The 54,209-nt window shown below is 69.0% G+C and carries 59 protein-coding genes, 1 tRNA gene and 1 riboswitch (1 of these 61 only partly in view); of the genes, 29 read left to right on the forward strand and 31 right to left on the reverse strand.

Annotated elements, in window-relative coordinates; genetic code table 11:
- A protein-coding gene (locus tag MC45_RS14615) for a ParB/RepB/Spo0J family partition protein (RefSeq protein WP_038664661.1) crosses the window boundary here: on the forward strand, positions 1–169 show its 3' end. 734 nt of this gene lie to the left of the window's left edge; 169 of the gene's 903 nt are visible here — the last part of the coding sequence; its start codon lies off the left edge, out of view; its stop codon occupies positions 167–169.
- Positions 169–912 (forward strand): dienelactone hydrolase family protein, encoded by a 744-nt coding sequence (locus MC45_RS14620; protein ID WP_038664664.1) that lies wholly within the window; start codon positions 169–171, stop codon positions 910–912. Before MC45_RS14615 ends, MC45_RS14620 begins: the two co-directional genes overlap by 1 nt.
- Before the next feature lie 13 nt (positions 913–925).
- On the opposite strand, the gene holA is transcribed toward MC45_RS14620, so the two are convergent.
- The 4 genes from holA to MC45_RS14640 are packed head-to-tail and all read right to left on the reverse strand — an operon-like array spanning position 926 to position 5,398.
- Positions 926–1,945: a DNA polymerase III subunit delta gene (holA, locus tag MC45_RS14625; protein WP_038664667.1), complete on the reverse strand. Its 1,020-nt coding sequence runs from the start codon at positions 1,943–1,945 to the stop codon at positions 926–928.
- Entirely contained in the window at positions 1,942–2,448 is a 507-nt protein-coding gene (gene lptE / locus MC45_RS14630; protein WP_038664669.1) for an LPS assembly lipoprotein LptE, read from the reverse strand. The genes holA and lptE overlap by 4 nt, the downstream gene beginning before the upstream one ends.
- Entirely contained in the window at positions 2,445–4,946 is a 2,502-nt protein-coding gene (gene leuS, locus MC45_RS14635; protein ID WP_038664672.1) for a leucine--tRNA ligase, read from the reverse strand. Before leuS ends, lptE begins: the two co-directional genes overlap by 4 nt.
- An 8-nt stretch (positions 4,947–4,954) precedes the next feature.
- Positions 4,955–5,398, reverse strand: coding sequence for a DUF3576 domain-containing protein (locus MC45_RS14640; RefSeq protein WP_038664675.1), 444 nt, complete (start codon positions 5,396–5,398; stop codon positions 4,955–4,957).
- A gap of 284 nt (positions 5,399–5,682) precedes the next feature.
- Between MC45_RS14640 and MC45_RS14645 the strand changes: the two genes are divergently transcribed.
- Positions 5,683–6,333, forward strand: coding sequence for a hypothetical protein (locus tag MC45_RS14645; protein WP_245640738.1), 651 nt, complete (start codon positions 5,683–5,685; stop codon positions 6,331–6,333).
- A 51-nt stretch (positions 6,334–6,384) separates the two neighbouring features.
- Here the strand turns inward: MC45_RS14645 and MC45_RS14650 are convergent, their stop codons facing one another.
- A complete protein-coding gene (locus MC45_RS14650) occupies positions 6,385–6,903 on the reverse strand; it encodes a thiamine phosphate synthase (RefSeq protein ID WP_038664681.1) in 519 nt (172 codons plus the stop codon).
- A gap of 20 nt (positions 6,904–6,923) precedes the next feature.
- Between MC45_RS14650 and MC45_RS14655 the strand changes: the two genes are divergently transcribed.
- Both MC45_RS14655 and MC45_RS14660 read left to right on the forward strand, forming a co-directional pair.
- The gene (locus MC45_RS14655) at positions 6,924–7,595 is read left to right on the forward strand and encodes a YggS family pyridoxal phosphate-dependent enzyme (protein ID WP_038664687.1); all 672 of its coding nucleotides are present in this window, start codon (positions 6,924–6,926) and stop codon (positions 7,593–7,595) included.
- Positions 7,592–8,263, forward strand: a complete 672-nt coding sequence (locus MC45_RS14660) for an HAD family hydrolase (protein ID WP_038664690.1) — start codon at positions 7,592–7,594, stop codon at positions 8,261–8,263. Before MC45_RS14655 ends, MC45_RS14660 begins: the two co-directional genes overlap by 4 nt.
- A gap of 68 nt (positions 8,264–8,331) precedes the next feature.
- On the opposite strand, the gene MC45_RS14665 is transcribed toward MC45_RS14660, so the two are convergent.
- Entirely contained in the window at positions 8,332–8,928 is a 597-nt protein-coding gene (locus MC45_RS14665) for an ankyrin repeat domain-containing protein (protein WP_038664693.1), read from the reverse strand.
- A gap of 63 nt (positions 8,929–8,991) precedes the next feature.
- On the opposite strand from MC45_RS14665, the gene MC45_RS14670 reads away from it, so the two are divergent.
- Genes MC45_RS14670 through MC45_RS14680 form a run of 3 tightly spaced genes read left to right on the forward strand, consistent with a single transcriptional unit; the run spans position 8,992 to position 10,669 of the window.
- The gene (locus MC45_RS14670) at positions 8,992–9,573 is read left to right on the forward strand and encodes an SCO family protein (protein ID WP_038664696.1); all 582 of its coding nucleotides are present in this window, start codon (positions 8,992–8,994) and stop codon (positions 9,571–9,573) included.
- Complete coding sequence (locus tag MC45_RS14675; RefSeq protein ID WP_038664698.1) at positions 9,570–9,998, forward strand: YcgN family cysteine cluster protein; 429 nt, start codon at positions 9,570–9,572, stop codon at positions 9,996–9,998. Before MC45_RS14670 ends, MC45_RS14675 begins: the two co-directional genes overlap by 4 nt.
- A complete protein-coding gene (locus tag MC45_RS14680) occupies positions 9,995–10,669 on the forward strand; it encodes a M48 family metallopeptidase (RefSeq protein ID WP_038664702.1) in 675 nt (224 codons plus the stop codon). Before MC45_RS14675 ends, MC45_RS14680 begins: the two co-directional genes overlap by 4 nt.
- On the opposite strand, the gene MC45_RS14685 is transcribed toward MC45_RS14680, so the two are convergent.
- From MC45_RS14685 to MC45_RS14705, 5 genes are all read right to left on the reverse strand, one after another.
- A complete protein-coding gene (locus MC45_RS14685) occupies positions 10,645–12,795 on the reverse strand; it encodes a transglycosylase domain-containing protein (protein WP_081974462.1) in 2,151 nt (716 codons plus the stop codon). The genes MC45_RS14680 and MC45_RS14685 overlap by 25 nt on opposite strands.
- A gap of 360 nt (positions 12,796–13,155) precedes the next feature.
- Positions 13,156–13,557: a peptide-methionine (R)-S-oxide reductase MsrB gene (gene msrB, locus MC45_RS14690; protein ID WP_038664705.1), complete on the reverse strand. Its 402-nt coding sequence runs from the start codon at positions 13,555–13,557 to the stop codon at positions 13,156–13,158.
- 38 nt (positions 13,558–13,595) lie between these two features.
- On the reverse strand, positions 13,596–14,678 hold the full coding sequence (locus tag MC45_RS14695) for an NAD(P)/FAD-dependent oxidoreductase (protein WP_038664708.1): 1,083 nt from the start codon (positions 14,676–14,678) through the stop codon (positions 13,596–13,598).
- On the reverse strand, positions 14,657–15,346 hold the full coding sequence (locus MC45_RS14700; protein ID WP_038664711.1) for a methyltransferase domain-containing protein: 690 nt from the start codon (positions 15,344–15,346) through the stop codon (positions 14,657–14,659). The genes MC45_RS14695 and MC45_RS14700 overlap by 22 nt, the downstream gene beginning before the upstream one ends.
- Positions 15,343–16,407: a type III polyketide synthase gene (locus MC45_RS14705; RefSeq protein ID WP_038664714.1), complete on the reverse strand. Its 1,065-nt coding sequence runs from the start codon at positions 16,405–16,407 to the stop codon at positions 15,343–15,345. The genes MC45_RS14700 and MC45_RS14705 overlap by 4 nt, the downstream gene beginning before the upstream one ends.
- Before the next feature lie 208 nt (positions 16,408–16,615).
- Between MC45_RS14705 and MC45_RS14710 the strand changes: the two genes are divergently transcribed.
- Positions 16,616–17,089, forward strand: coding sequence for a helix-turn-helix domain-containing protein (locus MC45_RS14710; RefSeq protein ID WP_038664716.1), 474 nt, complete (start codon positions 16,616–16,618; stop codon positions 17,087–17,089).
- Positions 17,090–17,147: 58 nt separating this feature from the next.
- On the opposite strand, the gene MC45_RS19370 is transcribed toward MC45_RS14710, so the two are convergent.
- The 4 genes from MC45_RS19370 to MC45_RS14720 form a co-directional block, all read right to left on the reverse strand.
- Positions 17,148–17,426 (reverse strand): hypothetical protein, encoded by a 279-nt coding sequence (locus tag MC45_RS19370; protein WP_156143848.1) that lies wholly within the window; start codon positions 17,424–17,426, stop codon positions 17,148–17,150.
- Between the two features lie 78 nt (positions 17,427–17,504).
- Positions 17,505–17,918 (reverse strand): hypothetical protein, encoded by a 414-nt coding sequence (locus MC45_RS14715; protein WP_038667530.1) that lies wholly within the window; start codon positions 17,916–17,918, stop codon positions 17,505–17,507.
- Positions 17,905–18,798, reverse strand: coding sequence for a DNA/RNA non-specific endonuclease (locus MC45_RS19950; protein WP_081974464.1), 894 nt, complete (start codon positions 18,796–18,798; stop codon positions 17,905–17,907). Before MC45_RS19950 ends, MC45_RS14715 begins: the two co-directional genes overlap by 14 nt.
- A 110-nt stretch (positions 18,799–18,908) precedes the next feature.
- Positions 18,909–18,995 (reverse strand) — tRNA-Leu (locus MC45_RS14720).
- Between the two features lie 130 nt (positions 18,996–19,125).
- Here MC45_RS14720 and MC45_RS14725 point away from each other — a divergent pair.
- On the forward strand, positions 19,126–20,490 hold the full coding sequence (locus MC45_RS14725; protein WP_038664719.1) for an MATE family efflux transporter: 1,365 nt from the start codon (positions 19,126–19,128) through the stop codon (positions 20,488–20,490).
- Here the strand turns inward: MC45_RS14725 and MC45_RS14730 are convergent.
- Positions 20,462–21,217 carry an MJ0042-type zinc finger domain-containing protein gene (locus MC45_RS14730; protein WP_038664722.1) on the reverse strand — a complete coding sequence of 252 codons (756 nt, stop codon included), beginning with the start codon at positions 21,215–21,217 and terminating at the stop codon, positions 20,462–20,464. The two genes, MC45_RS14725 and MC45_RS14730, sit on opposite strands and share 29 nt — an antisense overlap.
- Positions 21,218–21,388: 171 nt before the next feature.
- On the opposite strand from MC45_RS14730, the gene ftsE reads away from it, so the two are divergent.
- From ftsE to MC45_RS14760, 6 genes are all read left to right on the forward strand, one after another.
- A complete protein-coding gene (gene ftsE, locus MC45_RS14735; protein ID WP_038664725.1) occupies positions 21,389–22,099 on the forward strand; it encodes a cell division ATP-binding protein FtsE in 711 nt (236 codons plus the stop codon).
- A 199-nt stretch (positions 22,100–22,298) separates the two neighbouring features.
- Positions 22,299–23,168, forward strand: coding sequence for a cell division protein FtsX (locus tag MC45_RS14740; protein ID WP_038664727.1), 870 nt, complete (start codon positions 22,299–22,301; stop codon positions 23,166–23,168).
- Positions 23,165–23,701, forward strand: coding sequence for a YdcF family protein (locus MC45_RS14745; protein ID WP_038664730.1), 537 nt, complete (start codon positions 23,165–23,167; stop codon positions 23,699–23,701). Before MC45_RS14740 ends, MC45_RS14745 begins: the two co-directional genes overlap by 4 nt.
- Positions 23,698–24,411, forward strand: coding sequence for a lysophospholipid acyltransferase family protein (locus tag MC45_RS14750; protein ID WP_052075692.1), 714 nt, complete (start codon positions 23,698–23,700; stop codon positions 24,409–24,411). Before MC45_RS14745 ends, MC45_RS14750 begins: the two co-directional genes overlap by 4 nt.
- A gap of 28 nt (positions 24,412–24,439) precedes the next feature.
- Positions 24,440–25,648 (forward strand): LL-diaminopimelate aminotransferase, encoded by a 1,209-nt coding sequence (locus MC45_RS14755; protein WP_038664733.1) that lies wholly within the window; start codon positions 24,440–24,442, stop codon positions 25,646–25,648.
- Positions 25,648–26,106: an acyl-CoA thioesterase gene (locus MC45_RS14760; protein ID WP_052075693.1), complete on the forward strand. Its 459-nt coding sequence runs from the start codon at positions 25,648–25,650 to the stop codon at positions 26,104–26,106. The genes MC45_RS14755 and MC45_RS14760 overlap by 1 nt, the downstream gene beginning before the upstream one ends.
- Positions 26,107–26,255: 149 nt before the next feature.
- On the opposite strand, the gene MC45_RS14765 is transcribed toward MC45_RS14760, so the two are convergent.
- Together MC45_RS14765 and crtY are read right to left on the reverse strand one after the other, a co-directional pair.
- Positions 26,256–27,731, reverse strand: a complete 1,476-nt coding sequence (locus tag MC45_RS14765; RefSeq protein ID WP_038667539.1) for a phytoene desaturase — start codon at positions 27,729–27,731, stop codon at positions 26,256–26,258.
- A 25-nt stretch (positions 27,732–27,756) separates the two neighbouring features.
- On the reverse strand, positions 27,757–28,923 hold the full coding sequence (crtY, locus tag MC45_RS14770) for a lycopene beta-cyclase CrtY (RefSeq protein WP_038664737.1): 1,167 nt from the start codon (positions 28,921–28,923) through the stop codon (positions 27,757–27,759).
- Between the two features lie 74 nt (positions 28,924–28,997).
- On the opposite strand from crtY, the gene MC45_RS14775 reads away from it, so the two are divergent.
- The 4 genes from MC45_RS14775 to MC45_RS14790 all read left to right on the forward strand — a co-directional run bounded on the left by MC45_RS14775 (position 28,998) and on the right by MC45_RS14790 (position 31,914).
- Positions 28,998–29,504, forward strand: coding sequence for a GNAT family N-acetyltransferase (locus tag MC45_RS14775; protein WP_038664740.1), 507 nt, complete (start codon positions 28,998–29,000; stop codon positions 29,502–29,504).
- A 294-nt stretch (positions 29,505–29,798) separates the two neighbouring features.
- Positions 29,799–30,623: a sterol desaturase family protein gene (locus tag MC45_RS14780; protein WP_038664743.1), complete on the forward strand. Its 825-nt coding sequence runs from the start codon at positions 29,799–29,801 to the stop codon at positions 30,621–30,623.
- On the forward strand, positions 30,592–30,978 hold the full coding sequence (locus MC45_RS14785) for a DUF2141 domain-containing protein (RefSeq protein WP_038667542.1): 387 nt from the start codon (positions 30,592–30,594) through the stop codon (positions 30,976–30,978). The genes MC45_RS14780 and MC45_RS14785 overlap by 32 nt, the downstream gene beginning before the upstream one ends.
- 87 nt (positions 30,979–31,065) lie before the next feature.
- The gene (locus MC45_RS14790) at positions 31,066–31,914 is read left to right on the forward strand and encodes a MipA/OmpV family protein (protein WP_137898222.1); all 849 of its coding nucleotides are present in this window, start codon (positions 31,066–31,068) and stop codon (positions 31,912–31,914) included.
- A 48-nt stretch (positions 31,915–31,962) separates the two neighbouring features.
- Here the strand turns inward: MC45_RS14790 and MC45_RS14795 are convergent, their stop codons facing one another.
- Both MC45_RS14795 and MC45_RS14800 read right to left on the reverse strand, forming a co-directional pair.
- Entirely contained in the window at positions 31,963–32,685 is a 723-nt protein-coding gene (locus tag MC45_RS14795; protein WP_038664749.1) for an anti-sigma factor, read from the reverse strand.
- Entirely contained in the window at positions 32,675–33,250 is a 576-nt protein-coding gene (locus tag MC45_RS14800; RefSeq protein ID WP_038667545.1) for a sigma-70 family RNA polymerase sigma factor, read from the reverse strand. Before MC45_RS14800 ends, MC45_RS14795 begins: the two co-directional genes overlap by 11 nt.
- 213 nt (positions 33,251–33,463) lie before the next feature.
- On the opposite strand from MC45_RS14800, the gene MC45_RS14805 reads away from it, so the two are divergent.
- From MC45_RS14805 to MC45_RS14830, 6 genes are all read left to right on the forward strand, one after another.
- Positions 33,464–34,492: a ferritin-like domain-containing protein gene (locus MC45_RS14805; protein WP_038667548.1), complete on the forward strand. Its 1,029-nt coding sequence runs from the start codon at positions 33,464–33,466 to the stop codon at positions 34,490–34,492.
- 14 nt (positions 34,493–34,506) lie between these two features.
- On the forward strand, positions 34,507–35,556 hold the full coding sequence (locus MC45_RS14810; RefSeq protein WP_038664750.1) for a ferritin-like domain-containing protein: 1,050 nt from the start codon (positions 34,507–34,509) through the stop codon (positions 35,554–35,556).
- Between the two features lie 226 nt (positions 35,557–35,782).
- The gene (locus tag MC45_RS14815) at positions 35,783–36,874 is read left to right on the forward strand and encodes a ferritin-like domain-containing protein (RefSeq protein WP_038664753.1); all 1,092 of its coding nucleotides are present in this window, start codon (positions 35,783–35,785) and stop codon (positions 36,872–36,874) included.
- A gap of 40 nt (positions 36,875–36,914) precedes the next feature.
- Complete coding sequence (locus MC45_RS14820; RefSeq protein WP_038664756.1) at positions 36,915–37,919, forward strand: ferritin-like domain-containing protein; 1,005 nt, start codon at positions 36,915–36,917, stop codon at positions 37,917–37,919.
- Positions 37,920–38,223: 304 nt separating this feature from the next.
- A riboswitch (TPP riboswitch) is annotated at positions 38,224–38,333 on the forward strand.
- Between the two features lie 38 nt (positions 38,334–38,371).
- Positions 38,372–40,219, forward strand: coding sequence for a phosphomethylpyrimidine synthase ThiC (gene thiC, locus MC45_RS14825; protein ID WP_038664759.1), 1,848 nt, complete (start codon positions 38,372–38,374; stop codon positions 40,217–40,219).
- 108 nt (positions 40,220–40,327) lie between these two features.
- Positions 40,328–40,675 carry a hypothetical protein gene (locus MC45_RS14830; protein ID WP_052075695.1) on the forward strand — a complete coding sequence of 116 codons (348 nt, stop codon included), beginning with the start codon at positions 40,328–40,330 and terminating at the stop codon, positions 40,673–40,675.
- A 3-nt stretch (positions 40,676–40,678) separates the two neighbouring features.
- On the opposite strand, the gene MC45_RS14835 is transcribed toward MC45_RS14830, so the two are convergent.
- The 6 genes from MC45_RS14835 to MC45_RS14860 form a co-directional block, all read right to left on the reverse strand.
- Complete coding sequence (locus MC45_RS14835; protein ID WP_038664762.1) at positions 40,679–40,960, reverse strand: DUF427 domain-containing protein; 282 nt, start codon at positions 40,958–40,960, stop codon at positions 40,679–40,681.
- Between the two features lie 88 nt (positions 40,961–41,048).
- Positions 41,049–41,315: a Txe/YoeB family addiction module toxin gene (locus MC45_RS14840; protein ID WP_038664765.1), complete on the reverse strand. Its 267-nt coding sequence runs from the start codon at positions 41,313–41,315 to the stop codon at positions 41,049–41,051.
- On the reverse strand, positions 41,312–41,557 hold the full coding sequence (locus MC45_RS14845) for a type II toxin-antitoxin system Phd/YefM family antitoxin (RefSeq protein ID WP_038664768.1): 246 nt from the start codon (positions 41,555–41,557) through the stop codon (positions 41,312–41,314). Before MC45_RS14845 ends, MC45_RS14840 begins: the two co-directional genes overlap by 4 nt.
- A 58-nt stretch (positions 41,558–41,615) precedes the next feature.
- Complete coding sequence (gene ung / locus MC45_RS14850; protein WP_038664772.1) at positions 41,616–42,296, reverse strand: uracil-DNA glycosylase; 681 nt, start codon at positions 42,294–42,296, stop codon at positions 41,616–41,618.
- A gap of 1 nt (position 42,297) precedes the next feature.
- Entirely contained in the window at positions 42,298–42,612 is a 315-nt protein-coding gene (locus MC45_RS14855; RefSeq protein WP_038664775.1) for an alkylphosphonate utilization protein, read from the reverse strand.
- 48 nt (positions 42,613–42,660) lie between these two features.
- Entirely contained in the window at positions 42,661–44,097 is a 1,437-nt protein-coding gene (locus MC45_RS14860; RefSeq protein ID WP_081974466.1) for a S41 family peptidase, read from the reverse strand.
- A gap of 199 nt (positions 44,098–44,296) precedes the next feature.
- On the opposite strand from MC45_RS14860, the gene MC45_RS14865 reads away from it, so the two are divergent.
- Positions 44,297–44,812, forward strand: a complete 516-nt coding sequence (locus MC45_RS14865; RefSeq protein WP_038664778.1) for a YciE/YciF ferroxidase family protein — start codon at positions 44,297–44,299, stop codon at positions 44,810–44,812.
- A 273-nt stretch (positions 44,813–45,085) separates the two neighbouring features.
- On the opposite strand, the gene pepN is transcribed toward MC45_RS14865, so the two are convergent.
- The gene (gene pepN / locus MC45_RS14870; RefSeq protein WP_038664780.1) at positions 45,086–47,695 is read right to left on the reverse strand and encodes an aminopeptidase N; all 2,610 of its coding nucleotides are present in this window, start codon (positions 47,693–47,695) and stop codon (positions 45,086–45,088) included.
- A gap of 115 nt (positions 47,696–47,810) precedes the next feature.
- Between pepN and MC45_RS14875 the strand changes: the two genes are divergently transcribed.
- Both MC45_RS14875 and MC45_RS14880 read left to right on the forward strand, forming a co-directional pair.
- Positions 47,811–49,481, forward strand: a complete 1,671-nt coding sequence (locus tag MC45_RS14875) for a M28 family peptidase (protein ID WP_038664782.1) — start codon at positions 47,811–47,813, stop codon at positions 49,479–49,481.
- Positions 49,482–49,555: 74 nt separating this feature from the next.
- Positions 49,556–50,374, forward strand: coding sequence for a Rossmann-fold NAD(P)-binding domain-containing protein (locus MC45_RS14880; RefSeq protein WP_038664785.1), 819 nt, complete (start codon positions 49,556–49,558; stop codon positions 50,372–50,374).
- Here the strand turns inward: MC45_RS14880 and MC45_RS14885 are convergent.
- From MC45_RS14885 to MC45_RS14900, 4 genes are all read right to left on the reverse strand, one after another.
- Positions 50,284–51,201 (reverse strand): DMT family transporter, encoded by a 918-nt coding sequence (locus tag MC45_RS14885; RefSeq protein WP_038664788.1) that lies wholly within the window; start codon positions 51,199–51,201, stop codon positions 50,284–50,286. The genes MC45_RS14880 and MC45_RS14885 overlap by 91 nt on opposite strands.
- Positions 51,198–52,199, reverse strand: a complete 1,002-nt coding sequence (locus MC45_RS14890; protein WP_038667558.1) for a threonine aldolase family protein — start codon at positions 52,197–52,199, stop codon at positions 51,198–51,200. The genes MC45_RS14885 and MC45_RS14890 overlap by 4 nt, the downstream gene beginning before the upstream one ends.
- A 244-nt stretch (positions 52,200–52,443) precedes the next feature.
- Entirely contained in the window at positions 52,444–52,734 is a 291-nt protein-coding gene (locus MC45_RS14895) for a hypothetical protein (protein ID WP_038664791.1), read from the reverse strand.
- Between the two features lie 59 nt (positions 52,735–52,793).
- Positions 52,794–53,456, reverse strand: a complete 663-nt coding sequence (locus MC45_RS14900; protein ID WP_156143849.1) for a cell wall hydrolase — start codon at positions 53,454–53,456, stop codon at positions 52,794–52,796.
- Between the last annotated feature and the right edge of the window lie 753 nt (positions 53,457–54,209).

Here is a 54,209-nt window from a genome sequence, read left to right on the forward strand (position 1 = left end):
ACCCGCACCGGACGCGGACATCGCGGCGCTGGAACGGCAATTGTCCGATCTGCTCGGGCTGCACGTCCGCATCGCGCATAGCGAGAAGGGCGGGACGATCACGCTGACCTATTCGACGCTCGATCAGCTCGACATGGTCTGCCAGCGGCTGACCGGGGATTCGATCTGATGATCCTGCGCAGCGACGAACAGGACGATCTGCCGACCGCGGCGGGTGGGACGATGCGGGTGCATTGGTTCCGGCCGGCGGGGGAGGGGCGGTTCCCCGGATTGGTGCTCTATTCGGAGATCTACCAGATCACCGACCCGATCCGGCGGCTGGCGGCGTTCTTCGCCGGCCATGGCTATGTCGTCGCGGTGCCCGAGGTCTATCACGAGTATGAGGCGCCGGGGACGGTGTTGCGCTACGATGCCGAAGGCACCGCGCGCGGCAACGATCTCAAGGTCACCAAGCCGGTCGCGGCCTTCGATGCCGATGCAGTGTTGGTGCTGGATGCGTTGGCCGGGCATCCGGCCTGTTCGGGGCGGCTGGGGACGGTCGGCGTCTGTCTTGGCGGGCATCTCGCCTATCGCGCGGCGCTCGATCCGCGGGTAAGTGCGGCGGCGCTCTTCTATCCGACCGATATCCATTCGGGTCTGTTGGGCGAGGGGCGGTCGGACGACAGCCTCGCACGGATGGCGGAGTTGCGCGCCGAGACGCTGTTCGTGTTCGGGCGGCAGGACCCGCATGTGCCCTTCGCCGGGCGCGAGACGATCCGGGCGCGGCTCGAGGCGGTCGGCGCGACCTACGAATGGCATGAGGTGAACGGACAGCATGCCTTCCTGCGCGACGAGGGGCCGCGCTACGATTCGGCGTTGTTCGTCGCGGCGACGGGCTGGGCCTTGGCGCTGTTCGGGCGGGTGCTGCGCTAGGATCTCGCGGGGGCTAACCCCGGCGTTCGACGCCCCGCGTCAGCTCGGTCAGCGCGTGATCCGCCAGCACGCTGCCGGCATTGCCGCTCGCCATGATCGCGCGTTCGGCGTGGCGGACGCGGGTGAGCGCGGTGGCGAGCATCGCCGGCGTCCAGCGGCGCAGCGCCTGTGCGGTGGCGGCTTCCTCCTTGAAGAAGATGCGGTGGCGTTTGAAGACGGTGTCCTGCGTCGCGCCGGCATCGATCTCCGCCTTCATCTCGGCGAGCGTCATCAGCCGCCGGGCGAGCAGGCGCAGCCAGGGGATGGGGGAGGTGCCGGCCTCGCCCAACCGGCCGAGTTCGGCACCGAGCGCCGCGGTATGGCCGGTGACGACCGCCTCGACCACCTGCGTCATCTCCGCCTCGCCGAGATCGGCACCGATCGCGTCGAGCGCGGCGTCGTCGAGGTCGTGCGGGCGATCGGGGGCGGCGTCGAGGAACAGCGCCACTTTCTCGATCTCGCGTGACAGCACCGCGCGATCGCCGCCGCAGGTCGCCGCGAGCCGCGCCGCGGCGCTGTTGGTCGGGCGCAGGCCCTGGTCGCGCGCCATCACCGCCGCCAGCCGTTCGAGATCGGCGGCGCTCGGTTCATAAGCGGCGAAGGCCATCGCACGGCGGGAGTCGATCGCCAGTTTGACGATCTTGGCGGTCGACTTGACCGTGGGCGCAAGCGCAACCACCGGGTTGCCGGCATGATCCGCCGCCAGCAGCGCGGTGAATGCGTCGAGACACTCCTCGCCCGCCGGCGAGACGCGGATATGCCGCGCACCGCCGAAGAGCGACATCGACGCCGCCTCGTCCGACAGGCGTGCCGGGTCGGAGCGGAGCGTCGCTCCGTCGAGATCGACGCGTTCCGCCTCCGGCCCCATCGCCTTGGCCAGCAAGGCGGCGAGTTCGGCGGTCGCCGAGCCGTCCGGCCCGTGCAGCAGATACAGGCGGATATCGGGCGAGGGGCGTTCGAGCGCGGATCTTATGTCGCGCGCATTGGCTTTCATCGTGCCGGGCGGCTGCGCGCGTAGACGGCGACGCGCGCGACGATCTGGTCGGCGACGATGCCGGCGAGCCGTTCGAGCGCGGTATTCTCCGCCGCGATCGTCGCATATTCTGACTGGACGACGTCGATGCCCGCGTCCGAACCGGCGGTGTCGTCGAGCAGCACGCTGCCGTCGGCGAGGTTCACCAACTGGAAGCGCGCGCGCAAGGTGCGGCGTTCGCGGGTGACGCTGTCGTCGCGGCGCACACCGAAGCCGGCGATCTTGTCGTCGAGCCGCACGTCAAGCCGATATTGCGGCGTGCCGCCGGCGGCGAGCCGGTCGCGCAGCGCGTTGCTCATCAGCCAGCCCGATTTGCCGTCGATCGGCGTCACCTCGATATGCGCGAGCGTGCCGGCGACGGCGCCGCCCGACCCGCCGCTGTAGAGCGGGCGCAGGCCGCAGCCCGACACGAGCAGCGCGAGCGGCGCGAGGAGCAGGATGGTCCTGATCGAAGGTCTGGTCATGCGACGATGTTCACGAGGCGTCCGGGCACGACGATCACCTTCCTGGGGGGCTTGCCGTCGAGCAGGCGCGCGATCTTGTCTGCGGCGAGCGCGGCGGCCTCGATATCCTCGCGCGCCATGTCCTTGGGCAACGTCAGCGTGTCGCGCAGCTTGCCGTTGACCTGCACCGCGATCGTCACTTCGTCCTCGACGAGCAATTTGGGATCGACCTCGGGCCAGGCGGCGTCGGCGATCAGGCCGTCGAAGCCCTTGGCGGCCCAGGCCTCCTCGGCGACATGGGGGACCATCGGCGCGACCAGCAGCATCAGCGTGTAGATCGCATTGTTGCGCGACGGGGTCGGCTCCGCGCGTTCGATCGCGGTGCAAAGTTCGTACAGCTTGGCGACCGCCTTGTTGAACGCGAGCGCCTCGATATCCTGTTCGATGCCGAGGATCGTCTGGTGCAGCTTGCGGTCGAGCGCGACGTCGCCGCCCTCGCCGGGGGCCGCGCCGTCGTCGCCGTCGAACAGCCGCCACAACCGCTGGATGAAGCGCCACGCGCCCTCGATCCCCGATTCGCTCCACGGCAGGTCGCGCTCGGGCGGCGAATCGGACAGCATGAACCAGCGCGTCGCATCGGCACCGTAACGATCGACGATCGGCTCGGGATCGACGGTGTTCTTCTTCGACTTCGACATCTTCTCGACGCGGCCGATAGTGACCGGCTGGCCGGTGGCGACCTCGAGCCCGTCGCGGACGTCATCGGGAGAGAGCCAGCGGTTGTCCGCCGATTTGTACGTCTCGTGCGTCACCATGCCCTGCGTGAACAGGCCGGTGAACGGCTCGGCGATATCGAGCTGCCCCATATGCTTGAGCGCGCGCGTCCAGAAGCGAGCGTAGAGCAGGTGGAGGATCGCATGCTCGACCCCGCCGATATACTGGCCGACCGGCAGCCAGCTCTCTGCGACCGCACGATCGAACGGCCGGTCCTTGGGCTGGCTAGCGAAGCGGATGAAATACCACGACGAATCCGCGAAGGTATCGAGCGTGTCGGTCTCGCGCACCGCCGGCTTGCCGCATGCCGGGCAATCGACGTGCTTCCACGTCGGGTGGCGATCGAGCGGGTTGCCGGGGACGGCGAAGGACACGTCCTCGGGCAGCACGACGGGAAGCTGGTCCTTGGGGACCGGCTGCACGCCGCAGGCCTCGCAATGGATGATCGGGATCGGCGTGCCCCAATAGCGCTGGCGGCTGACGCCCCAGTCGCGCAGGCGATAGACGGTCGAGCCCTTGCCCCAGCCGCCCGCCTCGGCGCGGCGGATCACCTCGCGCTTGGCGTCCTCGACATCCATGCCGTCGAGGAAGTGCGAGTTCACCAGAGCGCCGGGGCCGGTATAGGCCTCGTCACCGGTGAAGACGGGATCGGTCTGGTCGCCGTCGGAGACGACGCGTTGCACGGGGATGCCGTATTTGCGCGCGAAGTCGAGATCGCGCTGGTCGTGCGCGGGGACGCCCATCACCGCGCCGGTGCCGTAATCCATCAGCACGAAATTGGCGATGTAGATCGGCAACCGGCGGGTTGCGTCGAACGGATGTGCGGCGGTGAGGCCGGTGTCGAAACCGAGCTTCTCCTGCGTCTCCAGTTCGGCGGCGGTGGTGCCGCCCTGCTTGCAGCGCTCGATGAACGCCGCGACTTCGGGCCGCTCGGCGATCGATTGCGCGATCGGGTGATCCGCGGCGACCGCGACGAAGCTCGCGCCGAAGATCGTGTCGGGGCGGGTCGAGAAGACCTCGACCGTGCCGCCGTCCGACACTGCGAAGCCGAAGGTCAGCCCCTGGCTCTTGCCGATCCAGTTCTCCTGCATCAGCTTGACCTTGTCGGGCCAGTGTTCGAGCTTGCCGAGCCCCTCGATCAGCTCGTCGGCGAAGTCGGTGATCTTCAGGAACCACTGGCTGAGCTTGCGCTTCTCGACCAGCGCGCCCGAACGCCAGCCGCGCCCGTCGATCACCTGTTCGTTGGCGAGCACGGTCATGTCGACCGGGTCCCAATTGACCGCCGATTCCTTGCGATAGACCAGCCCGGCGGCGAACATGTCGAGGAACAGCGCCTGTTCGTGGCCGTAATAATCGGGTTCGCAGGTGGCGAGCTCGCGGCTCCAGTCGAGCGCGAAGCCGAGCCGCTTCAGCTGCGCCTTCATCGTCGCGATATTCTCGCGCGTCCAGCTGCCGGGATGGACCTGCTTTTCCATCGCCGCATTTTCGGCGGGCATGCCGAACGCATCCCAGCCCATCGGATGGAGCACTTCGTAGCCGCGCATCCGGCGGAAGCGCGCGAGCACGTCGCCCATCGTGTAATTGCGCACGTGCCCCATGTGGATGCGCCCCGACGGATAGGGGAACATCTCGAGCACGTAGCTCTGCGGCTTGCCGCTATCGTCGCGGGCGGCAAAGGTCTGGCGGTCGTCCCAGACCTTCTGCCAGGTCGAGTCCGCTTGCAGCGCGTTGAAACGCGTAACCATGGTCTGGATTAGCCCGCGATGGACGCGCGGCGCAGATCGCGGGCCCGGGTGAGGATGACGTCTTCGAGCTTCTGCGTGGTCGCGGCGGCGACGGGGGCGGAGACCCACTGACCGTTGCGATTGACCTCGCGCAGCGCCGCGACGCGGACCGCATCGGCGCGCAGATCCTGGTCGAGGATCGAGACGGTCACCTTCATCCGCTCGGTCGGCACCTGCGGGTTGACGTACCAGTCGGTGACGATGACGCCGCCGTTGGAATCGGTCTGGACCAGCGGCATGAACGACAGCGTGTCGAGGCTCGCGCGCCACAGATAGGCGTTGACGCCGATCGTCGTCACCTTCGACGCGGCGAGGTCGGTCTTGGCGACGGCGTTGCCACCGCGGCCGCCGCAAGCGGCGAGCGGCAGCGCAATGGCGGCGACCATGAGGGCGGTGCGCAACGAGCGGATCATGGGCGTAACTGTCCTGCGATAAAAAGGGCGCTTTTCGCTCTATAGATGCAGGGGGGGACCCGCAAGCGACGCGTCGTGACCGCGATGGGGCCGCGATCTGTGGGACTAATGCAACAGTCGGGGGAAATGATGCATCGGACGATCAAGGTTCCATATTGGTGTGGGCCTGAATCGTGTTAGGCGCGTTGCAGCGGGAGTCGAGGGGACTGCTAGTGTTTGCCAAGCGTGCCATGGGGCGTGCAGTGACTGGAGTGATGACGGCGACGCTCTGCGTTACCGCTATCATGGTCGCGCCCGCTTTCGGCGCCAGCGAACGCCCCGCCCCTGCCAAGCGGCCGATGGTGTCGCGCTTCGCCGGCTCGTTCACGCCCGCCGCCGCCGATCCGCGGCTCGCCGCGGCGATCGCGCGCGGTGGCCTCGACGAGGCCGATTTCCGCTTCACGCCCGCCGAGGCGCAGCAGGACAAGCGCGCGGTGACCGTCGCTGTCCGTGCCCGCTCGACGCGCACCGCCTTCGCCGACGCCGGTCGCAGCAGCGCCGTGGCCGCACCGACGGTGGGCATCCAGCCGATCGCCTATAACCTCGGCGTGTCGGTGGGCTGGAAGCGGTTTGCGGTGTCGGGTGCGGTCAACCGCATCGATCTGGGGCCGATCCCGGGCAGCCGCGAATCGACCGACGTCGCGGTCAGCTATCGTGCGGGTCGCGCGAGCAGCCGTCTGGTCGCCGTAGCCGACCGGCCGCTGGAGAATACGCCCAAGCTGACGCAGGAGCTGCCGAGCTATTCGGTCGACGTCAGCAGCTCCTATTCGCTGACGCGCAATCTCGATGTGACCGCCGGCATGCGCTATCGCTCGGATCGCGAGCGGCTGGCGCGGCTCGACGACGATCGGCGTGACAGCCAGTCGGTCTACGTCGGGACGGCGTTCCGCTTCTGACCTGATGCATGATCGGGCCGGGCTGGTCCGATCGTGATCCGCGCGGGGCGATCAGCGGGCCGTCAACCCGTCGATCGCCGCCCAGCCGTCGAATCCGTAATACCGCAGTCTGAGCCAGCGCGCCGCCGTCATTCCCCCCAGCGCGACGCGCCGGCCGCCGCCGCCCTGCGCCAGTGCGACGGCGCGGCGTATGCCGAGCGGCGTTGTGCCCGGATGCGACCGCGTCGCATGGACCGGCGAGACGAACAGCCACGTCGCCCCCGCACGGCGCGCTGCGACCGCCTGCCGCCTATCGTGGACCGGATAGGTTGCTGCACGGGGTCCGCCATGCGCCGGCGCGCCAGGTAGCCCACCACCGGCGCTGATCCGCAGACCACGCGCCTGCGCCAGCCGCCGTACCCGCAGGAACAGCCGGTGCCGTTCGCCTCGCGACAGGTCGTAATGGCGGAACACCACGCCGGCGCCCGGCGGCAGCGCGCGTAGCGTCGCGAACAGCGCGTCGTCGATCCGCGGATCGGTCATCAGCCAGGCGTGGCGACGCGGATCGATATTGCGGTTCAGATTGGCCACCGCGCCGCTATAGGGCGCTCATGACCGCCGCCACCAGCCCGCTCGACCACGTCACCGCCGGCATCGCGCACGCCGCGCGTCTCGCCGGCCGCGAACCCGCCGCCGTCACGCTGATCGCCGTCTCCAAGACGCATGACGCCGAGACGATCCGGCCGCTGCTCGACGCCGGCCAGCGCGTGTTCGGCGAGAATCGGGTGCAGGAGGCCGCCGCCAAATGGCCCGCGTTGCGCGATGCGTATCCCGGCGTCGCGCTGCACCTGATCGGCCAGCTCCAGTCGAACAAGGCGGATGAGGCGGTGGCGCTGTTCGACGCGATCCATGCGGTCGACCGGCCGTCGCTGGTCGAGGCGCTCGGCAAGGCGATGGCGAAGGCCGGGCGGCGGCCCGATTGCTTCCTGCAGGTCAATATCGGTGCCGAGGAACAGAAGGGCGGTTGCGCGATCGCCGATCTGCCGGCGCTGCTCGATCAGGCGCGCGCCGCCGGGCTGCCGGTGGCCGGGTTGATGTGCATCCCCCCCGCGGAGGTCGAGCCGGCGCCCTATTTCGCGTTGCTCGCCAGACTGGCGCGCGAGGCGGGACTCGAAGGGCTCAGCATGGGCATGTCGTCGGATTACGAGACCGCGGTGACGCTCGGCGCCACCCACGTGCGGGTGGGCAGCGCCTTGTTCGGCGCACGGGGAGACAAGGCATGACGTTCAAGGGCTTGTTGTTCGACTTCGACGGGGTGCTGATCGAGAGCGAATATGCCGGTAACCGCCAGATCGCCGAATGGCTGAGCGCGGCGGGGCATCCGACCACGCCGGAACAATCGATGGCCAATTTCATGGGGCTGGCCGGCGCCGACTTCCGCACCGCGGTCGAGGGCTGGATCGGCGGCCCGCTGCCCGACAGCTTCACCGCGGCGCGGCAGGCGGAGGATGCGCGCGCGATGGCCGAGGGGATCGACGCGGTCGCCGGGGCGGTGGCGTTCGTCCGGTCGCTGCCCGCCGACCTGCCGCGCGCGGTGGTGTCGTCGAGCCCAACCGCGTGGATCCGCCGTCATCTCGACCATATCGGCCTGTCGGACGCGTTCGGCGACCATATCTACAGCGGCCGCGAGCATGTCACGAAGGGCAAGCCGGCGCCCGATCTCTACTGGTACGGCGCGAGGGCGATCGGCGTCGACATCGCCGATTGCGCGATCCTCGAGGATTCGCCGGTCGGTGCGACCGGCGCGGTGGCATCGGGCGGCTATGTCATCGGCCTGTGCGCGGGGACGCATTGCGGCCTCGGCCATGACGCGCGGCTGCGCGCGCTCGGCGTGGATGCGGTGGCGTCCGACTTCGGCGAGGTGGCGCGGTTGCTGGGGCTGCAAGGCTGAGCGCGGTGCTTCGACCGGCCCGGCACGGGCGGTGAGATCACCGCCCGCGACCGAACCTGTCGGAGCGATCAGAATTTCGGCCCGGCCACCTGCGCGCGCGCCTTCTTGGGCGCATCCTTGAACAGCGCGATCATCGTCGGGTTGCGCGAGTCGCGCAGCGCATAGGCGCGCGCCGACATACCGGCGAGATTGTCGGTCTGGTCGGGATCGGCGCCCTTGGCGAGCAGCTTGCGCGCGATCGGCTCGTTGCGCGCGTTGACCGCGACGATCAGCGGCGTCTGGCCCGAGCTGTTGGCGAGGTTGATATTGGCATTGTAGGTCAGCAGCAGATCGACCAGATCCTCGCGCCCCGCCTGCGCCGCGAGGACCAGCGGCGTATTGCCCTTGGCGTCGCGGATGTTGGGGTCCGCCTTATGCTGCAGCAGATATTGCATGTAGAGACTGCCGGAATGGCCGACGAGGATGTGCAGCGCGCCCTTGCCGGTGGTCACCGCCTTGGTGTTGATGATCGTGCTGCCCGGCGTCTCGATCATCGTCGTGACCTCCTTGCCGTCCTCCTTCTCGATCGCGGAGAGGAATTTGTAACTCTCCGACTGTTGCTGCGCCGCAGCCGGCACGGCGATGGTGGAGAGCGCGAGCGCGAGAAGAAGGCGCGAACGGTTCATGGCGGGGTCCCTGACGACGAAAGCTTGCAGCCCTGCCGGTAACAGATCAGAGCTGGCGTGGTCATGAACATTCTGCGTCTCGCCCCGCTCGCCGCCGTCGCCCTGGTCGCCTGTCATGCCGCGCCGCAGGAGGCGCCGCCGCTGGCGGGCGCCAGGATCAGCGGCCCGTTCACGCTGGTGGACCAGGACGGGCGGACCGTCAGCGATCGCGATTTCGCGGGCAAATACCGGATCATGTATTTCGGCTACACCTTCTGCCCCGACGTCTGCCCGACCGACGCGGCGGCGATCGGCAAGGCGGTGGCGGAGCTCGACGGCAGCGACGCCGATCTCGCCCGCCGCATCGTGCCGATCTTCGTCACCGTCGATCCCGAGCGCGACACGCCCAAGGTCCTCAAGAGCTTCACCGCCGCCTTCCATCCGCGCATGGTCGGGCTGACCGGCACGCCGGCGCAAATCGCGGCGGTCTCGAAGGCCTATGGCGTCTATGCCGGCAAGGGCGAGACCCAGCCGGGTGGCGGCTATCTGGTGAACCACAGCCGCACCACCTATCTGATGGACCTGGACGGCAAGCCGCTTGCGCTGCTGCCGACCGAGCAGGGGCCGCATGCCGTGGCCGCCGAGATCAAGCGCTGGGCGAAATGAGCAAATTCTGGGAGCTGCCGATCGAGCAGCTCGACCGCGGCCAATGGGAAGCCTTGTGCGACGGCTGCGGCAAATGCTGCATCCACAAGCTGGAGGACGAGGAGACGGGCGAGATCGTCCCGACCAACGTCGCCTGCCGCCTGCTCGACCGGCGCAGCGGCTTCTGTTCGGACTATAAGCACCGCCACGCCTATGTCCCCGAATGCGTGCGGCTGACCGCGGGCAACGTCCGCGGCATCGACTGGCTGCCGTCGACCTGCGCCTATCGGCTGCGCGCGGCGGGCGAGCCGCTGCGCGACTGGCATTATCTCATCAGCGGGGATCGCGAATCGGTGCATGCCGCCGGCATTTCGGTGCGCGGCTGGACGGTGAGCGAGGACGATGTCGGCGATATGGAGAACCATATCGTCGAACGCGAATTGTGAGCGAGCCGTTCGAGGTCGTGCGGCACCCGACCGCGCGGCGCATCCGCCTGTCGCTCGATCCGGCGAGCGGGCGGGCACGGCTGGTGGTGCCCAAGCGCGCGGCGTTGAAGCCGGCGCTCGCCTGGGCGCAGGGCAAGACCGAATGGATCGCGCAGCAGCGCGCGCGTTTGCCGCAGCCGCGCCCGTTCGTGCCCGGCATGGCGCTGACCGTCGCCGACCAAGTGCTGACGATCGGCTGGCAACCGGGCAGCCGGCGCCGAGTCGAGGTGGACGGCGACATCCTGTCGCTCTCCGGCCCGCTCGACACGCTGCCGCGGCGGGTGGAGACGTGGCTCAAACGGCAGGCGCTCGACCTGCTCACCCGCGAGACCGCGGACTATGCCGCCAAGGCCGGCGTCACCGTCGCCCGCGTCGCGATCGGCGATGCCCGCGGCCGCTGGGGCAGCTGCGCGCACGATGGCGCGATCCGCTACAGCTGGCGGCTGATCCTCGCCCCCGGCTGGGTCCGCCGCGCGACGGTGGCGCATGAGGTCGCGCATCGCGTCCACATGAACCATGCGCCGGTGTTCCACGCGCTCGTCGCGCGCCTGTACGGCGAGGACCCGACCCCGGCACGCGCCTGGCTGCGCGACCATGGCGCGGCGCTTCACTGGGTCGGGCGGTCGTCCTGAAGCGGGCGGGGCGGCTGGCGGTTCGCTGGGGCCCCGTCACGGCGATCGTCGCGTAGCGGCTGGCGCACCGGTGCGGCGGGGTCGCGGCGGTCGTCGCGCGGCTGCGGCGCATCGCGGCCGGTGACGCGGTCGATGAGATCGTCGAGCTGCTGCGGCGCGCTGTCCTGCGGGCGGATGGCCTGCTCGTCCTGCTGCTGCTCGTCGCGCGGCGCCTGCGCGACCGGGTTGCCGTCCTCGTCGACCATCGCCCCGCCATTGTCGGGCTGGCCGAAATAGGTCTCCTCGTCGGGTTCGAGCTGCCATTCGGGCAACGTCACCTGCGTCTCGAACTGCTCGATCGGCCGATTGGCGGTGGCCGGCTTCATGAAGGCGGCGAAGGCGCGCGCCGGCGCGGTGCCGCCGTGCAGGCCGGCGATCGGCCGCGCATCGTCGCGGCCCATCCAGACGCCGGTGGTGAGCCCACTGGAGAAGCCGAGGAACCAGCCGTCCTTGAGCGAGGTGGTCGTGCCGGTCTTGCCCGCGACCGGGCGACCGATCTGCGCGGCGCGGCCGGTGCCGGTGTTGACCGCGGTCTGCAACAGGTCGGTCATCTCCGCCGCGACATAGGGCGCGACCAGCACGTGGCTGCGGTCGACCTCGTGCGTGTAGATCGTCTGGCCGTTGGCGGTGACGCGGGTGATGCCATAAGGCGTCACCGCGACGCCCTTGGCGGCGACGCTGGCGAACGCGCGGGTCATGTCGATCAGCCGCACGTCGGAGGTGCCGAGCACCATCGCCGGATGCGTGTTGATCGGCGTGGTGATGCCGAAGCGGCGCGCCATGTCGGCGATCGTGGTGAAGCCGACCTCCTGACCCAGTTTCGCCGCGACGGTGTTGAGCGAGAAGGCGAAGGCGGTGCGCAACGTCACCGGCCCGGAGTTGCGGCGCGAATCGTTGCGCGGGCTCCAGCCGTTGATCGTGACGGGTTCGTCGACGATCGAGTCCTCGGGCTTGTGACCCGCTTCCAGCGCGGCGAGATAGACGAACAATTTGAACGCCGATCCCGGCTGGCGCTGCGCCTGCGTCGCGCGATTGTAGATCGACGAGACGTAATCCTTGCCGCCGACCATCGCCTTCACCGCGCCGTCGCGGTCGAGGCTGACCAAGGCACCCTGCGCGCCGTCGGGCGCGTTGGCACGGACCGCGGCATCGGCATCGCGCTGCATGCCGAGGTCGAGCGTCGTCCACACGTCGAGCGGTGCCTGCGTCTCGTCGATCAGCGTGTCGAGCTGCGGCAGCGCCCAGTCGGTGAAATAGCGCGCGCTGTTCTGCCGGGGTTCGGGGGCGAGGCGCAGCGCCTGCGGATCGGCCTCGCTCGCCTGTTCGCGGGTGATCGAACCGTGGCGGACCATCGCGTCGAGCACGACGCCGGCACGGCCGACCGCGGCCTGCGCATCGGCGGTCGGCGAATAATTGGACGGTGCCTTGACCAGCCCGGCGATCACCGCCGCCTCGGCGAGGTTGAGCGTGTTGGCGCCATGGCCGAAGAATTTGCGCGACGCCGCGTCGATGCCATAGGCGCCGCCGCCGTAATAGACCTTGTTGAGGTACAGTTCGAGCACCTGGTCCTTGCTGAACTTGCGTTCGAGCGCGAGCGCCAGGATCCACTCACGGAACTTGCGGCCGAACTTCTTCTGGTTGTTGAGGAAGACGTTGCGCGCGAGCTGCTGGGTGATGGTCGAGCCGCCCTGGATCCAGCGCCCGCGCTCGTAGCGGATCAGCACCGACCGCGCGATGCCGAGCGGATCGACGCCGGGGTGGCTGTAGAAGCGGCGATCCTCGACCGCGACGGTCGCCTCGCGCATCACCCGCGGGATGCTGTCGTAGGACAGCCATTCGCCGTAGCTCGGCCCCATCGAGACGATGACGCTGCCGTCGGCGGCATGGACGCGGATCATCTGGCCGTTGGGCGAGGATTTCAGCTCCTCGAAGCTCGGCAATTGCGAGCGCGCGACATAGACGGCGATCGCCAGAGCGCCGAACGCCAGCACGACGAGCGCCACCGCGATCTGCGCGGACAGGACGAGCCGCCGGCGCCATGGCGAGCGGCGGGCAGGAGCGGAGCGGGGGGTGCGCGCACGGGCCATGAAGACTTGCGCGATTACCGGATGACCGCGGTGCCGACAAGCGGGCGGGGCGATGTTTCGCGCCGGTATGGGGGCGCGGGGAGGGGGGACGTAGCGGGAGCCGAGTGCGGCAAATCCTCCCGCTGGCGGGCGGAACCATCGTCTTTGTATTCGACCGAGCCCCAAACCCACCCCGTCACCCCGGACTTGTTCCGGGGTCCACCCTGCGGCGAGGAGAAAGGCTTGATTCGAGACCGTCCTCCCGCGGCCCCGTGGACCCCGGAACAAGTCCGGGGTGACGAATTTGATAAGTAAACCGATCGAGCCTCATCACCGCAGCCATATGCGATTCCCCTCCCGCTGGCGGGGGAGGACCTGAAACTACGCTGCCTTGCGGGCGCGGAACTCGAGCGCGATCGAATTCATGCAATAGCGCAGGCCGGTCGGCGGCGGGCCGTCGGGGAAGACGTGGCCCAGATGGCTGTCGCAGCGGGCGCAGCGCGTCTCGGTGCGGGTCATGCCGTGGCTGGTGTCGCTATGGTCGGCGACGCGATCGGGCGTGATCGGCTGGGTGAAGCTCGGCCAACCCGAGCCGCTGTCGTATTTGTCGGCGCTGTCGAACAGGTCGAGATGGCAGGCGGCGCAATGATACAGGCCGTCCGCCTTGTTGTCGGTCAACGCCCCCGCATAGGCGCGTTCGGTGCCCGCTTCGCGCAGCACGTGATATTGCGCCGGGGTCAGGCGCTTGCGCCATTCGGCTTCCGAAAGATTCAGGTGATCCATGGCGTTAATCTCGTGACGGAGGGGAGCAGCGTCAACCATCATTGGGTCATTCTGGTCGCAAGCGCCACGACCTGAATCAACCCCGGCGGCAGCCAGCGCAGCGCGCCGGCCGACCAGCGACCCTCGGCGAGGCGGCGGACCAGCCCGGCGACCGCCATCGGCCGTGCCAGCCGGGCCGCGAAATCGCGCTGCCACGCGGCGGCGGCGTCGGGTCCGCCGCGCAGATAGGCCTCGGCGGCTGCGACGCCGCTGGCGAGCGCGATGCCCATGCCCTCGCCGGCGAGGCTGGGGATGACGCCGGCCTGATCGCCGAGCCGGAACAGCCCGGCGCTGCCGCCCTGCTGCCGCCAGCCATAAGGGACGTTGGCGATCGCATCGATCGGCGCGCCCGGCGCGAGTCGCGCCAGACGTTCGCCGAGCCGCGGCAACTCGCGGCCGAGCTGGTCGAGCAGATCGGCGGGGCTGCCCGCCGCCTGGAGGCGCGAACGGTGGACCGCCATGCAGACGTTGGCGCTGCCATCCTCCTGCAGGGCGATGCCGGCATAGCCACGATCGAACAGATGCAGTTCGATCCGGCCGGCCAGCGCGCGCGCCATCTCCGGATCGGCGGCGAGGCGGACGCGGAGGCCCAGCGTCGGATCGCGGCCGCGCGCCGCGGCGGGCCGCGCCAGCCCGCGCACGTCATGCTTGCCGCTGGCGAGGAACAGCGCTCCGGCGGCGATGTCCGGCCCCTCGGCGAGTTGCGCGGTGAGGCCGTCGATGCTGCGGACGGTGACGCCGGTCTCGATCTCCGCGCCGGCCGCGCGCGCCGCGTCGCGCAGCACGGTATCGAGCCGTCGTCGCGACACGCCGAGCGCCGGACGCGGCAGCGCCGCCTCGCGCTCGCACCCGCCGGCGACGATCGTCACGCGGGTCAGCCGGTCGCGGTTGAGCGTGTCGGGATCGACGCCGAGCGCCGCGATCCGGTCGATCGTCCGCCAGCTGACGAAGCCGCCGCACAAGCCATCCGTCGCCGCCTGCCGCTCGACCAGCAGCGCGCGGGTGCCGCCGCGGGCAAGGCGGATCGCCGCCGCCGCGCCCGCCGGCCCGCCGCCGACGATCAGCGCCGCCGTTCGACGCATAACCGGAAGGGGAAGGCGCGGAACACGCGCGCATCGGCGATACCCGCCGCGGCGAGCAGCGGTGGCCATTCGTCCGGCCGGTACGACCGCGCGATCGACAGCCGGCCGTCGTGGCGCACGATCGGATGCCAGCGGGCGAGCGTCGCGAGCAACGGGAAGCCGGCATGCGCGAAGCGATGGCGGTGGAGGTCGTTGACCAGCCAGCCGCGCGCCGCCTCGGCCTCCATGAAGCGCAGGAAGGCGACGAGCTGCGCCTGCGTCATATGGTGCGCGACAAGGCTGGAGATCACCACGTCCCAACCTTCGCCGGCGCAATCGGCGTAATCGCCGGTCCGCCACGCGATCGGCAGCCCGGCGGGGGTGTGGGCGCGCGCCGCCGCCTCGCTGCGCGGATTGAGATCGATGCCGACCAGCTCGGCGGCGATGCCGCGTTTGTCCGCCCAGCGCGCGATGCGACGCAGCATGTCGCCGTCGCCGAAGCCGACATCGAGCACCTTCAGCGTCTTGGCGCCGGCGCTGGCGCGATCGAGAAAGGCGAGCGTCGGCCGCGCCGCCAGCGTCACCGTGTTGACCCGCGCGAGATCGGCGACGACCGCGGCATAGACCGGCGCGGGCAGGTCGTCGGCGTCCATCAGCTCCTCGGCCTGTGCGCGGACGGCGAGGCTCATGGCGCCGCCCGCAGCGCCAGCCCCTCGGCGGCAAGCCCGGGTCCGAAGGCGAGCGCGACGCCCTCGGGCTGCGCCGGCGGCGCGGCGAGCAGCCGGGCGAGGACGAACATCAGCGTCGCCGACGACATATTGCCGTAATCGGCGAGCACGCCGCGCGACGCCGCCAGCGCGGTCGCGGGGAGGGCGAGCGCGGTCTGAACCGCGTCGAGGATCGAGCGGCCGCCGGCATGGACCGCCCAGAACAGGCCGGCGGGCGCCGCGTCGCCGGTCACCGTCGCGACGAAATCGGCATCGCCGAGCGCATCGCCGATCCGCCCCGGCACCGCGCCGTCGAGGTGCATCGCGAAACCGGTATCGGTGATCGTCCAGCGGATCAGCTCCGCGCTGTCGCCGAGCGTCGCCGCGAACGGCTGCCCGAGCTCGATCCCGGTCGGTTCGGCGCTGACGATCCCCGCCGCGGCGCCGTCCCCGAACTGCAGCATCGCGAGCAACGGCTCGATCGCCTGTTCCTCCTGCAAATGGAGCGACGACAGCTCGACCGTCACCACCAGCACGCGCGCCGCCGGTTCGGAGCGGACGATATGACGCGCGGTGCGCAGCGCGACCACCGCCGCATAGCAGCCCATGAAGCCGATCAGTAGCCGCTCGACCGACGGCGCCAGGCAGAGCCGGCGGGCGATGATCTGGTCGATCCCCGGCGCGACGAAGCCGGTGCAGCTCGCCACGACGAGATGGGTGATGCCGGCCGGCGCGGTAGCGTCGTCGCCGGTCAGCGCGGCGATCGCGGCAAGCGCCAGCGCCGGCGCCTCCGCGGCATAGAGCGCCATCCGGGCCGCGGTGCCGGGCGACGCGGCACCGTAGAAGCCGCCGGCGTCGACCGCACTGCCGCCGTTCGCGCCGGGCAGCACCGACCAGCGATGCGCGATGCCGGCGCGCGCCGCCATTCGCGCGAACAGCGGCCGCGCGCGTGGCTCGACCCGTGCGCCGGCCCAGTCGATGAAGGCATGGTGGACGTCATGGGGCGGGACGGCGGTGCCGACGGCATTCAGATAAGCGGCCACCGAATTCCTTTACACCCGCGTCCGACGATCGGGACAGCAGCAACGCATGATGGAACGACAAGGATGCAGCAAGGCGGCGTGCGTCGATCGCGTCGCCGCATCGTTCGGGTCGATCTCCCGATATTGGCCATGTCCCCTAAATAGTTGTGTTTTTTCTGTGTCTGAATGGTAGGCAGACGATCGACAAACGACGCTTGGGGAATGCGACGTGCCACATGAGTCCATCGCCGGACTGGTCAAAGACCTGACGACGCAACTCTCCGCGATCGCGGTGGAGTTCGGGACGCGTGCCGATCGTCTCGCCGGGGCGGCGGGCGGCACCGGCGAGGCGCAGGCCGTCGTCACGCCGCTCAACGGGCGCGAACTGGCCAAGCAATTGCTGGCGCAGCGCCAGGCGCGGTTCGACCATTTCCCCGCCGAACTGTTCCACGAACCCGCCTGGGACATGCTGCTCGCGCTGTTCGTCGCGCACGAGGAGCGCCGGACGATGAACGTCAAGACATTGGTCGGCAGCGCGCACGCGCCGGTGACCACCTCGCAGCGCTGGATCGACCATCTCCACAAGCTCAAGCTGATCGACCGGGTGATCGACCCGGTCGACCGGCGGCGGATGGAAATCTCGCTGAGCGACGCCGGCTATGCCGCGATCACCGCCTATCTGCGGCGGATGGGCGCGGCGTAAGGGGCGGGCTTTTGGTATCGCGCGTTGGCATAACCGTCTGAATTATTTGTTTACGTTTTTAATCATCATCAAGTGACGAGGGATCTAACGATAGGTCGACTGGAATATCTCTTACAAACTTATCATCGCCATCGTCGTATTCGGGTGATATGTTTTCAAAGGCTGTGATTAATTTTCTCAAAAATAACTTGTCTAGGGATTCTAGATCGGCGAAAATCTGCTCTATAATATGTACGGCGGTATCGTTTTCGATGGCATCTTCGTCCGATCCTTCGATAAATAGCAACAAATTCGCTACAAGCCTAGCAACTTGCAACGCGATTAAATCACTATTCACGGCTTTGCCTTCCAGTTTCGGTTTGAATGGCCTCTGGCTTATCGCTCGGAGCGATCGATCCTCCGATCATCGCCCTGCTTACAGATCGAAGCTGGGTAGCTCGTCATCCCAAGGCGGATAGACGATCGGCTTGTCTCCGAAATAGCGCTGCACGACCCGGTCACGGCGAACGAATGTATCCTCGTCCGGATCGATCTCGTCGGGATAGACGAAGCGAACGTCGAAGCTGCCGCTGTGCAGGAGGTATTCGATCTCTCCCCAGTGCACGCCCGATTGCTGCCGCCATAAGTCGAAAAGAACGTCATAATCCCTGCTAAGTGAGGGGCTGACATATTGTATGAAATTCGCATGGTCCTCGAATAGCGACGGGGCTAACGCGCCTTCCTCCACACGGGCGTAGAGCAGAATGCGATCCAATTTTGCATCGGCTTCTTTTGCGATCAGATGGCCGATGCTGTCCAGCATCGCTGCGATAGCATCAGTATTTTCCATGTGAATGGTCTCCGCGCTCATTGGGAAACTTCAGGCTTTGTCTATGACCGTCGACCGAAAAACTCACGTCGATTTGATAGGGTCGCTTGGATGAATTTTCATAACGGGGAACGATCGATACCGTGACCTTCTTATGAGCGCGCAATGCTATAGCCCACTGATCTTCGAGCCGGCGGTATGTGCCGCGATTGAAGTTCGCGTCTTGGGCGAAATGGTTGAACGCGTCCGAAGGGCCGTTGAAGCGCGCGGCGATATAGTGACCGCCGTCATCGGTCGGTCGCCAATCCGCACCGCCGGCAGCGGCTTGCGCCTTGCGAGACCGGACGGGCGTATTGGTCTGGGATAAGTCGCCCTTTGCCGTCACCATCCCGTGTCTGTCGTCGATCATGAAAGTGTAGCCGTTCGCGACGACCGATCGGACGTGCTGCGATCCATTTACAAGTGCGCCAACACTGCGTTTGAGGGGTTGCTCTGCGGGCTTGGCGGTCGGCGCTGCTCTCGATGAGGGGCGAGGGTCCGGAGACCCCCAATAGCCGCTTGCGCCGGCTCCGTCGAACCAACCGCCGCCTGGCCCGGAAAAACCCCCATCAGCCCACCCCCCCGATGTGGTTGGCCGTTTCGGTGACGGACGCGCGACCGCGGACGTGGAGCGTTGGTGCTGGCGATATGAATCAGCCTTCGCAGATCGGTTTGCGGACTTGCCGGACGCCGAGCCGCCCGAATGCTGTCCAGCACCGGCGACCGTAAACCGACCGTCTTTCGGATCATGCCAAGGATTGAACTTCCATTCGGTGCCATCCGCACCCCTAGCGACTGGCCATCGCCCAGTCCTCAGCCACGCCGCATAGGCCCGCCGTTTCGCCTCGATCGACACATCCATATCGCCGCTCCATCCCGTTGCGACGAGAACAGATCAGCAACATTTTCCAACAAGACAAGAGAAAACCCGCAACCCCATGGGGCGCGGGCCATATCTCTGTCTGCAAAGAGTGGTGCGGCCGAGAAGACTCGAACTTCCACGGGCTTTCGCCCACAACGACCTCAACGTTGCGCGTCTACCAATTCCGCCACGGCCGCACGTGAAGAACGCCGGGCTGAGCCGGCATCTGGCAGGCGCAGGCCCCTAGCAAAGGCTTTCTCGCTCCGCAACGCCCCTTTTTCATATCCCGCGCTTTTCGCTGTCATCCAGACGCGGTAGCCCCCCGCCATGGCCAGCCCGATCCCCCTCACGACCCGCGCCGAGACGCGGCTGCTGCTCGCGCTCGCCTGGCCGGTGGTGCTGACCAGCCTCAACTGGACCTTGCTCCAGGTCACCGACGTGATGGTCGTTGGCCTCGTCTCGACCGAGGAGGTGGCGGCGCTCGGCGCGAGCCGCGCGCTCGGTTTCGTCGGCATCGTCACCGGCCTGTCGTGGCTGTCGGGGGTGCTGGTGATGGCGTCGCGCGCCGACGGCGCCGGCGACCTGCCGCGGACCGGCGCGGTGCTGCGCGAGGGGCTGCTGCTCGGCCTGTTGCTCGGGCTGGCGATCGGCCTGCTGTTCCTCGTCGCCGCCGAGCCGCTGCTCGCGCTGATCGGCGTCGCCGCCGACCGGATCGACGAGAGCGCACGCGTCGTCCGCGCCTTCGCCATCGCCTATCCGTTCCAGCTGGTGAACGTCGCCGCCGCCTTCTTCCTCGAAGGCGTCAGCCGGCCACGCCGCGTCACCGTCGTCAACCTCGCGATATTGCCGGTCAACGCGCTGCTCGCCTGGGCGCTGTCGGCGGGACATCTCGGCCTGCCGGCGCTGGGCGCGGTCGGGGCGGCGCTGGCGACGACGATCGCGTCGCTGCTCGGCGCGATCGGCATGGTGGCGAGCGTGCTCACCCTGCCGCGGGCACGCGAGCGCGGCGTGCTGCGCTTCGACGCCGCCGCCTGGCGCGCGGTGCCGCGCGGCGCCTGGGCGCTGGCAAAGTTCGGCACGGTGCCCGCGATCGCCTCGGGCCTCGAACTGGCCGGCTTCTCGATCCTGATCGCGCTGTCGACGCAATTGGGCGACGCCGCCGCGCATGCCTTCCAGATCGTGTTCGCGATGCACAACGTGACCTTCGCGGTCGCGCTCGGGCTCGGCTCGGCGGCGGGGGTGCGCGCCGGCAATGCGGTGGGCGAGGGGGCCCCGGTGGCGGCGGTCCGGCGGACGCTGATCGCGGTCGCGCTGTCGGTGCTCGCGCTGGGTCTCGGCGCGACGCTGCTCGCCGGTGCGGCGCCGGCGCTGGTCGCGCTGTTCCCCGCCACCACGCAGGTGCATCGGATCGCCGCGGCGATGTTGCCGCTCTGGGCGCCGTTCATCGTCTTCGACGGCATCCAGGTCGTGCTGGTCTATGCGCTGCGCAGCCTCGGCGATCAGGTCGTCGCCGGGGTCAACAGCATCCTCGCCTATTTCGTCGTCACCGGCGGCATCGGCTGGTGGCTGGTCCACCACGACGGCGGCGCGTCGTCGCTGGTCTGGGCGTCCGGGATCGGCATGCTCGCCGCCGCGCTGCTGCACGGCGGCCGGTTCGCATTGGTCAGTTCGCGGCTTCGCCGGCGAAGCTGAGTTCGAGCCGCTTCGAATTCGTCGGCACGTCGAGCTTGGCCGAGTTGAAGTCGATCGTGCCGCCGGGATTGAGCGTGCGCTGCTGCGGCGTGATCGTCCAGCTGTAGACGATGCGGCCCTGCGCATCGCGCAGCTCGGCGCGGATATCGGGCACGCGCTGGCGCTCGCTCGACGGATTGCTGACCTGGCCGCTCACCGCGAACAGCTCCGAGCCATTCTCCAGCCCGCGCCGTTCGATCGGATTGTCCTTGAGCCGCAGCGGCGACTCCTGTGCGCCGATCGGCAGGCCGATGCGCGCGAGCAGTCCCGGCGCGCCGAGGAAGACGATCGCGGCGACGCCGGCGATCATCAGCAGCCCGGCGAGCACCGCGATCACCGTCCAGCGCTTCGACGTGTTGCGGCGCGGGCGGAACGGCGGGCGCGGCGCGAAGGCATCGTAATCGGGCGCGGGCAGCACCGATTCGGGTGCCGCCGCGGGCCGGACCGGGGGAATCGCCGCGGGCTCGAGGAAGGCGGGGCGTTCGGGCTCGACCGTCGCGACCGGCTGCGCCGGGTCGAACACCGGTGCGGGTTCGACGACCGGCGGTGGCGGTGCCGGCTCGGGCGGCGGCGGATCCTGGAACCAGCTATGCCGGCAATTGGCGCAGCGCACGGTGCGCCCCTCGGCCCCGATCGCGCTGTCGGGCACCAGATAGCGGGTGCTGCATTCGGGGCATTCGAGGATCATGCGCAACGCTTTACGGTCGGGGGCCGGAACGATGACCGGACTGCGTATGATTCTAAGCACGTGAGCCGCCTGCGTGGCAAGCTTGAAGCCGCGGCGCGCGCATGCGAAGGCTGCGGCGACGGCCGGCGGACGGCCCGGGATACCTCAGACGGAGCGGTTGCGGCCAGGCGCATGGCAAATATCGTGCAGTTCGAAAATGTTGGGCTGCGCTATGGCGCCGGGCAGGAAACCCTGTCCGACATCAGCTTCACGCTCGGCAGCGGCGCTTTCTATTTCCTCACCGGCGCCAGCGGTGCGGGCAAGACCTCGCTGCTCAAATTGCTCTATCTCGCGCAGCGGCCGAGCCGCGGTGTCATCCGCCTGTTCGGCGAGGATGCGGTGACGATGCCGCGCAGCCGACTGCCCGGATTCCGCCGCCGTATCGGCGTGGTGTTCCAGGATTTCCGCCTCGTCCCGCATCTGTCGGCGTGGGACAATATCGCGCTGCCGCTGCGCGTTGCCGGCGTGCCCGAGGAGGATATCGAACAGCCGGTGCGCGAGATGCTCGGCTGGGTCGGTCTCGGCGACCGGCTGCACGCACGCCCCGCGACGCTGTCGGGCGGCGAGCAGCAGCGCGTCGCGATCGCCCGCGCGGTGATCGGCCGGCCCGAGGTGCTGGTCGCCGACGAGCCGACGGGCAACGTCGATCCCGAAATGGCCGACCGGCTGATCCATCTGTTCGAATCGCTCAACACGCTCGGCACGACCGTGGTCGTCGCGACGCACGACTATCAGTTGCTCAGCCGCGTGCCCGGCGCGCAGATGATGCGGCTCGACAAGGGCCGGCTGCTCGATCCGACCGGCATGCTGCGCTACCCGCCGCCGCCGCGGGGGCAGGGATGAGCGGCGTGGCTGATAGGCGGGCGCTAGCCACCCCCACCCCGTCACCCCGGACGTGTTCCGGGGTCCACCGGGCGGCAGGCGCGCGGGTGCGCCTCCAGCCGGCCTCCCCGCCGCGGAGTGGACCCCGGAACAAGTCCGGGGTGACGGGTGCTAAGCGGCGCCGTTCCGTACGTCATCGGACCACCCAAGAGTGCCCGGTATGAGCGGGGCGGACCGGCGGGTGCTCGACGAGGCGGGCGGCCTGCGTGCGATGACCTGGGTGATGGCGATCATGCTGTTCCTCACGCTGCTCGCCGCCGCGATGGGGCTCGGCACGCGCCAGTCCGCGCAGGCGCTTGAACGCCAGCTCGCCGGCCGGCTCACCGTGCAGGTGGTCGAGGGCAGTCCGGCGACGCGCGACGCGCTTGCCCGGGATACGCTCGCCGCGCTGCGCGCGCTGCCGCAGGTGCGCCGCGCGACGCTGGTCGATCGTGCCGAGCTGACCCGCACGCTCGCGCCGTGGCTCGGCGATGTCGGGGACGATGCCGATTTGCCGGTGCCGGCGATGATCGACGTCGATCTCGCCCCCGCCGCCGCCCCCGGGCCGGTGATCGCCGCGGCCAGGCGGATCAGCGCCGCCAGCCGCGTCGATCGTCACCAGCGCTGGATGTCGCCGGTCGGCGGCTTCCTCGACACGTTGACCTGGCTCGCCTTCGCGCTGGTGCTGCTGATGCTCGGCGCGACCGGCGCGGTGGTGGTGCTCGCCGCGCGCGCCGGGCTGGAGACGCATCGCGCGACGATCGAGGTGATGCATATGCTCGGCTCGACCGACGTGCAGGTTGCGCGGCTGTTCCAGCGGCGGATCGCGCTCGACGCGGCGCTCGGCGGCGTCGCCGGCGGCGCGGCGGCGCTCGCCGTGCTGCTGTTCCTCGGCACGCGGCTGGCGGCGCTGGGATCGGAGCTGCTCGGCGGCATCACGCTCGATGCGGGCGACTGGGCGCTGCTCGTAATGCTGCCGCTCGGCTTCGTCGTGCTGGCGACGCTGGCGGCGCGGGTCACCGTCGTCGCCGCGCTGAGGCGGTCGCTGTGATCGTCCGGCTGTTCGGTCTGGCGGCGCTCGCCTGGTGCCTCGGCTTCGCGGCGTTCATGCTGATGCTGCCCGAGCCGCTCGCCCCCAATACCACCGATGCGATCGTCGTGCCGACCGGCGGGGCGGGACGGATCGATCGCGGCATCGCGCTGCTCCGCGCGCGGCAGGCGCGGCGGATGCTCGTCACCGGCGTCGCGCCGGGGGTGCGGCCGATCGACCTGGCGCGCGAATACAAGGTGCCGGTGACGCTGTTTTCCTGCTGCATCGATCTCGGCGCCGATGCGGTCGACACCCGCTCGAACGCCGAGGAGACCGCCGCCTGGGTCAAGACGCACGGCTATCGCACCGTTCGCCTCGTCACCTCCGACTGGCACGTGCCGCGCGCGCGGATGGAGCTGGCCGCGGCGATGGGGCCGGGGGTGCAGGTGCTCGGCGACGGCGTGCCGAGCACCCCGCGGCTCGGCACTCTGGTCAACGAGTACAACAAACTGATCCTGCGGCGCGTCGCGCTGTGGCTGGGGGTAGGGGCATGAACCGGTTGCGCACGATCCTGTTCACGACGTTCTTCTTCGCGTTGTCGATCCCGATCGTCGTGACCGTGCCGGTGTCGGCGCTGTTCGGCCGGCGCGCGGTGATCCGCCACGCGCACGTCTGGGCGCAGATGCATCGCTTGCTCTACCGGCACATCATGGGCGTCCGCGTCCGCGTCGAGGGACAGCGGCCCGAGGGCACCTATTTCTTCGCCGCCAAGCATCAGGCGATGTTCGAGACGCTGGAGCTGCAATTGCTGCTCGGCGGCCCGGCGATGGTCATCAAGCGCGAACTCAGCCGCATTCCCTTCTGGGGCTGGGCGGCGATGCGCTATGGCGGGATCATCGCCGATCGCGAAGCCTCGGCCGGCGCGCTGCGCTCGATGATGCGCGCCGCCAAGGCGCTCAAGGCGGAGGGGCGCTCGATCCTGATCTATCCGGAGGGCACGCGCGTCGTCCCCGGCGACCAGCCGCCGCTGCAATCGGGCTTCGCCGGCCTCTATCGCACGCTCGGCCTGCCGGTGGTGCCGATCGCGCTCGATAGCGGTCTGGCCTGGCCCAAGCACGGCCCCAATCGCCCCGGCGTGGTGACGATCCGGATCGGCGAGCCGATCCCGTCCGGCCTGCCGCGCGACGCGATCGAGGCGCGCGTCCATGCCGCGATCAATGCGCTCGAGGAATATCGAGTGGTGCAAGCGCCGCCCGCGGCGTAGGGTGGCCGGGTCAACTACAAGGTGACCCATGTCCGACGATTTCTACCGCATCAAGCGTTTGCCGCCCTATGTCATCGCCGAAGTCAACGGCATGCGGGCCGCGGCGCGCGCGGCGGGCGAGGACATCATCGACCTCGGCATGGGCAATCCCGATCTGCCGCCGCCCGCGCACGTCCTCGACAAATTGATCGAGGTGACGCGCAAGCCCGATGCGCACGGCTATTCGCAGTCGAAGGGCATTCCCGGCCTGCGCCGCGCCCAGGCCAATTATTACGGCCGCCGCTTCGGCGTCGACCTCGATCCCGAGACCGAGGTGGTGGTGACGATGGGGTCGAAGGAGGGGCTGGCCAGCCTCGCCACCGCGATCACCGCACCGGGCGACGTCGTGCTCGCGCCCAATCCCTCCTATCCGATCCACACCTTCGGCTTCATCATCGCCGGCGCGACGATCCGCGCGGTGCCGACGACGCCCGACGAGGCCTATTTCGAGAGCCTCGAGCGCGCGATGGCGTTCACCGTGCCGCGGCCGTCGGTGCTGGTGGTGAACTATCCGTCGAACCCCACCGCCGAGGCGGTCGATCTCGCCTTCTACGAGCGGCTGGTCGCGTGGGCCAAGGAGAATCAGGTCTGGATCATCTCCGACCTCGCCTATTCGGAACTCTATTACGACGGCAATCCGACGCCCTCGATCCTGCAGGTCAAGGGCGCCAAGGACGTCGCGGTCGAATTCACCTCATTGTCCAAGACCTATAGCATGGCGGGCTGGCGGATCGGCTTCGCGGTCGGCAACGCCAAATTGATCGCGGCGATGACGCGGGTGAAGTCGTATCTCGATTACGGCGCCTTCACCCCGATCCAGGCGGCGGCCTGCGCCGCGCTCAACGGTCCGCAGGACATCGTCGAGAAGAACCGCCAGCTCTATCACAAGCGCCGCGACGTGCTGGTCGAGAGCTTCGGCCGGGCGGGGTGGGACATTCCCGCGCCGCGCGCGTCGATGTTCGCCTGGGCGCCGCTGCCGCCGGCGGTCGCGCATCTCGGCAGCCTCGAATTCTCCAAGCAATTGCTCACCCATGCGCAGGTCGCGGTGGCGCCGGGCGTCGGTTATGGCGAGAATGGCGAGGGTTTCGTCCGCATCGCGCTGGTCGAGAACGAGCAGCGGCTGCGGCAGGCGGCGCGCAATGTGAAGCGCTATCTGCAATCGATGGGGGTCAACACGCCGAGCCGGACCGCGGGCTGATGCTGCTGCGCGATGCCGCCGATGGCGCGGCGACCGGCGGCGCGCGCGAGGGGTTCGCCTTCGCGACGCGCTTCCGCGTCCGTTATGCCGAGATCGACGGGCAGAAGGTCGTCTTCAACTCGCGCTACCTCGAATATGCCGATGTCGCCGCGACCGAATTCTGGGCATGGACCGGGATCGGCGCGGCGCTGGGGCCAATGTGGGAGCAGCTCGAATTCCACGTCCGCAAGGCGGAGGTCGACTATCTCCGCCCGTTCGTCTGGGGCGATACGGTCGCCGCGCATGTCCGCATCGCGCGGGTCGGCGGCACCAGCATGACGATGGCGATGGATCTTGCGCACGGCACCACCGGACACCTGCACGCGACGGTGTCGCTGGTGATGGTCAACGTGCATCTGCCGACGGGGCGGCCTGCCGCAATTCCAGAGGCGGTGCGGGCGTTTCTGGAGGCGCTATAAAGAACCGCATTCCTCCCCGGAATGGGGAGGGGGACCGCGACGCATAGCGGCGTGGTGGAGGGGGGCTTCCTCATGGGATCGCGCTCGTGGAAGCCCCCCTCCACCAGCTTCGCTGGTCCCCCTCCCCGTGCCGGGGAGGAATGGCCGCCCTATCGCGCCGCCATCATCAGCGCCGCCGTCGCCTTGGCGCTGCCGACCACGCCGGGGATCCCCGCACCGGGATGCGTGCCCGCGCCGACGAAATACAAATTCGGGATATGGTCGTCGCGGTTATGGACGCGGAAATAGGCGCTCTGCGTCAGCACCGGTTCGAGGCTGAACGCGCTGCCGAGATGCGCCTTCAGGTCGGTGGCGAAATCGTTGGGCGCATAGCTGAACTTGGTGACGATCCGGTCGTGGATGTCGGGGATCAGCCGCCGCCCGACCTCGTCGAGGATGCGCTTTTCCAGGATCGGGCCGACCTCGTTCCAGTCGACCGGGAACTTGCCCATGTGCGGCACCGGCGCCAGCGCGTAGAAGGTCGAATGCCCCTCCGGCGCAAGGCTCGGGTCGGTGACGGTCGGATGGTGCAGGTACAGCGAGAAATCCTGCGCCAGCACGCCGTGATCGTAGATGTCGGCGAGCAGCTCCTTATAGCGCGGCCCGAACAGGATCATATGGTGCGGGATGCCGGGCCACGTGCCCTTGATGCCGAAATGGACAACGAACAGCGATGGAGAATAGCTCTTGCGCTCCAGCCGCGCCTTGGTGCGCTGGGCGCTGCGCGATCCGCTCAGCAGGTCGCGATAGGTGTGCATGATGTCGCTATTCGCCGCGACCGCATCGGCCTGCGCTTCCCAGCCGCTCGCGCAGCGCACGCCGGTGGCGCGGTCGCCGAGCGTCTCGATCGAGGCGACGGGATCGCCGAGCCGCAGCGTGCCGCCGATTCGCTGGAAATGCGCGACCAGCCCGGCGATCAGCCGGTTGGTGCCGCCACGCGCGAACCAGACGCCGCCGTCGCGTTCCAGCTTGTGGATCAGCGCATAGATCGCGCTGGTCGTCATCGGATTGCCGCCGACCAGCAGCGTGTGGAAGCTCAGCGCCTCGCGCAGCTTCTCGTTCTGCACGTATTTCGACACGATCGAATAGACCGAGCGCCACGCCTGATATTTGGCCAGCGCCGGCGCCGCCTTGATCATCGAGGCGAAGTCGAGGAACGCGACATGGCCGAGTTTCTCATAGCCCTCACGATAGACGCCCTCGGCATATTCGAGGAACTTGTGATAGCCGGCGATGTCGGCGGGGTTGAGCTTGCCGATCTCGCGCTGGAGCAGCGCCTCGTCGTTGGTGTAATCGAAATTGGTGCCGTCGACCCAGTTGAGCCGATAGAAGGGCGTCACCGGCTCCAGCGTCACGTCCTCGGCCATGTCGCGGCCGGTGAGCGCCCACAATTCCTGCAGGCAGGCGGGATCGGTGATGACGGTGGGACCGGCGTCGAAGGTGAAGCCGTCGCGCTCCCAATAATAGGCGCGGCCGCCCGGTTTGTCGCGCGACTCGACGATGGTCGTCGCTATTCCCGCCGATTGCAGGCGGATCGCGAGCGCCAGCCCGCCGAATCCCGCTCCGATGACGATCGCCGACTTCATGTTCGTTTCCATTCCTCTGCGCGGGTTACCGCCATGCCGTCGTTCGCAGGACCCTGATCGCGCTGCCCACCGGCACCGGTGGTTTGCCCGTCAGAATCCGTATCTTGTCCTTGAGACTGGATCGCCCCGCATAGAAACGGGTGATCAGCGTCGGGTCGAGACGGTAGAAGCGCTCGATGATGCGCCAACGTTCCGCCGGATCGCCGGCGCGGAACATCATTGCGCTCAGCATGCGATAGAAGGCGCCCTGCTTCCACGCCGCGCGGGCGTAATCGTGGGTGAAACCGGCGAGCGCCTTGCCCGAGAAATCGGTCCGCTCGGCCAGCCGCACCGCCAGCCGCACCGCGTCGGGCAGCGAATAGCCGGTGGTCGGCTGGAACAGCCCGGCGCGCATCCCCGCCTTGGCGACGTTGGCGCCGCTCGACCGCCAATAGGCTTCGAAATCGCCCCCCAGCGTGATCGGCAGCACGCCCGCCTCGGTGCGCAGCACGCTGTCGACCTGCCAGCCGCGGTCCGCGGCATAAGCGGCGATGCGCAGCCCCAGCGCGGCGCGGTCGACGTGCGGCGTGTCGCTGTAATAGGTGTCCTCGACGAACATGCGGTCGGCGGCGAAGGGCAGGCAGTAGACGAAGCGATAACCGTCGATCTGCTCGACCGTCGCGTCCATTACCCGCGGCCCGGTGGTGCCATGCGGCGCGTGGAGCAGCAGTTCCTGCCCGACGAACTTCTGCCAGCCGAGCTCGAGCACCGACAGGTCGCCGGGGCCGCGGCAGTCGATCACCCCGCCGGCTTCGATCCGGTCGCCGTCGGCGAGCACCACCGCGGTCGCCGAGGCGGCGAGCACCTTGCGCCCGAGCATCACCGCCGGCGCCGGCAGCGTCGTGCGGATCACCGCATGCAATCGCTCGCTGGTCACCGAATGATAGGTCGCGTCGATCTGCCGCGCGAGGTGCGGGAAGGCGACGTCATAGCCCTGCCAGTCGTGCACCGTCAGCGGCGCGACCAGCCAGCGATCCTGCTGCGCGATGTCGCTGCCGAAGAACGACCAGACGTGGTCGCCGCCGAGATGCGGTGCCGCCTCGATGATCCGCACGTCGAGGCCGGGGTGTCGCGCGTGCAGCGCCAGCGCGATCAGGCCGCCGGCGAGGCCGCCGCCGACGATCGCCACGTCGCAAGGGATGGTCGAACCCATGTCTGCGCCTACCCCAAAGCGCGGGGCGGGAGAACCGGCTTTTACGCCGCCGCGCGCCGCGCTAGCCTGCCGGCATGACGCCGCCCGTGCTCACCACCGATCGCCTGATCCTCACCGTCCATCGCCCCGCCGATCTCGACGCGCTCGCCGCGATGTGGGCGCATCCCGCGGTGTTCGAACGGGTCGGCGGCGTCGCGCGCAGCCGCGAGGAGGTGTGGATCCGGCTGCTGCGGTCGATCGGCCAGTGGCAGGCATTCGATTACGGCAGCTGGGTGGTCCGCGACCGCGCCGGCGGCCTGGTCGGCGAGGTCGGCCTGATCGAGGCCCGCCGCGCGATCGACCCGCCGTTGGCGCTGCCCGAAATGGGCTGGGCCTTGGCCCCGGCGGCGCACGGCCGCGGCTACGCCGGCGAGGCGCTCGCGGCGGTGTTCGCCTGGACGCAGGCGCTGGGCATCGCGCGGACGACCTGCATCATCGATCCAGACAACGCGCCGTCGCTGCGGCTGGCGGCGCGGCTGGGGTACGGGTTGGTGCGCGACGCGGATTACAAGGGCCGGACGATACACGTGCTCGAACGCTGACACCTCACCCTCATCGACGTTCATGCTGGCGCGGCTCCCGCCAAGCTCACTCCGTCACCCCGGACTCGTTCCGGGGTCCACTCCGCGGCGAGGAGAACGGCTAGAGGCGATGCCATTCGCGCGCGGCCCGGTGGACCCCGGAACGAGTCCGGGGTGACGAATCGGAGAAGGCAGACCTGGCGTATCTCACCGCGACGGACCACGCTCGTTGCATCCTCGCCGCGCCGTCGGCATCAGGCCGGCAGGTCGCATCCGCCATATCCCCGCCCCCGGAAATCCGCTACGTCCCGTAGCATGCTGCTCGCCGTCACCCTGTCCGCGCTGGCGATGACGATGATCGTCGGCGTGCGCTATCTCCTCGTCTCCGGCGCGTTCGCCGCGGCGACGCGGTTGCGTCATCCCGGCCTCTACCGCGGGCTCGATGCGCAGATGCGGCGCGAGATCGCATGGAGCCTCGCCTCCGCCGCCATCTACGGCATCCCCGCCGGCGTGCTCGCCTGGGGCTGGCAGGCGCATGGCTGGACGCGCGTCTATCGCGACGTCCACGCCTATCCCTTGTGGTATTGGCCGGTCTCGATCCTGCTCTACCTCGTCCTCCACGACACCTGGTTCTACTGGACGCATCGCTGGATGCACCGGCCGGCGGTGTTCAAGGCGGCGCATGCCGTCCATCACGCCAGCCGCCCGCCGACCGCCTGGGCGGCGATGGCCTTCCACCCGATCGAGGCGCTGACCGGCGCTGTGGCAATTCCGTTACTGGTGCTGGCAATTCCGATCCATGTCGCCGCTCTGGGCTTCGTGCTGGCGACTATGACGGTTATGGGCGTAACCAATCACATGGGTTGGGAGGTTTTCCCGCGGTTCATGTGGCGGGGGCCATTGGGCGGCTGGCTGATCACCGCCAGCCATCATCAGCGGCACCATGAGCAATATGGATGTAACTATGGGCTCTACTTCCGGTTCTGGGACCGCCTTTGCGGCACCGATCGCGGCGTCGGCGATTTCGCGCGCAGCCACGCGCGTGCCAAGGCGCAGGCGCAGCAACCGGCCGGTGGCGCTCGCCGCCTTGCTGCCGGCGGCGGCGCTGGTGCTCGGCGCGGCGCCGATCGCGCGGCTTGACGTCGCCATCAGCCAGATGCGCTCCGCCAAGGGGCTGCTGCGCGTCTGCCTGACCGCCGATCCCGACAATTTCCCCGCCTGCGTCGACGATGCCGATGCGATCACCCGCTCGGTACCGGCCAATGCGCACAGCCTGCGCTTCGAAGGGCTGCCGCACGGCCAATATGCCGTCGCGGTGATCCACGACGAGAACAGCAACGCCAGGCTCGACACCTTCGCCGGCATTCCGCGCGAGGGCTTCGGCTTTTCGCGCAACCCGCCGATCCGCTTCGGTGCGCCGCACTTCGCCGCGGCACGCTTCGCGGTGACCAGTGATGCAAATCAGCAACAGATACGGATGCATTACATCCTCTGATCGGTCGGCAATGGATAGCAACCGGCGTCCGCCGCGTTACGGCGTCGTAACAGGTTTGGAGCCGTAGCTTTGTCCGCCAAGATCTTGATGCCGCTCGCGCTCGCCGCCGCTGCCGTGTTCGTCACCCCGGCCGCCGCGCAGGAGGCGTCGGCGCCCGTGCAGCCCACCGAATTCGACTTCAATCGCGATACGATCACCGTCGGCGCCGCCGGCGTCTACCTCAGCGATTACGAAGGCTCGAACGACTATCGCTTCACCGCCGCACCGGGCGCGGTCGGCTCGATCAAGGGCTATGGCTTCGTCCTCGCCGGCAACCGGATCAGCGTCGATCTGATCCGCGACAAGCCCGGCCCCGTCTGGGACCTGCAGGCCGGTCCGATCGGCGTCGTCAATTTCAACCGCAGCAGCCTCAAGAGCATCGACGATCCGCGCGTCCGCGCGCTCGGCAAGGTCGATACCGCGATCGAGCTCGGCGGCTATGTCGGCATCGGCAAGACCGGGGTGATCACCAGCCCGTACGACCAATTGTCGGCGACGGTCAGCTATCGCCACGACGTCGCCAATGCCCATGACAGCGGCATCTGGCAGCCGAGCGTCAATTACATCACTCCGCTGAGCGAGAAGATGGCGGTGGCGATCTTCGCCTCGGCCGAGCGTGCCGGCCGCGGTTATGCGACGACCTATTTCTCGGTCTCCCCGACGCAAACGCTGGCGAGCGGCCTGCCGACCTACAATGCGCGCGCCGGCTGGAAGAATTATTCGCTCGGCGGTCTCTACACCTATTCGCTGACCGGCAATCTGCTCAAGGGCTTCAAGATCGTCGCCGGCGGCACCTACGTCCGGATGCTCAACGGCTTCGCCGACAGCCCGCTGGTCCGCATTGCCGGCTCGCGCAACCAGTGGCTGGGCGCAGTCGGGCTCGCCTATACGTTCTGAGCCGGAATGCCTCCATCCGTCGTGCCGGCATGACGGATGGAGGACGACTTACCCGCTGAGCTTGCCCGTCGCGACCACCGGTCCGGTCGGCAGCCCGGTCGGCGAGCCGCCCGCCGGCTCGATCGAGATCGCCAGCACCGTCTCCGCCGCGAGCGCCGGCCGCACCGCCGCCGGCACGACCACCCGCGCCGGCCCCGCCGGGATCACGCCCAAAGAACGCGGCGCATCGGCGCCGTGGATCGCCCACAATTGCGCCGAATGCCCCGCCGGTACGTCGACACCGCCGGCGATCCGTACCGTCGCGCTCGCCGGATCGTAGGCGGCGGCGATCGGCGCGCCCTTGCCGGTCGGCACGATCGCGGCGAGCAAGGGCGCCGGCGCGGTCACCGGCACGCGCACCGGGATGCGGATCGGCGCCGGGGCGGGCCGCAGCATCAGCAGCGTCGTCACCGCCAGCAACAGGCAGGCGGCGATGCTCGCCGCCATCGCCAGCCCACGCCAGCGCGCGACACCCCCCGCATTGTCGTTCGCCGCCGGCACGCCGCGCGGCGCATCGAGCGACGCCTCGACCCGCGCCGCCACCGCGTCGGGCGCGGCCACCGCCGGCCAATCGGCGAACAGCGCGCCCAGCCAGTCGCGCCAGCGCTCCACCTCGGCGGCGAAGCCCGGCTCGCTCGCCAGCCGGCGCAACGCCGAGGCGCGCTCGCTGCCGTCGAGCAGCCCCAGCGCCAGTTCGGCGGCGGTCATGTCGGGGAGGTCGTCACTCGCCATCGAGGCACCCCCGCAGGGCGAGCAGCCCGCGCCGTACCCAGCTCTTCATCGTGCCGAGCGGCACCGCCTGCGCCGCCGCCAGCTCGGCATAGGTCAGCCCGCCGAAGAAGGCGCTGCGGATCGCGCCGCGCTGGCGCGCCTCGATCGTCTCCAGGCAGTCGTGCAATCGCGCGCGCTGCTCGTCGGCGATCAGCGCCTCGTCCTGCGCCGCCGCCGGATCGGGCATCGCGTCGGCCGCCTCGACCGGCGCGGTGCGCGCCCGGCCGTGGCGCCGGCGCCAGTCGATCGCCCGGTTGCGCGCGATCGTCGCCAGCCACGAGATCGGGCTCGCCCGTCCCGGCTGATAGGCCCCCGCGCGGTGCCAGATGGTGAGATATACGTCGTGCAGCACGTCCTCGGCGCCTTGCCTGTCTTCGCAGATACGCAGGCATATGCCGAAAAGCTTCGCCGAGGTCAGACGGTAGACGGTGCGGAAGGCGTCGCGGTCCTCCTCGCCGGTACGGATCAGCGCCTCGACCAGGATCGTACGGGCCGCCTGGGGGCTGGAGGGGGCGGCGGGAGGCACGGCCAAGGGCTAACCGTACGCAAGCCTCCCGGCAATATCCTGCGGCCAACATTCCGACCATGTCGGATCATTTTGCAAAACCGACATTTTGTTTCGGCCGCCGCGCATCTTTCCACGACCCGGCAACGTAGCTCGCCACAGGTCTACCGGTCGCCCGTCGATAGCATGCGGCGATGACGGAGGACCGCATGAAGGTGAGGGAGGTTGCTGACGATGACCCAGACGGACCAGATCATCGAGGCGTTCGACGCCCGGGCGCGGCGACGCGAGGAACGGCGCGGATTCTTCAAGAACGCGATGGGCATGGCGGCGGTGACCGCAGCCGGCGCGGCGGCGATGTCGATCGCCGGCGAGGCGGCGGCGCAGACCGCGGTGACCGAGGTCGACGTGCTCAACTTCGCGCTCAACCTCGAATATCTCGAAGCGCAATTCTACAGCTATGCCGCCTTCGGCACCGGCTTGCCCGCCAACCTGCTGACCGGCGGCGTCGGCACGCAGGGCACGGTGGTGACCGGCACCGGCACCGGCTCGGCCCGCCAGGTGCAGTTCAGCGACCGCGGCATCGCCGCTTATGCGCGCGAGATCGCCGCGGACGAAGTGGCGCATGTCACCTTCCTGCGCGCCGCGATCCGCGGCACCGGCACCAGCGACGCGCTGATCGCCGCCCAGCCGCAGATCGACATCTCGGGTGCCGCCGGCGGTGCCTTCGCCGCCGCCGCCGCCAGCACCAGCCCGGCGCTGACCGGCTTCGACCCCTATGCGAACGACGACAGCTTCCTGCAGGCGGCCTTCATCTTCGAGGACGTCGGCGTCACCGCCTACAAGGGCGCGGCGGGCGCGCTGTTCAACAACAAGACCTATCTCGAGGCGGCCGCCGGCATCCTCGCGGTCGAGGCCTATCATGCCGCGATCGTGCGCACCGCGCTCTATGCGCGCGGCGTTGCGACCCCGACGATCACCACCGCGCAGAACAACGTCGCCGCGACCACGGCGATCTCCAACCTGCGCGATTCGGTCGACGGCGGCACCGATCTCGACCAGGGCATCGCCGCGACGACGACCAATGCGGGCACGACCTCGAACATCGTGCCGCTCGATTCCAACGGCCTCGCGTTCAGCCGGACGCCGGCGCAGGTGCTCAACATCGTCTATCTCAATCCCCGATCGGTGACCGCGGGCGGGTTCTTCCCGAACGGCATCAACAACGGGAACAGCGGGCTGCGCAGCAGCGCCGCGAACTGAGCAGGGGTGGATATATGACCAAGGAACTCTCCGTCCTCGCCATCGTCGAGGCAACCGCCGCACGCCGCAAGGCCCGCCGCGCGTTCATGAAGACCGCCGCGACCGGCGTCGCCGCGGTCGGCGGCCTGTCGCTGCTCGCCGCCTGCGGTGACGACGACGACAATATGTCGGTACCGTTTCCGACGCCGACGCCGACTGCGACCTCGGTCAGCACCGACGTCGCGGTGCTCAACTTCGCGCTCAACCTCGAATATCTCGAGGCGCAATTCTACAGTTATGCCGCGTTCGGCACCGGCCTGTCGGCGTCGCTGCTCACCGGTACGGGCACGCAGGGGTCGGTCATCACCGGCTCGGGCGACGGCTTCCCGCGCGCGGTCAATTTCACCTCCGACCCGCTGATCGGCCAATATGCGCGCGAGATCGCGCAGGATGAGATCGCCCACGTCACCTTCCTGCGCGCCGCGCTCGGCAGTGCCGCGGTCGCCCAGCCGGCGATCGACATCTCGGGGACCGCGACCGGTGCGTTCACCGCGGCGGCGCGTGCCGCCGGCGTCGTCGCCTCGAACGGCCTGTTCGATCCCTATGCCAGCCCGACCAACTTCCTGCTCGGCGCCTATATCTTCGAGGATATCGGCGTCACCGCCTATAAGGGCGCCTCGCCGGTCATCTCGTCGATGTATCTCGAAGCGGCGGCGGGCATCCTCGCGGCGGAGGCCTATCATGCCGGCCTCGTCCGCACGATCCTCTACACCCGCGGCGTCACCAACGCCGATCTGATCACCGCGACCACCAAGATCTCGGACGCGCGCGATCTGCTCGACGGCACCACCGGCGGCACCAACGGCGACGACGACCAGGGCATCGCCGGCACCAACATCGGCGCGGCCAATGCCGTGTCGAACATCGTGCCGACCGACAGCAACGGCATCGCCTACAGCCGCAGCGTCCAGCAGGTGCACAACATCGCCTATCTCAACGCGACCGGCGCCAACCGCACCCGCGGCGGCTTCTTCCCGGCGGGCACCAACAATCCCAATCCGGCCTTCACCGTCGGCCTTGGCTGAGCCCGACGTTCCAAGGAGTTGGCCGGCGTTCCCTTCCACGCCGGCCGGCACAGGGTCCTCCCTCGATTTCGCGTCGGGGGAGGATTTTTTATGCGCGGTCACGCCCTTCCGTCGCGCTGCCGCCGATTTCCGCCGCGTCCGGGCTTGACGCCTCCCGCCGGATGCGGAACGGCAAGGCCATCCTGGGCCGCCGCAAGACCGCCCGCGCGTGGGGAGAACCCGAGTAATGACCGCCCGAACCGATACCGACAGCGCCCTCGCAGCGGCGCTCGACGCCCGCGTCCAGCGCCGCACCGAACGCCGCGACTTCTTCCGCACCGCGATGGGCGCGATGGCGGTCACCGCCGCGGGCGCGTCGGCGCTGGGCCTCGCCGGCGCCGCCGAGGCGCAGACGACGACCTATTCCGATCAGGACATCCTCAATTTCGCGCTCAACCTCGAATATCTCGAGGCGCAATTCTACGCCTTCGCCACCGGTGGCGCCGGCCTCGCCGCCAATCTGCTCACCGGCACCGGCACGCAGGGCGCGGCGAACGTCAGCGGCGGCGCCGCGGTGACCTTCAGCGACCCGGTCCTCGCCCGCTATGCGCGCGAGATCGCCGCCGACGAGGTCGCGCACGTCACCTATCTGCGCACCGCGCTGGGCAGCAGCGCGATCGCGCAGCCGGCGCTCGACCTGTCGGTCGGCCCGAACAGCGCCTTCTCCGCCGCCGCGGTCGCCGCCAAGCTGATCGCCGCGGGCCAGACCTTCAACCAATATGGCAGCGAGGAGAATTTCCTGCTCGGCGCCTATCTGTTCGAGGACGTCGGCGTCACCGCCTACAAGGGCGCCGCGCCGCTGCTCACCAAGACCTATATCGAGGCCGCCGCCGGTATCCTCGCGGTCGAGGCCTATCATGCCGCGACGATCCGCGGCGAGCTGTTCCGTCGCGGCTCGGTCGCCGGCTCGGCGCTGATCACCAGCGCCAGCGCGATCTCCGACGCGCGCGACAGCCTCGACGGCGGCACCGACATCGACCAGGGCATCACGCCGGGTCTCACCGCCGCGCCGGGCCAGACCGTGCCGACGCCGACGCCCACCGCGACCGCCACCGCGACGCCGACGCCGACCCCCACGCCGACCCCGACCGCGACGCCCACCCCGGTGCCGACCTTCCCGGTGTCCAACATCGTGCCGGCCGACGCCAACAGCATCGTCTACAGCCGCACCCCCAATCAGGTGCTCAACATCGTCTATCTCAACGCCGCGGCGGCGAGCGCGGGCGGCTTCTTCCCCGCCGGCCTCAACGGCACCATCAAGGCGGCGACCGCCTCCTGATCCCGCCGTCCGTTTTCAAAGCTTTCAGGGGATAGACCCGATGACCGACCTTCCGACCGACACGATCCTCGACGCGATCGCCGACCGCCGCGCCGAACGCCGCAACTTCCTGCGCTACGCCGGTGGTGCCGCCGCCTCGGCGGGGGCCCTGTCGCTGCTCGCCGCCTGCGGTGGCGACGGCGACAGCAGCAGCAGCCCCAGCCCGACGCCGACCGCGACGACGCCGACCGTCGGCACCGATGCCGACGTGCTCAACTTCGCGCTCAACCTCGAATATCTCGAGGCGAGCTTCTACAGCTGGGCGGCCTTCGGCCAGGGCCTGTCGACCGGCATCATGAGCGGCGTCGGCACGCTCGGCACCGTCACCGGCGGCGCCCAGGTGAACTTCCAGGACCCGATCGTCGCGCAATATGCGCGCGAGATCGCCAATGACGAGATCGCCCACGTCACCTTCCTGCGCACGATCCTCGGCAGCTTCGCGGTGGCGATGCCGGCGATCAACATCGGCGGCGACGCCACCGGCGCCTTCACCGCCGCGGCGCGCGCCGCCGGCGTGGTCGGCGCGAGCGATGTCTTCAATCCCTATGCCAGCGACATCAACTTCCTGCTCGGCGCCTATCTGTTCGAGGACGTCGGCGTCTCGGCTTACAAGGGCGCCTCGCCGCTGATCGTCAACAAGGTGTTCATTGAGGCTGCCGCCGGCATCCTCGCCACCGAAGGCTATCACGCCGGGCTGATCCGCTCGGTGCTCTATCGCAAGGGCGTCGATCCCGCCGAGACGCTCGCCGGCGCCTCGTCGATCCTCACCAACGCGCGGCTGATCTCCGACGCGCGCGACAGCCTCGACGGCAGCAGCGACATCGACCAGGGCATCGGCGACACCACCACCGCCAACGTCGTGCCGACCGACACCAACGGCGTCGCCTACAGCCGCTCGACCGGCCAGGTGCTCAACATCGTCTATCTCAACAAGACCGCGGTCGGCTCGGGCGGCTTCTTCCCCAACGGCATCAACGGCAACATCCGCACCTCCGCCGCCAGCTGACGCTCCGACGCCCTCCCTCCCCTTTGGCGGGAGGGCTATCGCCTATGGCTGTGGGAACGAGGTTCGAGCCGCGTCCACAATCTCTATGTCACCCCGGACTCGTTCCGGGGTCCACCGGTCCGCAGGAGAATCGTGCCTGCTTAAGCCGTTCTCCTCGCCGCGGAGTGGACCCCGGAACCAGTCCGGGGTGACGGAGGTGCGCTTGGAAAGCGATGGACCCACTCGACCCTTCATATGACATGGCCCCCTCTCGCGGCGGGAGGATTTGCCTTGGCGCCTGCCGCCGAACCGCGTACACCATCGTCATTATCCCCGGGGGAGCGCTGATGCAGCGCTTGAGAGGAAGGCCGCAGCCTTCGACCCGCTGAACCTGATCCGGTTGATACCGGCGGAGGGAGGGAGCGGTTTCATCCGAAAATCCGCGTCCGCTCTCCGTTCATGGAGAGAGACTCATGGCCGACATTCCCGCACGTACCGAGATTGGCGTCACCACCGGCCCGATCCGCGGCTCGAAGAAGATCCATGTCGGCCCGCTGGGCGTCGCGATGCGCGAGATCCATCTCGATCCCTCCTCGGGCGAGCCGCCGCTGCGCGTCTACGACACCTCCGGCCCCTATACCGATCCGGCCGCGCGCATCGATATCATGGCCGGCCTGCCGCAGCTGCGTCGTGCGTGGATCGAGAACCGCGGCGACGTCGAAAGCTACGATGGCCGCGAACTGCGTCCCGAAGACAATGGCCAGCTCGGCCCCGACCGCTCCGGCGGCGTCCCGCAATTCCCCAACGCCGTCCGTCGCCCGTTGCGCGCGCGCGCCGGCGCCAACGTCAGCCAGATGCATTATGCCCGCCGCGGCATCGTCACGCCCGAGATGGAATATGTCGCGACGCGCGAAAATCTCGGTCGTGCGATGCTGCGCGACCATGTCCGCGACGGCGAGAGCTTCGGCGCGTCGATCCCCGATTACGTTACCCCCGAATTCGTCCGTGACGAGGTCGCGCGCGGCCGCGCGATCATCCCGTCGAACATCAACCATCCCGAATCCGAGCCGATGGCGATCGGCCGCAACTTCCTGGTCAAGATCAACGCCAATATCGGCAACTCCGCCGTCGCCAGCAACGTCGCGGCGGAGGTCGACAAGCTCGTCTGGTCGATCCGCTGGGGTGCCGACACGGTGATGGACCTGTCGACCGGCCGCAACATCCACGACACCCGCGAATGGATCCTGCGCAACAGCCCCGTGCCGATCGGCACCGTGCCGATCTATCAGGCGCTGGAAAAGGTCGGCGGCATCGCCGAGGAGCTGACCTGGGAGATCTTCCGCGACACGCTGATCGAACAGGCCGAACAGGGCGTCGACTATTTCACCATCCACGCCGGCGTCCGCCTGCCCTACATCCCGATGACGGCGAAGCGCGTCACCGGCATCGTCAGCCGCGGCGGCAGCATCATGGCGAAATGGTGCCTCGCGCATCACAAGGAATCGTTCCTCTACGAACGGTTCGACGAGATCACCGAGATCATGAAGGCCTATGACATCGCCTATTCGCTGGGCGACGGCCTGCGCCCCGGCTCGATCGCCGACGCCAATGACGAGGCGCAGTTCAGCGAGCTCTACACGCTCGGCGAGCTGACCCACCGCGCCTGGGCGCAGGACGTGCAGGTGATGATCGAAGGCCCGGGCCATGTCCCGATGCACAAGATCCAGGAGAATATGACCAAGCAGCTCCAGGTCTGCGGCGAGGCGCCTTTCTATACGCTCGGGCCGCTCACCACGGATATCGCGCCGGGCTACGACCATATCACCAGCGGTATCGGCGCGGCGATGATCGGCTGGTTCGGCTGCGCGATGCTCTGCTACGTCACCCCCAAGGAGCATCTCGGCCTGCCCGACCGCGACGACGTCAAGGTCGGCGTCGTCACCTACAAGCTCGCCGCGCACGCCGCCGATCTCGCCAAGGGCCACCCCGCCGCGAAGCTGCGCGACGACGCGCTGAGCCGCGCCCGCTTCGATTTCCGCTGGCGCGACCAGTTCAACCTGTCGCTCGACCCCGATACCGCCGAGTCGTTCCACGACCAGACCTTGCCGGCCGAGGGTGCCAAGACCGCGCATTTCTGTTCGATGTGCGGCCCGAAATTCTGCTCGATGAAGATCACGCAGGAGGTTAGGGAATTCGCCGCCAAGCAGAATGCGCCGGTCGCCACTTTCGTCGCCGCCGAAGAGGCCGAGGCGGGCATGGCCGACATGAGCGAGCGGTTCCGCGAGAAGGGCGGGGAGGTGTACCTGCCGGCGGCGGAGTAATCTTGGCGCTGAGTCGCTGACGGAAACCGGGCCGCTCGTCAACGACTTGGCCGTCGCGCCTTGCCTGCCGCCGCCGACCGCCTACCCTTGGCGACCGGGGGGCTCCAGATGATTGTACCGATCGTCCTCACGCAGGCTGCGAATGACGCTATCGACCTTGCCGCGGTCACCTCGCGCGCCAAAGCGCGCGTGCTCGCGATGCGCGGCAAGCTCGTGCAGACCTGGCTCTTCCCGCGCGATTTCGGCGGCCCACCCGATCGCGCCAACGAGCTGTTCGTTCCGCCCGATGCCGCACGCCGCATCGAGGCGCTGATCTTCCGGCTGCTCGCCCAGCAAGGCGACACACGGCGGACGATGACCGTCCACCCCGCCTATCGCGGCGACAGCATCGTCCCGACCAGCATCACCTATAGCATCCATCCGGGCATCGACCGCGTGACGATCCCGGTATGGTAGGCGTCAGCGCACCTCGACGCCCTTCCAGAAGGCGATCCGGTCGGTGATCTCCTTGGCGGCATCCTTGGGCTGGGGATAATACCAGGCGGCATCGCGGTTCTCGGCCCCGTCGACGCGCAGCGTATGGTAATGTGCGGTGCCTTTCCACGGACACACGCTCGTCGTCGCGCTATCGACCAGCACCGCCGGATCGACCGCCGCGCGCGGGAAATAGGCATTGCCCTCGACCGTGACGATGTCGTCGCTCGCCGCGATCCGTACGCCGTTCCAATATGCTTCCGCCATGCCGTGTCTCCTTGCCGGACCAACCGACCGGCGGGGGAAAGGATGCGGCCGGCATCGGCCGGTGATGCGCGCGCTGCATGGGGCTGGCTCAATAATGATAGCGGCATTGCGCCACCTGCACCGTCTGCTCCGCCCCGCTGCCGGCGACGCGATACACCAGCCGATGTTCATGGCTGATCCGCCGCGACCACCAGCCCGACAGATTGCCCCCGAGCGGCTCGGGCTTGCCCGTCCCCTTGAACGGATGGCGCCGGCATTCCTCGATCAGCGCGTTGATCTTGTCGAAGAGCTTGGCGTCGTGCGCCTGCCAATGAAGGTAATCGTCCCACGCCGTCGGCCAGAACGCCACGATCACGGCAGCGGCACGCCTTCGCCGCCCGCCTCGAAGCCGCGGACCGCTTCGAGCAACCGCTCCGCATTCTTCGGCGAGCGCAGCAGGTAGAGGGTTTCCTCGATCGACGCCCATTCGCTCGCCGAAACCAGCACCGCGCCCTCGCCGCGCTGGCGCGTGATGGCGAGCGGCGCGCGATCGGCGACGACCTTGTCGATCATCGACTTCAGATTCTCACGCGCTTCGGAATAGCTGACGGCCTGCATGGCCCAAAGATGGACAACGATCTGTCCAATGTCAACGCCGGCAACGTCGAGCTACCGGTCAGGCGTCCGGCAGCGCCCAGTCGATCGGCGCTGCGCCATGCGCGACCAGAAACGCATTGGCCTGGCTGAACGGGCGGCTGCCGAACCAGCCCTTGTACGCCGACAAGGGCGAAGGGTGCGGCGCCGCCAGCACGAGATGGTCGGGTCGGGTCACGAAGCCGGCCTTCTGCTGGGCATGCGCGCCCCATAGCAGGAAGACGACCGGATCGGGTTTGCCGGCGACCGCGCGGATCACCGCATCGGTAAATCGCTCCCAGCCGCGGTTGCGGTGCGATCCGGCGCGGCCGCTCTCGACGCTCATCACCGTGTTGAGCAGCAGCACGCCCTGCCGCGCCCACGCCTCGAGAAAGCCGTGGCGTGCCGGTGCGATGCCGAGGTCGGCGTGCAATTCCTTGTAGATGTTGACGAGGCTCGGCGGCGGCCGCACGCCCGGCCGTACCGAGAAGCTCAGCCCATGCGCCTGCCCCGGCCCATGATACGGATCCTGGCCGAGGATGACGACGCGCACCCGGTCGAGCGGCGTCAGTTCGAGCGCGCGGAACCGGTCCGCCGCCGGCGGGAAGATCGCCTTGCCCGCCGCCGCCTCGGCGGCGAGGAAGGCGTCGAGCGCCGCCAGGCTGGGGCAGGCGAGCGCCTCGGCGAGCGGCGCCGCCCAGCTCGGATCGATCCGCGGCGTCATCCTAGCGTTTGCGGACGAATTCGGCGCGCAGGACCAGCCCCTTGATCCCGTCGAACTTGCAGTCGATCTCCTGCGCGTCGCCGGTCAGCCGGATGCTCTTGATCAGCGTGCCGCGCTTCAGCGTCTGGCCCGCGCCCTTGACGGTGAGGTCCTTGATCAGCGTCACCTGATCGCCGTCGGCGAGCAGATTGCCCACCGAATCGCGCACCTCGACCGCGCCGTCGGCCGGCGCCCCCGCCGCCGCCGCGGCATCCGCCGCGCTGATCCACTCGCCGCTCGCCTCTTCGTACACGAAGCTGTCGTCGTCGTTCTGCATCGCAAACCCCCTTGTCCAGGCCGACGCCCTTACAGCCTGGCGGGCGGGTTAGAACAGCCCCGGCACCTCGCGCCGTGCGGTCGAGATGCGCCCGCTGGTCGGCATCAGCGCCTCGCGCTCGATCGGCACCGACAGCGCCCGCGCCTCCGCCCCCGCCGCCGCAGTCAGCCTGGTGCAGCTCTTGCCCTGCAGGAAGTCGAGCGCGGAGCGCGTCGACGCCTCGCGCGGATCGCCCATCGGATAGGCGATGTCGTCCGCGGCGCGGCAGCTCGCCTCGACCGTATCGGCGAGGCCGTTGTAATAGGCGCCCTGTCGCGCCGAATTCTGCAACGCGAAGGCGATCACGCGCAGCCGGTCGTCGCACGCCGCCTTGTCGAGCGGGATCTGGCCGACCGGCTTGCCGTAGGTGTTGGTGCCGATCAGCCCGGCATTGGCGTGGAGATACGGGATATAGGCGTTGATGACATATTCGCTCGCCGAGGCGGTGCCGCGGGTGCCGATGAACGCGATGCGGGTCGCCGCGACCGACTCCGTCTGCGGCGCGAAATAGGTCGTCTCGTTGTTCGACGCCTTCTCGGGGCGGAAGCTGGTATAGCTCATCACGTCGCCGGTCGAGCGGTTGGCGCCGAGCAGGTTGGTGAGCAATACGGCGGTCGAGAGCAGCCCGCCGCCATTGTAGCGCATATCGACGATGATGTTGGTGACCCCCGCGCTCTTGAACCGCGCGAAGGCGGTGCGCAGCGCGGCATCGGCGGTGGTGATGAAGGTGCGCAGATTGACATAGCCGTAGCGCTGGCCGCCGTCGGTGATGATCTGCGCGCCATAGCGGCTCGACACCGGATCGAGCGTGAAGTCGCTCTTGGCCACCGCGACGGTGCGCGTGCCGCTGCCGTCCTTGACCTGGAAATAGCGCGTCGTCCCCGCCGTATCGGGGCCGAGCGCGGTGTTGAGCGCAGCGCCGGTGCCGTCGCTCTGGAACAGGCTGGCGACCGTCTGCAGGTTGCTCGCGCTGGTGCCGATCGCGAGGATCTCGGCACCGCGATCGACGTTCGCGGCGAGGCCCGGCGCGCCCTCGAACGCCTCGGTGACGTAGAGATGCCCGTCGGCGGTCAGCCCGAAGCGCCAGCCGAAGCCCGCGGTCGATCCGGAGGAATAATATGCATTCTCCTCCTTGATCGAGGTGAGATAGGTGAAGTGGCGGTCCTTGTTCTGCGCCCGGGCGGTCGCGGTCAGCGCATCCAGATAGGTATCGACGCTGGCATAAGGCGTCGGGTCGAGGCTGGCGGGCAAGGTGTCGTAGAACAGATACCATTCGCGCATCTGCGCCGCGACCCAGTCCTGCCGGTCGCGCAGCGAGCAGCCGGCGACCGCGGTCGGGGTGGGCGTCGGCGCGGGCGTGCCGGTCGTCGGGGTGTTGCCAGTGCCGTTGCCGGCGGTCAGGGACGACCCGCCGCCGCCGCCGCAGCCGGCCAGCATCGCGGTCATCGCCAGCAGTGTTACCGAACGCCGTATCGTCACCGATTGTCTCCCCACCCGATCCGCGCAAGTCTAGGCCCGCGCAGGAGCGCCGGCAATCGCGATCGCAGCCGCAAGCGGATTGATCCGGATCAGTGCCGGCCGACGCAACCGTGCCGCCGTCCGGCTCGTTGCACCCCCCGACACCACAGCATGACGGAGAACGACCATGGGCCTGTTCAGCAAGGACATCGCGACCTTCGAGGATCTCTACGTCCACCAGCTCGAGGACATCTATTACGCCGAGCAGCAGATCACCAAGGCGCTGCCCAAGATGATCGAGAAGGCGACCGACGTGCAATTGCGCCAGGGCTTCGAACAGCATCTGCGCGAGACCGAAGGGCAGATCGAGCGCCTGCGCCGCGTCTTCGAGATCGAGGGCCGCCAGCCCAAGGGCGCGACCTGCCCGGCGATCGACGGCATCATCAAGGAAGCCAATGAGGTCGCCGGCGAGGTGAGCGACAAGGCGGTGCTCGACGCCGCGCTGACCGCCGCGGCGCAGGCGGTCGAACATTATGAGATCAGCCGCTACGGCACGCTGGTCACCTGGGCGAAGCAGCTCGGCCGCACCGAGAGCGCCGCGCTGTACCAGCAGACGCTCGACGAGGAAAAGGCGACCGACGAGAAGCTCACGCAACTGGCGACGAGCAAGCTCAACGCGCGGGCCGAGGCGGTCGAGGCGTAAGGCGACAGGACACCCGACCACCGTCCCCCGGACGTGGTCGGGACCCGCGTGAACCATCAGTGCTCCTGCGAACGCAGGAGCCCAGGGTTCCGGGCGCCGGCCATCGTTGTTCTGCTTGGCCCTGGGTTCCTGCTTTCGCAGGAACACTGCAAGGCTCGGTCGGCGGAGCCGACGTTCCCCGATGTTTCGACTCATTCCGCCGGCTAGCGCGCAGCGGAATGGCCCGAAACCCGGCCGCACCCCGCGGCGCAGAGCGACGCGGGGCTGGCCGAATTACCCCAGGCTCTTCGACGCCTGTTCGAACACGTCCTTCGACAGGCCCGGCGTCGCGACGATCCGCTCCAGCGCGCCGCGCATCAGCGCGGCCCGATCCGAATCGAAACGCCGCCACCGTGCCAGCGGCGGCAGCAGCTTCGCCGCGGTCTGCGGATTGAGCTTGTCGAGCGCGATGAGCTGGTCGGCGAGGAAGCGATAGCCCGAACCGTCCGCCGCGTTGAACGCCCGCTGGTTCGCCCCGAACGCACCGACCAGCGCGCGGGCGCGATTGGGATTGGCGAGGGTGAAATCGGGATGCCGGGCGAGGTCGGCGACCAGCCGCCCGGTGTCGTCGCGTGACGACAGCGCCTGCGTTTGGAACCATTTGTCGATCACCAGCGAGTTGCCGGCATAGCGATGGTAGAAGATGTCGAGCGCCGCCTCGCGCTCGTCCGAATAGCCGTTGGCGAGCGTGCCGAGCGCACCCTGCCGGTCGGTCATATTGTCGGCACGCTCGAACTGGCGGAAGGCGATCGTCGCGGCGTCATCGGCGCCGCTCGCCGCGATATAGCCGAGCGCGACGCTGCGCAGCCGGCGATGGCCCTTCGCCGCCGGGCTGTAGACATAGGGACCGTCCGGCGCACGCTCATAGGCGTCGCGCCACCGGTCGGCGAGGCGCAGCCCGAGCGCCCGGCGCAGCCCTTCGCGCGCGCGGAAGATCGCCTCGGGATCGACCATCGCGAGCTGGTCGCCGATGAACCCCTCCGACGGCAGCAGCACCGCCTCGGCGACGAACGCCGGATCGAGCGTGCGGTCGTCGAGCGTGTTGGCGACCGCGGTGATCACCGCGTCATTGTCGGGCCGCCCCTCGATCGTCGTCGCCACCAAAGTGTCGAGCATCAATTGCTGCATCGCCTCGTAGCGCGCGAAGGGATCGTCGTCGTGCGCGCTGAGGAAGGCGAGGTCGGCGGCCGACCGGTCGCTCTCGATGATCACCGGTGCCGAGAAGCCGCGGTTGACCGACAGCACCGGCCGTTCGGTGATGCCGTCGAACACGATCGTGCTCGCCGCCTCGTCGAGCAGCACCAGTTGCTCGTCGCCGAGCGCGCGGCCGGTCTCCGCCCCGAACACGCGGATGCGCAGCGGCAGCACCATCGGCTGCTTGTCGGGCTGGCCCGGCGTCGCCGGCACGTGCTGCGCGAGGCGCAAGGTCGCGCGCCCGTCGCCGGCCTGATGCGACAGGCTGGCGGCGACGCGCGGCGTGCCCGCCTGGCTGTACCACAAGCGGAACTGGGTCAGGTCGCGGCCGCTCGCCTCCTCCATGCAGGCGACGAAATCCTCGCAGGTCGCGGCGGTGCCGTCGAAGCGGGTGAAATAGAGGTCGGTGGCGGCACGGAACGCCTGCGGGCCGAGGATCGTCGCCATCATGCGGATCAGCTCGGCGCCCTTGTTGTAGATCGTTGCCGTATAGAAATTGCCGATCTCGATATAGCTCTCGGGGCGCACCGGATGCGCGAGCGGACCGGCATCCTCGGGGAATTGCGCGGCGCGCAGGCCGCGCACGTCCTCGATCCGCTTGACCGCCGCCGAGCCCTGATCCGCGGAAAAGCCCTGGTCGCGATAGACGGTGAAGCCTTCCTTGAGGCTGAGCTGGAACCAGTCGCGGCAGGTGATGCGATTGCCCGACCAATTGTGGAAATATTCGTGTGCCACCACCGCCGCGATCGCGTCGTAATCGTAATCGGTGGCGGTGTCGGGATCGGCGAGGATGTAGCGGCTGTTGAAGATGTTCAGCCCCTTGTTCTCCATCGCGCCGAAGTTGAAATCGTCGACCGCGACGATGTTGAACACGTCGAGGTCGTATTCGCGGCCGTAGACGCGCTCGTCCCACGCCATCGCCAGCTCGAGCGCGTGGAGCGCATGCCGCGTCTTCTCGACGTCGCCGGCGCGCACCCAGATGCCGAGGTCGACGCCGCGGCCCGATTGCGTGGTGAACTGGCCGCGGTTGACCGCGAGATCGCCGGCGACCAGCGCGAACAGATAGGAGGGCTTGGGGAAGGGGTCGTTCCATTCCGCCCAATGCCGGCCGTCGTCGAGCGTGCCCGCCGCGACCGGATCGCCATTGGCGAGCAGCACCGGATAGCGCGCCGCATCGGCGACCATCCGTACCGCATAGCGGCTCAGTACGTCGGGCCGGTCGGGGAAATAGGTGATGCGGCGGAAGCCCTCCGCCTCGCATTGCGTGCACAGGATGCCGCCGCTGGCATAGAGGCCCATCAGCTGCGTGTTGCGCTCGGGTGCGATCTCCACCTCGGTCTCGATCGTATGCGCGTCGCCGGCGAGCGGGACGACGAGCTGCTCGCCCTCGATCCGCCAATCGTCGATAGCGACGCCGTCGACGCGCACCGCGAGCGGGCGCTGGCCGGCGCCGTCGAGCCGCAGCGGATCGCCGCTGGCGTCGTTGCGCGTCACCGACAGCGTCGCGGTGACCCGCGTCGCGGCGGGATCGAGGTCGAACACCAGCCGCGTCTCCGGCACCAGCCAGGCGGGCGGGCGATAATCGTGGCGGCTGATCGCACCGGTCGCGGCGGGAGCGGGCTGGGCGATGGCGTTGAGGGCGTCGAGCATCCACCCTTTATAAGAACGCCGACGCCCGCTGCCAGTTATTCCTCCGGCCGGGATCAGCCTTGTGCTGGACCGAGGCGCTGATACGCTGTCCCGTCACCCACGTCAGGACCCCTGCATGATCCGTACTCTTGGCGCGCTCGCCGCGCTGACCCTCGCCGCGTCCGCACCGGCGCAGACCTCTACGCCCGCCACGCAGGCCAACACGGCCGCCGCGCAGGCCAATGCGCTGCTCAACCGAGCGCTGCCCGCCGATCAGGCGGCGATGAAGGCGCACGTCCTGTTCCTCGCCTCGGATGCGATGAAGGGGCGCGAGGCGGGCAGCCCCGAATTCGATATCGCCGCGCAATATGTCGCGGCGCAATTCTATGCCGCCGGCCTGCGCCCCGCCGGCGATGCGGGCAGCTATTTGCAGACGGTGCCGCTCGTCGTCTACAAGGCGGCGGACGAGGGGGCGATGGCGTGGACCGCATCCGGCGGCAAAGCGCAGCCTTTGATCTTCGGCACGGACTATATCCCCGCCGCCAATCCGGCGCGTGCCGAGACGCAGGTGACTGCGCCCGTCGTCTTCGCCGGTCGCGGCATCGTCGCGCCGCAATATGGCGTCGACGATTATGCCGGCATCGATGCGCGCGGCCGGATCGTCGCGATCTTCGCCGGCGCGCCGGGCACGTTCGCGGGCGAGGAACGCGCCTATTTCGCCGCCGCCGCGACCAAAGCGCAGATCGCCGCGGCGCATGGCGCGATCGGCATCGTCATGCTCGAATCGCCGCGCCCCGCCGCGCGCCAGCGGCCGTTCTCGGCGAGCGGCTACGCCAATCCACGCACCACCTGGGCGATGCCGGCGGGCACCGGCACCAGCCCCGCACCGACCACGCCGGTGCTCGGCACGCTCAGCCAGGCCGGCGCGACGAAGCTCTTCGGCAGCGCTGCGTGGAGCAAAATCGCCGCGCAGGCCAAAGCGGACAAACCCGCTTACACGCCGCTGTCGCTGTCCGGCACGCTGTCGGCGACGACGCACACCGCCTTCACCCCGGGCGCGAGCAGCAACGTCGTCGGCGTCGTGCCCGGCGCCGATCCGTTGCTCGCGAAGGAGGTGGTGATCCTCTCGGCACATCTCGACCATATCGGCGTCAGCGCGGGCGGGGAGGGCGACCGGATCAACAACGGTGCGCTCGACAATGCGATCGGCATCGCCAGCCTGATCGAGGAAGCCAGACGCTTCACCGCCAGCGGCAAGCCGCCGCGCCGCACCGTGATGTTCCTCGCGGTGACCGGCGAGGAGAAGGGGCTGATCGGGTCGAGCTATTTCGTCGATCACCCGACCGTGCCGCTCGCCGACATCGTCGCCGACGTCAATCTCGACATGCCGGTGCTGCTCTACCGGTTCGAGGACATGATCGCCTTCGGCGCGCAGCGCTCGACGCTCGGCCCGATCGTGGCGCGGGCGGTGGGCGCGGTCGGCGTCGGCCTGTCGCCCGATCCGATGCCCGAACAGGGCTTCTTCACCCGCTCGGACCATTTCAACTTCGTCCGCAAGGGCATCCCCTCGGTCTTCCTGTGGCCGGGGATCAAGGGCGCGGGCAAGGCGCCGTTCGAGGATTTCCTCGCCAACCGCTACCACCGCCCCGGCGACGACCTGACCCAGCCGATCCTGTGGGACCAGGGCGTGCGCTTCGTGTCGACCAATTACGCGATCGCCCGCGAGATCGCCGACGGCGACGCGCGGCCGGTCTGGAACAAGGGCGATTATTTCGGCACCACCTACAAGGGGCCGATGGCACGGTAGGGTCCGAACCCGCCGAAGGACGGCTTTCGGCAAACGGGGCTTCGCCAAGCCCGGCCCGAGCGATAGGATAGGCCATGCTCCTGATCTTCGGCCTCGGTTACACCGCCGCGCGCATCGCCGCCGCCTGGCCCGGCGCGACGCTGGGCACGACGCGCGACGGCCGCGACGGCAGTCTGCGCTTCGCCGACGCGGCGGCGGTGCGGCCGGCGATCGCCGCGGCGACGCACATCCTGTCCTCGGTGCCGCCGGAGGGCGAGGACGATCCGGTGCTCGCCCGCTACGGCGACGCGCTCGACGGCCGCCGGCTCTTCTATCTCTCCTCGACCGGCGTCTACGGCGACGCCGCCGGCGCCTGGGTCGACGAGAGCGCGCCGACCGGCTCCCGCCGCCGCGCCGCCCGCGCCGCCGCCGACGCCGCATGGCTGGCCCGCGGCGCGCGCGTCTTCCGCCTGCCCGGCATCTACGGTCCCGGCCGCTCGCCGCTCGACCGCGTCGCCGCGGGCAAGGCGCATCGCATCGGCCTGCCCGATCAGCTGTTCAGCCGCGTCCATGTCGACGATATCGTCGGCGGCGTGCTCGCCGCGCGCGACGCCCCCGCCGGCGCGTACAATCTCGCCGACGACCGGCCCTGTTCGCAGGACGAGGTCGTCGCCTTCGCCGCGCATCTGCTCGGCCTGCCGCCGCCGCCGGTGGTGGCGCTGGAGACGCTGAGCCCGATGGCGCGCGGCTTCTATGCCGAGAACCGCCGCGTCGCCAACGGCAAGGCGAAGCGCCTCCTCGGCTGGCGTCCCGCCTATCGCGATTACCGGTTCGGCCTGCGCGCCCTTAACGCGATGACCAGCCCGACTCCGGTCAGCGCCGCCCCCGCCGTGGCGAGCGGCGACCAGCGATAACCCTCGAACAGCGTCGACAGCAGCATCGCGATCACCGGCACGATGACGCTCGAATAGGCCGCCTTGGCCGGCCCGATCACGCGCAGCACCCGGTAATAGAGCGGGAAGGCGACCGCCGAGCCGAACAGCCCGAGATAGACGATCCCCGCCCAGTAAGCGGCGCGCGTCTCGATCACCGGCGGCCCGGTCAGCCACCAGGCGACCAGCCCGTCGACGCCCGCGCCGATCAGCATCGACACCGCCAGCGTCGCCATCATCGGATAGCGTTTCGCGGTCGGCGTCGCCTGCAGCACGTTCGCCATCGACGCGGCGAGGATCGCCACACCGGTGAAGCCGATCCCGGCGAGTGTCGCCGCAGTCCCCGCCGGGCCGCTGCGCGCCTCGTGCAGGAACAGCAAGGCGATCCCCGCCATCGCCACCGCCGATCCCGCGATCAGCTGCCCGCCCATCCGCTGGCCGAGCAGGAGGCGCGCGAACAGCGCATTGGGCACCAGCAGGATCGCGAACACCACCGCGACGAGGCCGGAGGTGATGTGATGTTCGGCGCGATAGACGAAGTTGAAGTTGAGGCAGAATTGCAGCACGCCGACCGCCGCGGCGAACGCCCAGCCGCGGCCGTCGAGCGCGAACCGCTCGCCCTTGACCCGGGCGACGATCGTCATCGCGATGCCCGCGACGAGGAAGCGATAGGTCACCGACCAGCTCGGCGGCACCACGCCCAACTGGTCGCGGATCACCAGCCAGGTCGATCCCCAGATCAGCGTCACCAGCGCGAACGGGACGAGGATCGCCGCCCGCGTCGACCGGGGTGCGGCGGCCTCGCTCACAGGTCCCCGATCGCCGCCGCGAGCCGCGCCACCTGATCGGCCGGGCTGTCCCACGCCGTCACCAGCCGGATTTCGCCCGCCGCCCAGTCGTAGAAATCGAAACCCTGCGCACGCAATGCCGCCGCCTCTGCGGGCGTCGCCTGCAGGAAGACCTCGTTCGCCTCGACCGGATGGACCAGCCGCGCCCCCGCCGCCGCCGCCAGCTCCGCCGCGCGCGCATTGGCGGCGCGGGCGTTGTCGAGCCACAGATCGTCCTCGAGCATCGCCAGCACCTGCGCGGCGAGATAGCGGCCCTTGGAGAACAGCAGCCCGGCGCGCTTGCGCCGGTACAGCGTCGCCCCGGCAAGCGCGGGCTTGAAGAAGACGAGCAATTCGGCGCTCATCGCGCCGTTCTTGACGAAGCCGAAGCTCAGCGCGTCGACCCCCGCCTGCCACGTCACCGCCGCGGGCGAACACCCCAGCGTCGCCACCGCATTGGCGAAGCGCGCGCCGTCCATATGCAGCCCCAGCCCGCGCGTCCGCGCCAGCGCCCCGATCGCGGCGACCTCGTCGGGCGTGTAGACGCGGCCATATTCGGTGGCATTGGTGATCGAGATCGCATGCGGCTGGACGCGATGCACGTCGTTGGCGATCGCGTCGATCACCGTGGCGATCGTGCCGGGGGTCAGCTTCGCGCCCTCGCCGTCGGCGAGATAGAGTTTGGCGCCATGGGTGTAGAATTCCGGCGCGCCGCCCTCGTCGTTCTGGATATGCGCGTCGCGATGGCACACCACCGCACCGTGCGGCGGGCACAAGGCGGCGAGCGCGAGGCAGTTCGCCGCGGTCCCGGTCGGCACCCACAAGGCGGTCACCTCGGTGCCGAACAGATCGGACAACCGCCCGTCGAGCGCCTGCGACCGCGCGTCGCCGTCATAAGCCGTGTCGAGCGTATTGGCCTGCATCAGCGCGGCCATCACCTTGGGATGCACCGGCGCGGCATTGTCTGAGAAGAAGCGCATGCCGAAAACCTTGCGGCGCGCGGCAGGCACCGTCAACCGGCGTTGGCGAGCGAATCGCCGCCGCCCCGACCGACACGTCGAAGGAACCCCACCCGTGCTCCTGCGAACGCAGGAGCCCAGGAGTCCGGAACGCTATAGCCCGTTGTCCTGCCTGGCCCTGGGCTCCTGCTTTCGCAGGAGCACGGGTGGGATCGCGGACGTCCCGACGAAGGCCGAGGCGACGGGAGGGCCGGCCCCCCCCAAATCACCCCAGCCGCTCGGTCAGCACGATCTCGCCCTCGACCTCGATATCCTCGTCGCCATCGAGATCGGCATCCTCGGGCATGTCGAATTCCGCGCTCCAGTCGTACACCTTCGCCGCGCCGCCCTCGATCCACACGCGCACCGCGCCGCTGGTGATCTCGCCGCCCATCGCGCCGACGAAATCGGTGACCAGCGCATCGGCGGCGCTTTCGTGATCGGTCACGCCGGGGATGCTCGCCGCCTCGACCTCTTCGTCCAACTCGATGATCTGCGCCCAGAATCGTTTTGCCATCGTCTGCTTCCTTGCTGCGGGGGGCGGTCTTGCCAGATCGGCGGGCGAAAGGCTCGCCCCTAATGCCGCACGTAGAACAGGTGCGAGCGCACCCGCCCGACCTTGACCAGCGTATCGCGCCAATAGGGCACCATCCAGTCGGTATGGTAATGCGTCGCCCGCCCGACCGCGGCGAAGACATAGCCGCCGAGCGCCCGACGTGCCGCCCGCCGTGCCGCGCCCCAACCGAGATGCACCGGCCGCCGGGCGAACGATCCGTCGCAGGTGAACGAGAACTGGCAGCCCGTCGTCCGGTCCGATCCCTGATAGACGACGCCGCAGATCGTCTTGGGGAAACCCGGCGCGCGCACCCGGTTGAGGATCACCTGGATCACCGCCTGCTGCCCGCGGCGGTCGTCGCCGGCCTCGTAGAGCGCGGCGGTGGCGAGGCATTCCGCCGCCTGCTCGCGCGCCGCCGGGCCGCCCTGGAAGCGATAGGGCAGCGCGCGCAGCCGCCGCTTCGTCTCGATCGGCACCGCGGCGTTCGACGCGCGCGCCTCGTCCATCGTCAACGGTCTGGCGACCTGCGCCGCCGGCGGCAGCGCGAACCGCCACGGCCCGACCGAGCCCGCCACCACGATCACCACCGCGACGACGCCGAGCAGCAGCAACCACCGCTCGGAAGCGAGATCATGCGCCTTGCGCCGCCCGCGCGGCCGGGAAGAGGTGCGTCGCTGCGCCATGACGCGACCGTCTAGCCGAGGCGGCGGCCGATGCCAGCCCGCCTGCGGTCCGGAACCGCGTCGCACGCACCCATAGTCCGGCGACATCGCACGGGCGCTGGCCGGATCGGACGGCTTACGGAGAGGGGCAAGAGAAGACTTGTTCGCGCAGAGGCGCAGAGGCGCAGAGGCGCGGAGGTGGAAAGGCGGTGAGGGGTTTCCGCCTCGACCCCAGTGCTCCCGCGCAGGCGGGAGCCCAGGAGTCCCGAACGCGATCGGACGTTGCTCTGCTTGACCCTGGGTTCCCGCATTCGCGGGAACACTGGAATTTGCCCCGACGCCCGCTCAAATCCCAAGAAAAAAAACGGGATCACGCGAAGACGCGAAGACGCGAAGATGTTGCGCTCACCGCGGTCGCGGCCCTTTCCCTAAGGCGATTGCGAAGACAGGACCACGCCGCCCCACGCGATACACCTCCGCGCCTCCGCGCCTCCGCGCGAACAATCGTCCACGCCGCATCAACGCCCCTCAGATGGCAGGGCCACCGCCTAAAGCGGCGTCAGCGAGGTTCGATCGGCTTCCCCCTCCGATCCGTCACCGCGGACTGGTTCCGGGGTGACGGCGGAAGCTTGGTGGGCGCCGGGCGAACGTAAACGCGCCTAGACGACCGGCCTGCACCCCGGCGCAACCATTCCACATCGCGACGATCCTCGCTCGACCCCAGTGCTCCCGCGCAGGCGGGAGCCCAGGAGTCCCGAACGCGATCGGACGTTG

The organism is Sphingomonas taxi (genome assembly GCF_000764535.1).
Taxonomy (GTDB): domain Bacteria; phylum Pseudomonadota; class Alphaproteobacteria; order Sphingomonadales; family Sphingomonadaceae; genus Sphingomonas; species Sphingomonas taxi.

Excerpts from the sequence above, each read along its gene's own strand:
- MC45_RS14695 (WP_038664708.1), bottom strand. The coding sequence starts at position 14,678 with ATGCGTCGAACGGCGGCGCTGATCGTCGGCGGCGGGCCGGCGGGCGCG.
- MC45_RS14620 (WP_038664664.1), top strand. The coding sequence starts at position 169 with ATGATCCTGCGCAGCGACGAACAGGACGATCTGCCGACCGCGGCGGGT.
- MC45_RS14865 (WP_038664778.1), top strand. The coding sequence starts at position 44,297 with ATGGGCCTGTTCAGCAAGGACATCGCGACCTTCGAGGATCTCTACGTC.
- MC45_RS14805 (WP_038667548.1), top strand. The coding sequence starts at position 33,464 with ATGACCCAGACGGACCAGATCATCGAGGCGTTCGACGCCCGGGCGCGG.
- crtY (WP_038664737.1), bottom strand. The coding sequence starts at position 28,923 with ATGGGTTCGACCATCCCTTGCGACGTGGCGATCGTCGGCGGCGGCCTC.
- MC45_RS14815 (WP_038664753.1), top strand. The coding sequence starts at position 35,783 with ATGACCGCCCGAACCGATACCGACAGCGCCCTCGCAGCGGCGCTCGAC.
- MC45_RS14860 (WP_081974466.1), bottom strand. The coding sequence starts at position 44,097 with ATGACCGCGATGCTGGCCGGCTGCGGCGGCGGCGGCGGGTCGTCCCTG.
- MC45_RS14665 (WP_038664693.1), bottom strand. The coding sequence starts at position 8,928 with ATGAACCGTTCGCGCCTTCTTCTCGCGCTCGCGCTCTCCACCATCGCC.
- MC45_RS14760 (WP_052075693.1), top strand. The coding sequence starts at position 25,648 with ATGCTGCTGCGCGATGCCGCCGATGGCGCGGCGACCGGCGGCGCGCGC.
- MC45_RS14895 (WP_038664791.1), bottom strand. The coding sequence starts at position 52,734 with ATGGCAAAACGATTCTGGGCGCAGATCATCGAGTTGGACGAAGAGGTC.
- MC45_RS14640 (WP_038664675.1), bottom strand. The coding sequence starts at position 5,398 with ATGATCCGCTCGTTGCGCACCGCCCTCATGGTCGCCGCCATTGCGCTG.
- holA (WP_038664667.1), bottom strand. The coding sequence starts at position 1,945 with ATGAAAGCCAATGCGCGCGACATAAGATCCGCGCTCGAACGCCCCTCG.
- msrB (WP_038664705.1), bottom strand. The coding sequence starts at position 13,557 with ATGGATCACCTGAATCTTTCGGAAGCCGAATGGCGCAAGCGCCTGACC.
- MC45_RS14700 (WP_038664711.1), bottom strand. The coding sequence starts at position 15,346 with ATGAGCCTCGCCGTCCGCGCACAGGCCGAGGAGCTGATGGACGCCGAC.
- MC45_RS14835 (WP_038664762.1), bottom strand. The coding sequence starts at position 40,960 with ATGGCGGAAGCATATTGGAACGGCGTACGGATCGCGGCGAGCGACGAC.
- pepN (WP_038664780.1), bottom strand. The coding sequence starts at position 47,695 with ATGCTCGACGCCCTCAACGCCATCGCCCAGCCCGCTCCCGCCGCGACC.
- MC45_RS14830 (WP_052075695.1), top strand. The coding sequence starts at position 40,328 with ATGATTGTACCGATCGTCCTCACGCAGGCTGCGAATGACGCTATCGAC.
- MC45_RS14880 (WP_038664785.1), top strand. The coding sequence starts at position 49,556 with ATGCTCCTGATCTTCGGCCTCGGTTACACCGCCGCGCGCATCGCCGCC.
- MC45_RS14890 (WP_038667558.1), bottom strand. The coding sequence starts at position 52,199 with ATGCGCTTCTTCTCAGACAATGCCGCGCCGGTGCATCCCAAGGTGATG.
- MC45_RS14755 (WP_038664733.1), top strand. The coding sequence starts at position 24,440 with ATGTCCGACGATTTCTACCGCATCAAGCGTTTGCCGCCCTATGTCATC.
- MC45_RS14645 (WP_245640738.1), top strand. The coding sequence starts at position 5,683 with ATGGTCGCGCCCGCTTTCGGCGCCAGCGAACGCCCCGCCCCTGCCAAG.
- MC45_RS14900 (WP_156143849.1), bottom strand. The coding sequence starts at position 53,456 with ATGGCGCAGCGACGCACCTCTTCCCGGCCGCGCGGGCGGCGCAAGGCG.
- MC45_RS14845 (WP_038664768.1), bottom strand. The coding sequence starts at position 41,557 with ATGCAGGCCGTCAGCTATTCCGAAGCGCGTGAGAATCTGAAGTCGATG.
- lptE (WP_038664669.1), bottom strand. The coding sequence starts at position 2,448 with ATGACCAGACCTTCGATCAGGACCATCCTGCTCCTCGCGCCGCTCGCG.
- MC45_RS14795 (WP_038664749.1), bottom strand. The coding sequence starts at position 32,685 with ATGGCGAGTGACGACCTCCCCGACATGACCGCCGCCGAACTGGCGCTG.
- MC45_RS14820 (WP_038664756.1), top strand. The coding sequence starts at position 36,915 with ATGACCGACCTTCCGACCGACACGATCCTCGACGCGATCGCCGACCGC.
- MC45_RS14675 (WP_038664698.1), top strand. The coding sequence starts at position 9,570 with ATGAGCAAATTCTGGGAGCTGCCGATCGAGCAGCTCGACCGCGGCCAA.
- leuS (WP_038664672.1), bottom strand. The coding sequence starts at position 4,946 with ATGGTTACGCGTTTCAACGCGCTGCAAGCGGACTCGACCTGGCAGAAG.
- thiC (WP_038664759.1), top strand. The coding sequence starts at position 38,372 with ATGGCCGACATTCCCGCACGTACCGAGATTGGCGTCACCACCGGCCCG.
- MC45_RS14790 (WP_137898222.1), top strand. The coding sequence starts at position 31,066 with ATGCCGCTCGCGCTCGCCGCCGCTGCCGTGTTCGTCACCCCGGCCGCC.
- MC45_RS19950 (WP_081974464.1), bottom strand. The coding sequence starts at position 18,798 with ATGGATGTGTCGATCGAGGCGAAACGGCGGGCCTATGCGGCGTGGCTG.
- MC45_RS14670 (WP_038664696.1), top strand. The coding sequence starts at position 8,992 with ATGAACATTCTGCGTCTCGCCCCGCTCGCCGCCGTCGCCCTGGTCGCC.
- MC45_RS14740 (WP_038664727.1), top strand. The coding sequence starts at position 22,299 with ATGAGCGGGGCGGACCGGCGGGTGCTCGACGAGGCGGGCGGCCTGCGT.
- MC45_RS14750 (WP_052075692.1), top strand. The coding sequence starts at position 23,698 with ATGAACCGGTTGCGCACGATCCTGTTCACGACGTTCTTCTTCGCGTTG.
- MC45_RS14730 (WP_038664722.1), bottom strand. The coding sequence starts at position 21,217 with ATGATCCTCGAATGCCCCGAATGCAGCACCCGCTATCTGGTGCCCGAC.
- MC45_RS14810 (WP_038664750.1), top strand. The coding sequence starts at position 34,507 with ATGACCAAGGAACTCTCCGTCCTCGCCATCGTCGAGGCAACCGCCGCA.
- MC45_RS14765 (WP_038667539.1), bottom strand. The coding sequence starts at position 27,731 with ATGAAGTCGGCGATCGTCATCGGAGCGGGATTCGGCGGGCTGGCGCTC.
- MC45_RS14725 (WP_038664719.1), top strand. The coding sequence starts at position 19,126 with ATGGCCAGCCCGATCCCCCTCACGACCCGCGCCGAGACGCGGCTGCTG.
- MC45_RS14660 (WP_038664690.1), top strand. The coding sequence starts at position 7,592 with ATGACGTTCAAGGGCTTGTTGTTCGACTTCGACGGGGTGCTGATCGAG.
- MC45_RS14855 (WP_038664775.1), bottom strand. The coding sequence starts at position 42,612 with ATGCAGAACGACGACGACAGCTTCGTGTACGAAGAGGCGAGCGGCGAG.
- MC45_RS14655 (WP_038664687.1), top strand. The coding sequence starts at position 6,924 with ATGACCGCCGCCACCAGCCCGCTCGACCACGTCACCGCCGGCATCGCG.
- ung (WP_038664772.1), bottom strand. The coding sequence starts at position 42,296 with ATGACGCCGCGGATCGATCCGAGCTGGGCGGCGCCGCTCGCCGAGGCG.
- MC45_RS14780 (WP_038664743.1), top strand. The coding sequence starts at position 29,799 with ATGCTGCTCGCCGTCACCCTGTCCGCGCTGGCGATGACGATGATCGTC.
- MC45_RS14715 (WP_038667530.1), bottom strand. The coding sequence starts at position 17,918 with ATGGAAAATACTGATGCTATCGCAGCGATGCTGGACAGCATCGGCCAT.
- MC45_RS14875 (WP_038664782.1), top strand. The coding sequence starts at position 47,811 with ATGATCCGTACTCTTGGCGCGCTCGCCGCGCTGACCCTCGCCGCGTCC.
- MC45_RS14685 (WP_081974462.1), bottom strand. The coding sequence starts at position 12,795 with ATGGCCCGTGCGCGCACCCCCCGCTCCGCTCCTGCCCGCCGCTCGCCA.
- MC45_RS14775 (WP_038664740.1), top strand. The coding sequence starts at position 28,998 with ATGACGCCGCCCGTGCTCACCACCGATCGCCTGATCCTCACCGTCCAT.
- ftsE (WP_038664725.1), top strand. The coding sequence starts at position 21,389 with ATGGCAAATATCGTGCAGTTCGAAAATGTTGGGCTGCGCTATGGCGCC.